Raw genomic sequence first — 50,598 nt, forward strand, 5'->3', positions numbered from 1 at the left:
GAATTATAAAATCAAGCCTCATATTGTATAGATTATTTCGTTACCAGTCCTTAGTGCTATGTTTAACAATGTGCCTGATGCTGGCATCGTGCGCCAAAGACGATGACGACAACGATCCCGAACCTACGGTGGCTGATAACAAAATATCCGCAACCGTAAATGGCCAGGAATGGGAAGCCAAAATTTCCAGCGTGGCAGTATCCGGGGGCAAGCAGATTTATGCGCTCAAAACCTCTGATTCCTCCAGCTTCCAGCTTTTCATCCCAGAGGAAGGCACTGGCAATTTTGACCTGGCCACATCTGAAGCTACGCTTCTATTTGATGACGGAACCAGTCCTTACAGCGTTGGCGTCTCCGGTATGATTACGCTGGAAACCAACACCTCTGATGAAATAAAAGGTACTTTCCAGGGCGAGATTGCTTCTCATTTTGCAGACGACACGCTGACGATTGATAACGGGGTTTTGCTTTATTCGCGGTAACGCGCTTTTGCAGGGATTGTACAGTTTACCATAAAATCAGAACCGGCACCCAAGCTCATCTTAAAAATTAAGGAGTTTGACGTAGCCGGTTTTTTTATTTCCCATGATGCATGGTTGGCGATCTACCGCAATTCAGCTACCTGGATTTCTTGTGTTTTTGTTGAATGAAGTAAAGTAGCCGTTGTGCGCCATATTTCCTATTATTTTATTCCTTATGGATGATTAATAGTCTTTCAACATTATGTTTGTAATCCAAACAATTTAAACTTAGATATGAAAACGATCTTTCCTTTTCGCCTGCAATGGCCGCTGGTATTGTTTCTCGCCTTTTGTGTTACACTACTCTCCTGCGCTAAAGAGGAGGACGATGATCCCGAACCTAAGCGGAATAGCAATTTATCTGTAACCATAGACGGAGAACATTGGGAAGCCCCGGGAGTTGTGGCAACCACGTCCGGATATAAGCAGATGTATGCTCAGAAATCATCCGATGGAACCAGTTTTCAGGTGATCTTTCCTGAAGATGGCACCGGCACTTTCGATTTGGTGGATGATGATGTTATGTTATCTTATGTTGACGGCAACGATTCTTACAGCTTCCCAATATCAGGCAGCATCATAGTGGACGTGAACACCTCCACATCATTGAAGGGCACCTTCCATGGCGAGATCACTGATCTTTTTGACGAGGATACTGTAATCATTCAGAATGGGGTGTTTATCTATGAGAGGTAGGGTTTAATATCCGGGAAGCAGTTCCCGTTGGCGCGCGTTTAGCGATAGCGTAACGCGTGCCTTGGCGCTCTTCCAAGCCCCAATCCTATTCTACTCTATTAATTTTACCTTCAGCAAAACTTTCATACCAGCGCGCAAACTGAAGGTATGCATAGCTTTGGGCATTTATGAAAGATTACATGAATGCCAATGAGATGGCCCGGACAGACATAATACTGTTCTGTCATTCCCGCGAAGGCGGGAATCTTCTGCATTGCGGAAACTTATGCAGAAAGAGCAACAGCAGGCACCCGCGCAGGAGATTCCGGACATTTCGTGAAAAACGAAATTCCGGAATGACAATAAGCGTGAAATAATTTAATTGAATTTTGCCTTTTATTACCAGTCCAATACCTCTGCAATTTTCTTAGTCTGAAGCTTGAAATCTTGGCCCGCCCGCATTACGCTTCGCTAAATGCGCGCTAACTTTTAGGATGGCCAGGGCTGATCAGCCGCTTCCTGAAAACGCACGATTCCGGTTGCATTTTATCTATTTTTACCGCTGCAAAAGCGCAGCATGAAGGAATCAGCTTTTATAAATCAGAACAAGGAGAAATGGCAGAGTTTTGAGGACATCCTGGACAAAAAGGAGAAAGATCCTGACAAGCTCAGCAACCTATACATCCAGGTGACGGATGATCTTTCTTATGCCCGTACTTTCTATCCCAACCGCTCTGTGCGCTACTACCTGAATGGACTGGCACAGCGGGTATATCACTCCATTTATAAAAACAAAAAAGCCACGCGCAGCCGCATCGTGGAGTTTTGGCAGGAGGATTTGCCGCATACCGTGTATGAATCGCGCAGAGAGCTGATCTTTTCCTTTCTGATGTTCCTGCTTTCTTTTCTCATCGGCTGGCTTTCCAGCACTAACGATCCTGATTTTGTGCGCTCTATCCTTGGCGATAATTACGTGAATATGACCCTGGAGAATATCGAAAAGGGCGACCCGATGGCCGTTTACAAAAGTCACGATATGTTCGAAATGATGCTCATGATCATTCAAAATAACCTGCAGGTTGCATTTCTCACTTTCGTAATGGGCGTTGTGTTCGCTATTGGAACTGTGGGCGTGCTGCTCACCAACGGCATTATGGTAGGCGCTTTCCAGTGTTTCTTCTTTCAGCATGCTGTGGGAATGGAGTCTGTTCTCACCATCTGGCTGCACGGCACGCTGGAAATTTCTGCAATCGTAATTGCCGGGGGTGCGGGCCTTGTACTGGGCAAAGGCCTGCTTTTCCCTGGAACGCTCTCCCGGATGCAGGCATTTCTCATCTCCGCCCGAAGAGGCATGAAGATCATGGCCGGCATTGTTCCCATCATTGTGCTGGCCGGAATAATAGAAAGTGTGCTCACTCGATTCACGGAATCACCTGCCCTTGTGCGGGGCATCTTTATCCTGATTTCCCTGGCTTTTGTGCTTGGCTATTTCGTATACTATCCCTGGAGGCGGTCGCGTAGCGGCTTTGCACAAAAAGACCATGAAGACCGCCTGCCGCCACAACAGCCCCATGTTACTGATTTCAGCGTTATCAGAAACTCCAGCGCAGCATTTACTGAAACGTTTATTTTATATGGCAAATATTTTAAACCTTTAATGTTTGCAGTTTTAATTATTTCCATTATTTATACAATTACTCATTCAATTATTTATACAGAAGGCTTCCGCCCGGTAATTTTAAATTTTTCAATTCAGAATATTATTACATTCATGGCCGTCCGGCTAAGTAATTTTTTCTTTGATTTTTCAAACTATCCATTGCTTTTTCCGCTCAATGTACTGGCATTTTCTTTACTGGCCATTACGGTACATTGGTGTATCTCCAGAGAACATAGCAAGTGGAGCGGACAGGATCAGTCTCCTGGGTTCATTCCTTTTTTTATTCGCCACTATTGGAAAATGGTGATCATCAGTGCTCTGTTTCAGGCTTTGTTTTTCCTGCCGGTTTTTGCGTGGATGGTCATGGCCGTGCTGGCAGGTCCGGTGCTGCTTGTGTGGTTTCGGCAGGGAGTTGAAGAGCGCTTCGACCCGTGGCGCACGGTGAACATTGCATTTGGCTATGGCATTGAAACCTATGCGCTGTTCCTTGTCATCTTGTTGTTGTGCCTTATCTTTATGTCCGTTATGATCAGCCCTATATTATTCCTCCTTATTGATATAATTAGCTGGAATCTGCCGCTTGAACCAGCGGTAATCATGAACGGTCTGCAATATTTCCTTTCTTTTCTTTATTCCCTTGTTTTCGGTCTTTTGTTGCCGCTGCTGTTTTTCAGTTTCGGAATTCAATACTACAGCATGGCTGAGGCCGATGGCGCACAAAACCTGCTGAAGCAAATTGCCCAACTGGGAAATGATAAAAAAGCCAATGGAAAATAAAATATGAAAAATCCGTTATTTATTTTTTTCGTATTAATTATTTTAATCATAAAACCTGTTGCGGTGGCTGCACAGGAATTTATTGAAGAAGAGGAAGAATTTGAGGAGCTTGAGAATTCCGAATTTGAAGAAGTAGAATATGAAGAGGCTGAACGCGCATTGGATTTTTATGAAACAGAAACGCCCGATCCCGGCCCCGTAAAGGCATTTGATAATGCGCAGTACAGGAAAGCTACGGAGGGCCTGGAATATGGAACTGAAGAACAACCGGATGCAGAAACCGGCACCAAGACTGTCCAGCGAACCACATCACTGCCTCAGGGAGTTGTCACTTCCTTTCAGATCCTTGTGGCCCTTTTGATTGCAGGGTTGCTTATTTTCATTCTTGTCCGCACCATTAGCCGCATTGGAGGCCCGGCAAATAAAAAGCTGCGGGCACAGGAAACAATGGGCGGCATACTGCAACCAGACAATCCGCATGAAGCACCCCTGGAAGCGATGCTGAAAAAGGCCCTCTCAGCAGGTGACACCAGGCAGGCTTTGCGTATTTATTATCTCATGCTTATTCGCCAGCTCTCCGAAAAAGGCTGGATAACCTGGAAGCGTGAAAAAACCAACTTCGACTATTTGCGGGAAACAAGCAGCCGCAACGGCAATCAGACTTTCCGGGAGCTTACGCTGATTTTTGAGCGCTACTGGTATGGAAATGCCAAGTTGCCCCTTGAAACGTATGAACGGCTCAGCGCAAAGTTCGAGGCATTTATCAGGCAGGTGAAGGAGGGGACAGCGGCATGATGAGCACCCGTAATATCATCCTGGCGGGCATTGGCCTGGTACTGCTTCTTTTGGGTGTATTTTACCTGGGATCTGCCTCGAATCAAAAACATTCCTGGCAAATACATTTGAACCCTGAAAGCAAAGATCCGTACGGAACTCACGTGCTGGTGGAATTGCTGAAAAACTATTTTCCGCAGCATGACTTCGTAATTTCTGAAGATATGCTGGACCACCGCCTGCGCCTGGAAAAAGTATCTGTTCCGTCCACGCTCATTCTCTCTGAAAGGCAAACCTATTTTGACAGCCTGGAAGTGGTGGCGGTGAAGGAGTTTGTTGCCGCAGGAAATACGGTCTTTATCTATGCGTTCCAGTTTCCCGTCCATTTGCTTGACGAACTTCTGGAAGAATCCTGCAACGTCTCCGGCTATCCATTCATCACCCGAAAAAATATTTTTGCAAACTTTTCTTCTACTGAATTAAAAAATAAAGAGTCTTATTTATTTGAATTTAAAAGCCGGTATGGAAGCAGGGAATTTGGGTGGGAATACTTTGATCCTGAAGAAACTTGTTTTGATAGCGGGTATAGTGTACTGGGCCGCTTTAATGAGAGTTACATCAATTTTTATAGTGTTCCTTACGGGAAAGGGCGGTTCCTCATCCATACCTCGCCACTCATGTTTACCAACTACCATTTGCTGCGCAGCAGTGGGAAGGAATACGTTGAAAAGACCCTGGCATATTTTCCTGAAGGTGATATAATCTGGGACAACCGCCCGCTGAATGTGGTTCGTCCATCTGGCGGCCAGCGAATTTCAGAAAGTCCGTTGGCGTATATATTAGGTGAGGATGGTTTGCGCTGGGGATGGTATGTGCTCCTTTCGATGTTATTGCTTTATGCAATGTTCCAGGCCAGGCGCAGGCAAAAGATCATTCCGCTCCTGGAGCCGAATACCAATACCAGCCTGGAGTTCGTGGAGTCTATCGGCAATCTTTATTACCAGCAGCAAAACCATCGCAACCTGGCGCTGCAAAAAATGAAACATTTCCTACTTTATATCCGGAGGCATTACCATATTTCAACGCAACGGCTGGATAAGGATTTAATAAAAAATATTAGTATAAAGTCAAAAGTGCCAGCAGAGGAAGTGGAGATGATCTTCAGAACCTATAATTCCATTAAAACCCACAAAAGCATTGAAGATTATTTTCTCATTGATTTTCATGAGGCTATTGAAAATTTTTACAGAAAATGCAGGTAGGGGATTTTAGACACTAAGGCTCGAAGGCACTAAGCTTCACAATGACTTTTTTATTACCCGGTGCGTAGAGGTTTTTAGACACAAAGGATCAAAGGCTCAAAGATTCACTTAGTTTATACCTGCAATTTCTGCTGCTGTGGATTGTCCAGCTGGAAGCCAGGCTTACCCTTACCGTCTTAAAAAAGGGTGTAAATAAATGGGGCAGCGGCAGAACCCCCGCCAATTACTATTAAGACCCCAACGAGAAGCAGAATGACGATGATTGGCATGAGCCACCATTTCTTCCTTTCCTTCAAAAAGTCCCACATGTCGGTTAAAAACTCCATAAATATTTCCCTCTATTTTAGACGTTCCTTTGTAATCTCCAGATAAAGTGACAGCAATTGCTTTGTGAGTTGGGAGGGTTGGAACTTCTTGGCAAAATTAAGGCTTTTTGATACGCTTTCCTTTGTGGCTGCCGAATCAGAAAATGTATTTTCTATCGCGTGGGCAAGTTCTTCCGGGTTATCCGGATCAACGTAGCGCGAATAGGGCCCGCCTACTTCAGGAAGTGAGGAACGGTTGCCGGTAATGACGGGCGTTTGACTCGCAATCGCTTCCAGCACTGGAATGCCGAAACCTTCATAAACGGAGGGATAAACAAAGGCTGCCGCCTGCTGGTACAGCGCAGGAAGATCCGAAGCCGGAACATCATGAAGAAAATATACCTGGCCCGTTAAGTTGTATTTCAGTACGAAATCCCGGACCTTTTGGAGATATTGCTTTTGTCCTCTGCCTACCACAACCAGCGGTATTTCCTGCCGGCCCTTTAGAATTTGCAGCGCCTTCACCACGGTAAGAAGCCGCTTTCTTTCTATAACGGAACCCACATATAAAATGAAATCCGCAGGAATCCGATATTTTTTCAGAATTGAATTTCGAAACAGTTCACTTGTTTTTTCGTAAAAAACCGGGGAACAACCCTGGTAAATCACTGTGATTTTAGCCGGATCTGTTTTATAAAATCTTACAATATCCGCCTTGGTACTTTCACTCGTTGCGATAATCCGATCAGCAGTTTTGCAACTCAGTCGCGATTTCATGTCGTAGATATTCCGGTCCAGGGTTCCATACTGCAATGGAAAATATTTGAATATAAGGTCATGGATCGTAACGATTCCGGGAATTCCGGCACGGGGAAAAGTGAAGGGAAGTTCATTGCTCAGTCCATGATAAAGTTGCAGGCCGCTTGCCGCTAAATCCTGCCAAATTCCGAAGGATCGCCAGAAAAACCTGCCGCCCCACTGTGGCTGATGAATCTTAATATTCCCGGGAAGAGGCGCTGCCCCGGCCGGGAGAGATGGCGTAAAAAGATGATATTGATGGTCAGGATAATGGGCTGCCAGATTTTGAACCAATGTACGGCTGTAGTTTCCGAGTCCGGTCCGGTTATGAAAAAACCGTTTGGCGTCAAATCCGATATTCAAGTAAGCTCCATTTAAACTGCCAGGTTATATTCCCGCAAGGCCTGGTTGAGGCTCGTTTTGCGGTCAGTAGATTCTTTGCGCTGGCCAATGATCAATGCGCAAGGCACCTGGTATGTCCCCGCGGGAAATTCCTTGGGCATTGTTCCGGGAATTACAACAGCGCGCGGAGGCACCATACTCCGGTGCTCCACAGGTTCCTTTCCTGATACATCAATTATCCTGGTGGATGCGGTGATTACCACATTGGCTCCGAGAACGGCTTCCTTTCCGATTCTCACGCCCTCTACCAGAATGCAGCGGGAACCTATAAAACAGTTGTCCTCAATGATTACGGGCGCAGCCTGCACCGGTTCCAGCACACCTCCAAGGCCCACACCTCCGCTCAGGTGTACATCCTTTCCTACCTGCGCGCATGAGCCAACCGTAGCCCAGGTGTCTACCATCGTTCCGCTATCCACGTAAGCTCCTATGTTAATATAAGAAGGCATCATCACCACGCCTTTTGCTACATACGAGCCGTAGCGTGCAATAGCATGGGGCACCACCCTCACTCCCAGTTCCTGGTATCCTGTCTTCAAAGGAATTTTATCATGAAACTCAAAAGGCCCAACCTCTATTTTTTCCATTTGCTGCAAAGGGAAAAACAGGATCACGGCTTTCTTCACCCATTCATTTACCTGCCATTCTCCGCCAGCCGGTTCAGCCACCCGAAGTTTTCCTTTATCAAGTTGATTTATTACTGCCCGGATGGCTTCCTTTGTTTTTTCTTCCTTTAGCAGGTCGCGGTTTTCCCATGCATTTTCTATCAGTTCCTTCATTTCTGCTTTTTAATATTTAAGCGTATTTAATTATTTAGCTTTTTAATTAATTAAAACTTAAACCGGAGCACACCAACGGCAAGGGAAATATGAGGATTTTCATCCTCCACCAGCGTCAGCACATCTCGTGTGGAGATGCCGGCCTCCCAATTGTCTGCCACATTGAAACGGAAACCAAAGGGTACACTGCTGCCGAAACTGCCTCCGGTAGAGAACCCGGAAGAAATAATGAACCAGCTAACGGGGGCAAAATCTCCGCCTATGCTCACCCAGGGTTTTAGCTGGCTGAAAGGCACCTCATTGAACGGAAGAATAAAATCAACACCCACCTCCAGCATGTCAGAAAACTTGTAGCTGCCGCCCACCCGGAGATGCGTGGGGAGGCTTTCCTGCACTTTTGAAATTGTATCACGGCTCCATAAACTATCCCGGCTTACGGCTTCAATGGCTTCATTAAAAATATTGGCATTGTTAAAACCATTAGAACGAATGCTCGTGAGAAAGGTATCCTGTAATTTAAACAAATCGCCTTTATAGGTCATTTGCCCGATTTCATTGACGGAGGCACCAATCGTCAGCTTTTCCTTCACTTTTATGGAAGCGCCTATATCAATGCCGAAACCGCTGCCAATGGCTTCCTCGTTGTGAAGCAACCGCAAAGCAACGTCTTCCTCCAATTCAAATGGATTGGCCAGGCCACCAAAAGCGGTGAGTTCTCCATCCCTGGCCCGCACATCTACATAGGCATACGAGAGGACATATTTGGCGCCCACCCCGGCAAAAAGCGAAAAGTCTTCGTCCCCGAAAATCTTGCGCCCATAAGCAGCATGAAATTCCCGCGCCCAGCCAAAACTGATGCGGCTGTCATCGGCAAGTTCTGACAAACGCTTCCGGTTTCCCTGGCTTGCATAGCCGACTGTATCAAAATTCTGGCTTACCACGGAATCAAAGTAAGGTGCGTTGTAGCCTCGGAAGAATATCTCGGCCATCGTCTGGTTCAGCTTAAAATTTCCAGACAACCGCTCCCTTACACCAATCGCCAGACCACCAAATCCTTTGGATTGAAAAGACAGGGAAATTATATTTATGTCGCCCCCTACTGCATTTAAACTGTTCCCATATTTATCAGCAAATCTTTTTTTGCTGGAATAGCTGAATACGGTATCCAGGCCCAAATTGCTTTCTTCCCGGGTGAGGTCGTAAAGCTCCTGCCGGGTAACTGCCGTGGAGAAAAGCGAAACTCCGAACTCTGCAATGCCAAGGCTGAATCGTTTCTTAGTCTTCCAGCCCAGGTTGGAAGGATTGATGCCGAGGGACTGATAATCAGTAACAAAAGTGGTGGCTACTCCACCCCGGCCTGCGGCTGAAAATACGCTGCCTTCGGTTTGTGCCAGGGCAGGCAAACAAGCAATGACTGCCGTACAGAGAGAAAGTATCAGTTTATTCATAGGGGCGAATTTGAAGAATTTGTGGCGATTCCTGCTTACTGAGGGGCTTATTAATTGAATTTATCTGCCATCAGCCGGATTTCGATGGGGACGGCAATTTTCTCATACAGAATATGATATACTGCAGTGAGAATAGGCATTTCTACCTTGTAATTTTCATTTAATTCAAACAATGGTTTTACCGCATAATATCCTTCTGCCACCATATCCATCTCGATCTGTGCATGTTTTACGCTGTAGCCTTTGCCGATCATGATGCCGAAAGTTCGGTTGCGGCTGAACTGGGAATAGGCCGTTACCAGCAAATCGCCCAGATAGGCAGAATCCAGGATATTTCTCTTGTGCGGATACACGGCATTCAGCATCGCTTCAATTTCCTTCATGGCATTTGCAATGAGCACCGCCTGGAAATTATCGCCATAACCCAGCCCGTGGCATATCCCGCTTGCAATGGCACAAACATTCTTCAGCACGGCCGCCAGCTCTGTACCTTCAATATCTTCGCTCACTGTACTGGTTATAAAACGGCAGTTAAACAAAGCCGCTGTTTCCTGCGCTACGGCTAAATTTTTTGACGCAAATGTGAGGTAGGAGAGTTTTTCACCGGCAACTTCTTCGGCATGGCAGGGACCGGTAATAGCCACCAGCCTGTTTTCATCCACTTTATATGATTCATTTAAATATGTGGAAATAAGCTGTTTCTTGCCCGGCACCATTCCTTTAATGGCTGATACGATGACTTTACCATCCAACTCCGCGGGTGCCAGCTTCTGAATGGTTTTGAGGAAATAAAATGATGGCACACAGAATACCACAACTTCCGCTTTTTTCACAACCTCTGAAACGTCAGTACTGATCGTTAACTGCTGTATCGGCAAATGCACTGCGCTGAGGTAATGCGGATTATGGCCGTGATCGCTGACGAACTCCGCCATTTCCTCCCGCCTGATCCACCACCTCACCTGGAGGCCTTTCAGGGTAAGTACTTTTACAATGGCGGTTGCCCACGAGCCGTTGCCTACTACTGCTACGGTTGTGCTGTTGCTATCGCGAATTCCCTTCTTTTTCAATTTCTACTTTTTGTCCGTCCTTCAATATGCGGGTTACGGTTGCATACGGCCCTGCAATAATTACATCCTTGTCAGCCAGTCCCTCTATAACCTCGATAAACTCATCATCCTGCACTCCTGTTTTGATCATCTGCCTTTTCGCTTCTCCATCCTCAAAGCGGTAAACGATTTCTTGCCTATTCTGCCGCATCGCTACCTTTTTATCCTGGCCCTTTTCTTCAGACTCGCCATCGTCTTTCGTCATTTCATCAGGAATATATGTGGTAACTGCCATGATGGGTACGGTGAGGATGTTCTCCTTTTTAGCTGTCTGAATGTCCACTACTGCTGACATTCCTGGCATAAATGGCGAATTTTCAGAATGTTGTGTATCCACGAGGTGTGCATAGCTCCGGGCGAGTACCAGTATTTTTACTTCAAAATTCGTTACCTGATCCAGAGACATTCCTTCCGTCTGTGCAGAGTTTGCAATTTCTGAAACTACCCCGGTAAACTGCTCATCAGGAAAGGCATCCACCTCAATTATTGCGGTATCTCCTTTTTGTACACGGATAATATCATTTTCATTTACATCTACTTTTACTTCCATTGCGCCAAGCTGTGAAACGCGCATCATTTCCGTACCCTGCATCTGCGTGGTTCCCACCACCCGCTCGCCTGATTCTACTGCCAATAAAGTAACTGTTCCGGATACCGGTGCATAGATAGTAGTTCTCTTCAGGTTGTCCTGCGCTTCTCTCATCCCGGCCTCAGCATTCTTCACCATGTATCCGGCAGCGCTCACGGCCTCTTTTGCAGCCTGAAGTTGAGCTTTGGAAATTTCATAATCCGCTTCGGCAGTCTCAAACTCGGACTGCGAAATGGCATTTTGCTCAATCAGTTTTTTGTTGCGGTTATAAGTAAGCTCACGATTGCGAAACTGCGCTTCCTGTTGGGCAAGCTGGGCCCGTGCGCTGGCAAGGTTTGCCAGTGCATTGTTTACGCTGGCCCTGGTCCTTTCCACATTTGACTGGTAAATATCAGGATTGATGCGCACCAGCAATTGGCCTTTCTCTACCTGCTGGCCTTCTATTACCGGGAGTTCGATAATCTCACCGGAAACATCAGCAGAGATCTTTACCTCGGTGGCCGGCTGAAGCTTGCCACTGGCCATTACGGTTTCTATGATGGTACGAACCTGCACAGTATCCAGTTCTACTTCTACGGCATCACCATCTCCGATCACGCCAGTTCTTTTAAGAACCAGCGCCAGCACGATGAGCAGCACCAGCGGGATCAAAATTTTCCAGAGCAGACTTGAATTTTTCGTTGCCATTAAAATTATTGTAATGTGATTGGCTTTCCGAGGTAAAAGTCGAATATCTTGGTTCGGAAGAGATATTCGTATTTCGCCTGGAGAAAATCTGCCTGACTGGTGACGAGATCATTTTGCATGATATTCCAGTCAAAAGAACTGAGGAGTCCTTCATCAAACCGAACCTGGGACTGGCGCATCAGTGCTTCCTGTGCCAGGTACTGGTTTCGTGCAGCCACATACTTCCTGAAAGAGAGCCGCATATCATTGTAGGCCTGGTAAATTTTATTCTTCGCATCCACCACAATCTGGTCATATTCAAGTTCCGCCTGGCGCCTGTTGATCTGGGCCATTTGCATGTTATATCGAACCTGGAGATTATTGAATATGGGCACGGAAAGGGAGAATCCCACAGATTGGCCAAAGTTATCCGCAAGCTGATTACCGAAACCTGATGTGACCAGAGCTACATCCGGTGCTTCTGTTACCACATATTCTGAGGAGCCCAGCACCTGGCCGATCGTATCGGTTCTTACTCCGAGTATATCAATGTCCCGCGCATTAGAAGAATAGCCGGAGTTTAGCGAGAGATTGAGGAAAAGGCGCGGGTACAGCCCTGCCTGAGCCGCCTTAAAGCTGTGGAATGCCGCGATTTCCTGAAACGAGGCTGCCTGCACCTCCGGTTGCCGGGCTACCGCATTTTCCCATACTTCAGCTATATCCGCTTCCTCAAAAGGATCAAGCGAATCCGGGATCTCTGTCCGCACCAGCTCTATCTCGCGGGAGAGATCCATATTAATGTAGCGTTTCAGGCTAAGCAGGCCCTGTTCGCGATTGGCCTGCGCCTCCACGAGGAGCGATTCATTGGTGCTTAGCGTAGCCTTTAGCTCCAGCTCACGCACCGGGTTTTCGCTGCCTGCCCTGATTCGGACCATTGCCTGATCCAGCAGATATTGTGTGCTTTCCAGTTGTTTCGTTAGCCTGTTCTCCTGCTCGTGGCTCATTAGCACCTGAAGATACATGGAAACCACATCCAGCATAATGGTCTGCTCCAGGTCTTGCAGGGTATATTCTCCACTGATATAAGCATTCTTACTTTGCCGCAGATTATGGAGGTTGCTCAATCCATTGAACAGGATGAGATCGGAATTCAGCGAGAAAAAATTGGTTTGGATGCGCTCCGTTACATAGAGATTTGTCAGCGGGTCAATGGTTCGTCCGAAGTTGTAGTTGTGACGGCCATTGGCATTGAGCGTAGGCCAATAGTTGGCATAGCCCCGTTTCACGTCCCACTCGTTTCGCTCCAGGTTCAACGCACCCTGCTGAAGGGTAATGTTGTTTTCCAGCGCAAAATCAATTGCCTCCTGAAGAGAAAGCCGTTCTTGCGCAACTGCCGGAGGACCAAAAACAAGGAGACAAATGAAAATGGCAGCCGTCCGCAGGAAATAAAGGTATTGCATGGTTGATTGAAAAATTGTGGGCGAAGTTAATACTTGTATTATTTAGCAAAAGTTCCAAAGGCGAGGGCGGGAAGTTCTGCAATGGTTCTTTTATCAAATCTTAAAAAATGTAAAAAATCATGGAAGCGATTTTTACCCAAGGCTATTACGCACCCTATATTTGACGGATGAAAATGCCTTTTGTCTTGCTGCTTCTTTTTCTGCTGTTGTCATCCTGTTCTCCTCACGGTGACCCTGTAACGAAAGAAATGTACGGCAGTGCATGGCCATTTACGGTAGAGGAAGGCCACCTGGAGTGTCTTTCATATGCCGTGCTTTTTCATGCTGACGGGAAAACTTACCTTCTCCAGGGCGACCCTGGCAGAATCAGGGAAGAAATGGCTGGTGAACCACTACACGACCTGGGCGAGATTTGGCGAAGACAAGATGCAATCGGTGATACCTGGTCAGCCAATATGCCACTGGATACATTGATCGCTTCTTGTAGTGAAACAGTGAGCAGTGAGCAGTGATTAGTGAGGGAGTGATGGAATTACTTTAATACATGAATTTGATGGATTTTGATTTTAAGGGTTTGCGCCAGGGTTTATTTTTGGTTCCGTTATTTCTGTTGGTGGCATCGGCTATTCAGGCACAGGATGCTACCTTAAAAGGAAAGGTTACTGATAAAGAAACAGCGGAAGCCCTGATTGGAGCCAACGTTTATTTTAAGGGTACCACAAAAGGTGAGATCACTGATATTGACGGCAAATATGAGATCCGGGATATTTCATCCGGAACGTATGATCTTGTATTCAGCTATATGGGTTACGAGCAGTTGGTGATGACCGGCCTCAGGTTTGAGCCTGGCGAACAAAAAACCATCAATGTGCAGATGAAGATGAGCGCCCTCACATTTGGGGAAGAGGTCGTAATTATTGGCAAAAAACCGTTGATTGACGTAGAGCAGGGACAAACTGAGCGCACCATAAGCACCGAAAATATTGAAGCTGCCCCTGCAAGAAATATTGAGCAGATCCTCAATACGCAGGCAGGCGTGCAGAATTCTCCTACAGGTTTGCACATCAGAGGGGGCAGAACTTATGAAACCGGGTTTTTTATTGATGGCGTTTCAGCCAAAGATCCTTTGTCAGGCAATGGTATCGGGCTGGATCTCGGTTCCAATTCCATCAGTCAACTGGAGATTACAACGGGCGGCTCCGGAGTTGAATATGGCAACAATACCGCTGGCGTGGTAAATACGCGAACCCGTGCCGGTGGCGATAAGCTCTCGGCCAATTTTCTTTACAAAAGGGATAATTTTAATTTTAACAGGGACTGGGAATCCGTATTTAATCAGCAGGTTTTTGAAGCGAATATTGGCGGCCCTGTCAAAGTCCTGAATTCCGTTTTGAAGAACCGGCTGCGTTTCCATACTTCTCTGCGTTTCGACCTTAATGACACCTACCTGCCCAATCCTGCCAGCCAACTTACTTCGTCCCTTTATCCTGACGTGAATGTGGCCCCTTATCAGGATAATTCCTGGTCTGCGCTGGTAAAGATGAACTACGACATTACTCCGAAAAAGCGCATTACGGCTACGTACATGAAATCGCTTACCATCAATCAAGACCTGAACATGCTGCGGATCACCGGCAATGATCTCCCCTATAATCCCGGATTCCAGTTCCCTTTTATGTTGCAACCCGATAATGCCAGCACCTTTACCCATGATGCGAATATGCAGATCGTGAATTGGGCCCATACTATTAATAGCAAATTCTCCTACCAGGCCACGCTTTCCCGCTTTTTTGTACACCTGCGCGGTGATGCCAACGGCAGGCCCTGGCGCCCTGAGGTGGTGAACACTGAATTCGATCCGCAATCCATCGTCACGTTTCCTGTAGAATATTTCAACCCGGATGATTCTGTGGCTTTTGTGATGGCTGCGCCCGGATTATTTAATAATAACGGGATCAGTACGCTGTGGCATGACCACCGTGTGGAAGAATACACGTTGCGTTTAAATGGTTTTCGCTACAGTGAGAATACGCTGAACAAACTTACCTTCGGAACGGAAGTCAAGCTCCAGGATTTGCGATGGGTAGACGTTACCAAGCCCTGGATTGGAGCACCTATTGAACTTGCAGACGGCAGCTTTTCGCAGACATTCCGCCTGGGCGAGATCAGCGATCTGTGGCAGGTTACGCCCGCAACAGGCGCATTTTATATTTCGGATAAAATCAAGTATCAGGGGTTAATTGCCGAAGCAGGCGCCCGCCTCGAATACTGGTTTCCCGGGCAATTTGTAGACGATGCAGTGGAAAACAGCAACTCACCCATCCGTGATGAGATACGGCAAGCTTACCGTGAGGAAACCACACGTTTTCTGGGAAAGCGTTTTAAAGCCCGGCTGCTGCCCAAAATTTCCGCATCATTTCCCATAAAGGAAAACCAGGTGATGTATTTTAATTATGGCCATTCTATGGTACTGCCCCATCCTTCGTTTGTTTATACCGGCCTCAATCCGCTATATACTGATCGCTCCACGCTCTCATTTGTGGGCAATCCAAACCTGGATCCGGAAACCGACATCAGCTATGAATTGGGATTGAAATCGCAGATCACCTCTGATGATGCCTTAACCGTAGCCGCATTCTGGAAAGATAAATACGATTTTATTACTTCTTCCTCCATTGATATTGTGGACGTAACCGGCCGGGAGGTTTCGCGCACCATGCGCATCAATTCTGATTATGCCCGGATTCGCGGTATAGAGACTTCCTACCTGAAACGGATAGGCCAATGGTTCAGCGGCCAGCTTTCAGTGAGCTACACGATTGCCACCGGACAAAGTGCTTCCGCTTCAGAAGCACTGGGGGATATTCTCAATACCGGCAATCGCGAAGAAACGCGTGAATTTCCGCTTCCCTGGGACCGGCCCTGGGACATTAAAATGAATTCGATCTTTACTGTGGATCAGGATACCGGGCTTTTCGGTTGGGGTTTACTGAACCACTTCCGGTTTTACCTCGAAGGAAATTTCCGTTCGGGCAGGCGCTATACGCCTTATGAATTTACCGGCAATGAGCCATTCAGCGGGCGGCCTGTGTATGAAGTGAAATGATCCGGAAGCTCGGTTTTCATTGCTGGGTGATCCATGGGTCAATCTTGATCTTAACCTGCAGAAATGGTGGGAACTTAAGGGAATGCGGATTTCCTGGCTGCTGGAGATTACGAATGTGCTGAACTATCGTAATACGCAGATCGTGAATCCTGTTACGGGCAGAGCCTATGAAGCCGGGGACAATGTTCCGCAGAACTGGCGCGATCCCCGGTTTGTGGATCCCCGTGATCCCCGTTCCTCAAATCTCCCCCCTGATGACCCCGCGCGGTATCTTGCTCCCAGACATTTCCTCACCGGGGTTTCAATCGGTTTTTAGTTTATTATTAAATACTGGTTTTAATTTTTTCGAAGCAATGCCAGATGCTATAAGAATTTAAAGCAAAGCAAAATTTTTATTCCTATTAATTTTTATGTTATAAATGAGTAAAAATCCAATATTCATATTAAACGGTAATAAAGTTACAACCTAATAAAATCAGGCACACTTCACGCACCGCTTGCTTTCGGGAACCAGGGCCAGCCGCTGGATTGGGATTGAGTTTCCGCATTTTACACATTTCCCAAAATGGGACTTATCAATATCCTCAAGAGCTTCCTTCAGGGCCGCAAGCCTGTTGCGGACTTCTCTGTGGGTTGCTTCATTCACACTGCGGTTATTAATGGCATCCATGCGCGAAACACGGCCAATAGCATTTTCAGGCGGGATGGGTTTTATCAGCTCTTCAAGTTCCACAATGTATTTTTCGGTTCTTGAAATTTTCTTCTGGATCTTTTCTCTCAATATTTCTTTTTCATCATTGGTCATAGGAGTATATTGAATTCTTTGTAAAGGTGCTATTTCCACTTGAAATAGCCAACGCTTCATCCCGGTGCAGTTTTTAGCGGTTTGTAGCATGCCGGGCCGGGCATTCTCTTCCGCAAGGTAGGAAAGCTGTTCCCTGATACCGACAAGAAAAGCGTACAAAAGGACGTTTCGTAAGGCTTAGCTTGTATAGTTCAAAACTATATCTTTGCCGCCATCCATGAAGCCCGGAGACGTATGAAAAAATTAAATTTCAAGAAAGACATTCTTCCCCACCTCCTTGTCGTATTGGGTTTTATCCTGCTATCGTATATTTACTTTCTTCCGGTGATTTCAGGCAAAGTGCTGAGCCAGCACGACATTAAGCAATGGAGGGGCGCCTATCATCAAATGGAGGAATTCAATAAAGAGACAGGCGAAAAGACGCTTTGGACCAACGCGATGTTCAGTGGAATGCCGGCATACCAGATATATCTTCCTTATGAGAAAGATCTGTGGGGCATAAAATACATCCAGATCGCTCTGATCAAGACTTTTCCCAGCCCGGTAAACTCGCTGTTTCTGTACATGCTGGGCTTTTATCTCTTGCTCCTTTCCCTCCGTGTGAATAAATGGGTGGCAGCGATTTGCGCCATTGCCTTTTGTTTTTCAAGCTATAATCTTATTATTATTGAAGCGGGGCACATTACCAAATCGTATGCGATTGCATTTGCGCCTTTTGTTTTAGCCGGAATACTGTTTACGTTGCGTTCCCCGCATAAAATCATTGGAGCCTCATTAACAGGAATTGCCCTTGCCATTCAAATAAAAACCAACCACATTCAGATCACGTATTATCTCTTTCTTGTTACTATGATCATAGGAATTGTGGAACTAATATATGCCTACAAACGAGAGGAGATCGTGGATTTCCTGAAGTCCGTGGGATTTCTGGTTGTAGCGGCAGGACTGGGAGCGCTCGCCAATTTTACCAACCTGGCAGTTACGGAAGAGTACGGAGCAGAAACCATTCGCGGAACGTCTGAGCTTACGCAGGAGGACAGCCGGGATGTTGCAGCATTGGATTGGGAATATGCCATGGAATACAGTTATGGCATTGCCGAGACTTTTAACCTGATCATTCCAAATTTTATGGGAGGCGCATCATCCAGCGCTCTGAGCAGGAAATCGGCAACGTATGAATTTCTAAGGCAGCAAAACGTACCCAATGCCAATAATATCATAGAGCAGCTTCCTACTTATTGGGGACCACAAAGGATTACCTCCGGGCCTGTATATATTGGAGCTGTGATGATATTCTTCTTTGTATTGGGCCTTTTCCTGATTAAAGGACCGGTAAAATGGTGGGTGGTGATTGCGACCATCCTGGCTATTCTCCTCGCCTGGGGCAAGCATTTCGAGACTTTTAACAGCCTGATGTTCAAATATCTTCCGCTCTACAATAAATTCAGGGCGGTTTCAATGGCATTGGTTATTGTTCAACTAACGGTTCCTTTAATGGGCGCTTTGGCTTTAAATGAATTATACTATAAAAGGCACTCAACCAAGGAATTTATTAAATACCTGAAATACAGTGTTTATATTGTAGGTGGAATAATTCTTTTCTTCGCTTTGTTGGGTGGAACATTATTGGATTTTACCACGGCCAGAGATGCACAATTACCGGAATGGCTCGCCAAAACCATCGTAGAAGACCGCGCCTCAATGCTTAGCAGGGATGCATGGCGGGCTTTGTTTTTTGTAGTTGCGGCTGCTGCGGCTGCCTGGGCTTACATCGCAGATAAGCTCAATATGAAAATGGCTTTTGCGGCCATCGGACTGCTGGCAACCGTGGATCTGTGGATGGTAGATAAGCGATATTTCAGTGATGATGATTTCATTACCGAAAGGAAGCAAACGCAGGAATTTACCAAAACTGCGGCTGATGAGCGCATTCTACAGGACGACAGCAAGCATTACCGTGTGCTGAATCTTACCACCAGCCCCTTCAACGATGCCGTTACTTCCTACTGGCACAACAGTGTGGGTGGATATCATGGCGCAAAATTGCTGCGGTACCAGGAGTTTATTGAGCGGGCCATCTCTCCGGATATTCAAAAAATTAATGAATCCGGATTTCAAAATACCAGTGCGTTGAATATGCTTAACACCAAGTATATCATCACCGGCCAAACTGCCGAAGGCGTGGTTCAGAATAATAATACGCTTGGCGCAGCCTGGTACGTTGACGACTTGATTTGGGCTGAGAATGCGGATGAAGAAATAGCTGCAATTCAAACAATTGACCCTGCCAATACAGCCGTTATTGACAAGCGATTTAATAATGTGGTGGACCAGGGTTTTGATCCGGAACCGGGCCCAACCTCAAACATCAACCTTGAAACGTACCATCACAATTACATTAAGTATACAAGCAACAACACGGCTCCCCAGTTTGCGGTATTCTCGGAGGTATATTACAACAGCGATATTGGGTGGCAGGCTTATTTAAATGGCGAAAAAGTACCGCATGCCCGTGTTAATTACATCTTGCGTGGCATGACCATTCCTGCCGGAGAGCACACCATCGAATTTAAATTCGAGCCCCAAACTGTGGAGATAGCGGGCAACGTTGCGATGGCTTCCTCCATAGCCCTGTTGCTTTTCCTCCTGGTGGGAATCGGGATTGAATTTAAAAAAGCGAAAACATAAGGTCTGCAACTTCAGTATTGTAGCTCATCGGTTTTTTTACAGCCCGGGATTTTCGTTTTTTTAACTGAATATTAAAACAATGATAGAAGATTTATTTTTATCTTAAATTAATATTCATCATTAACATATTAAGAATGCTTGAAGTCCGATTTTCTAAAAATGTAAGCCAGGGAGGAGAATTTTTCGGTTTCCAGCATTCCACTCAAAGTTGAAACAGAACCGTTCAAAATAGCCCTGGCCGCACCGAGTTTTGTTCCCAGGTAGCGTTCGCTCAGCATTGAGATATAAAAGGCATCCATTGGCATTGGCTGAATTGAAGAAAGCGAGAATCCATGTTTCTCCATCAGCTTCTGGATGGATGACGGATTAAAGTGATAAATATGGCGGGGAACATCCAGAGCCGCCCAATAATCGCCATAAATTTTAGCGTTTGAAGAAGAAGAATTAGGAACGGCAATTAAAACAAAACCATCATTTTTTAGTAATTTATAAATATTCTCAATGGCTTCATTTACATCATGAATATGTTCCAGCACATGCCAAAGCGTAATTGCATCATATAATTGCTTTGACACTTCCGGCTGCTCCACTTCTTCGAAAACGCTGAGGCCAAAAGTATCTTTCGCATGTTTTCGTGCATCTGCCACAGGCTCTACACCAACCGTTTTCCAGCCGCTCTCCTTGCATTTGTTGAGAAACTCTCCCGTTCCACAACCAATATCCAAAATAGTGGTATTTGAAGATTGCTTATCCGCCAGGTTTGATGCGATCACTTTTTGCTTTCTCCACAGTAAAAAGACTCTTACCATTTTATAAAGATTACCGATCAATCCTCCGTCATCAGGAGAATGAGGCATATAATTCTCGGACATGTAGTACGGCCCTATCGCGTCTTTGGCGGGCCGTGGGTTGGTGAGCAGCAGGCCGCATGACAAGCACTCTTCAACAGTATAGGTTTCACCGCTCACCACATGATCCCTGGCTTTATATTTTTGCCTGAAATCCTTCCCGTCACAAACAGGGCAGATATTCACTGTTTCCATCATCGTCATATTCTTTAATGTCTGGTCTTCTTAATTTATGTGCGCATAGCTAAGAGGAAACCGGGCTGGCGGTGTTAATTGAATTTTCAAAAAACTGGCGGCTTACCACTGATTTTCTTTAAAGCTTCTTCCTCCGTTCGGTGCGCCCGGCAAAGTAGGGCAAAAGTTTCTTTATCTCAAAATTTTGGCGGCTCTCGTGTTCTTGTGCCTATCAAAAGTTTACCAGGGAAAAAAGGCCATATCACAAACTCCTGCACCAACAGAATATTTCAAATCCCGAAGAATGGGAGATATTTGCACGGCCATAGCCGCCATGGAATACCGGGATTTCGCCTGCCGCAAAGCAGCCAATTTGTTGAATCCGGCATTTCAGCGTGGATAATGATCAAAGCATTAAACCAAATTTGATTCGATTTTTTGAGAATAACTGGAATTGAATTAAACAATGAATCCAGACCTTTCCGGTCATTTTAAAATTATTATTTAAGAAAATGAAAGTTTCTGATACACTTACCACAGTAAATGAGCTTGTTTTACCGAATGATACCAATCCGCTCGGAAACCTGATGGGCGGGCGCCTGCTGCACTGGATGGATATTGCTGCCGCCATTTCTGCCCAAAAACTGGCAAGGAATATTTGCGTTACGGCTGCGGTCAATAATGTTTCCTTCAGCCAGCCTATTAAGCTGGGCAATGTTGTAACGCTGGAAAGCAAGGTTGTCCGCACCTTTCATACCTCTATGGAAGTGCATATCCAGGTGTGGTCTCAGAATTTCAGTACCGGCACCAGCTATAAGTGCAATGAAGCGTACTACACTTTCGTGGCCATAAGTGATATTGGCCGGCCTTTGCCAGTACCGGAAGTGGAGCCTGAAACGGATGAAGAAAAACATCTCTATGCGCAAGCCCAGATACGAAGGCAACTAAAGCTGCTGATGGCAGGAAAAATATCGCTGGACAAAGCGCCTGAATTAAAGGCTACAATGCATCGCTGGATGGAAGAGGGCAATATGCAAATCCCTTAACCGGTTTTTGCAGCCCTTTCGGAAAGCCTTAACTTGGCAGCCGAAAACGAACCTGAACTTATGGATAAAATTTATGAGGATGCAGCCGCAGCCATCGAAGGTATAAAGGATGGGATGACGCTGATGCTTGGCGGTTTTGGCCTTTGCGGCATTCCTGAAAACTGCATAAACGCGCTCGTAAAAAAGGGCATTCGCGATCTTACATGTATCAGCAATAATGCAGGAGTTGACGATTTTGGCATTGGCCTGATGTTGCAACAGCATCAGGTGCGGAAAATGATCTCCAGCTATGTGGGCGAAAACAAGGAGTTTATGCGGCAATTACTGAGCGGGGAGTTGGAAGTTGACCTGATTCCGCAAGGTTCGCTGGCCGAGCGATGCCGTGCCGGAGGAGCCGGAATTCCTGCCTTCTTTACACCCACCGGTTTTGGAACCGAGGTAGCTGAAGGAAAAGAGGTGCGGGAATATGATGGGAAACAATACATTCTGGAGCAGGCGCTCACTGCCGATTTTGCAATTGTAAAGGCATGGAAAGGTGATGCTTACGGGAACCTTATCTATAAAGGAACCGCCCGTAATTTTAATCCATCCATGGCGATGGCAGGAAAAATTACCATCGCAGAAGTGGAAGAGCTGGTTGAACCCGGTGAGCTTGATCCCAATTTTATTCATACCCCAGGCATTTTTGTTCAGCGCATTTTCCAGGGCAAAAACTATGAGAAACGGATTGAACAAAGGACCATACGTGAATCTGGAAATTAGTCCATGTAGAAATTTAGCTTTCTTTAAAAGAGGATTCAGTTTTTCATTTTTCCAATAATCCAGAGGTGGCATTTTGAAATTGTTTAAGCATAAATGTTAAAATTTATAAATTGGTAATAATTGTCAATTTGGTAATAAAACTAAACTAATAGTATGGCACTGGATAAATATGGCATTGCAAAACGAATAGCTCAGGAGCTAAAGGATGGGTACTATGTGAATTTAGGGATCGGCATTCCGACACTTGTGGCCAACTATATTCCTGCAGGTGTAAAGGTAGTGCTGCAAAGCGAGAACGGCTTGCTGGGCATGGGGCCATTTCCTGCGGAAGATGAGGTGGATGCTGACATGATCAATGCCGGCAAACAAACGATCACAACGCTTCCGGGTTCAGCGCTCTTCGATTCAGCAGAAAGCTTTGCCATGATCCGGGGCGCACACATGGATCTCACCGTGCTGGGCGCGATGGAAGTCGCGGAAAACGGGGATATCGCCAACTGGAAAATTCCCGGAAAGCTCATCAAAGGCATGGGCGGGGCAATGGATCTTGTGGCGGGAACTGAGAATATTATTGTAGCGATGATGCACACCAGCAAGGACGGCCAGAGCAAACTGCTGCCGGAATGTTCGCTGCCCCTGACAGGAAAAGGCGTTGTGCGAAGAATAGTCACGGAACTGGCGGTGCTGGATGTGGCTGATGGAGCATTTCATCTTCGTGAAAGGGCACCTGGCGTAAGCGTTGAAGAAATTAAGAAAAAAACTTCGGGAAAGCTCATAGTTGAAGGAGAAATTCCTGAAATTAATATTGGATAACCCGAGCCGGAGTTAACATTAAATTTAATCAAAAAACTAATTTTAATCTTTTGTAAAAAATGTATTGAGGTTTATTAATAATTGAATAAACCAAATTACAAACAAAAAATAAATTAAGCAGAAACAAATCGTTCCATTTAATTATAAAATAATCATGTCAAGAATTAAAGTGAGTGTAATTGGTGCCGGGAATGTCGGGACCACTTGTGCGGATGTACTCGCCACAAGAGAAGTCGCAACAGAGGTTGTATTGTTAGACATTAAAGAAGGGACAGCCGAAGGAAAGGCGTTGGATATCTGGGAAACGGCTCCCATAAACTCGTACGATACGCGGATAACCGGCTCCACTAACGACTACACAAGAACAGCCGGCTCAGATGTCGTAGTGATCACCTCTGGCCGGCCCCGGACTCCGGGCATGAGCCGGGATGATCTCATTCAAACAAATGCGAAAATAGTGGAGGGCGTCACCAAAAGTGTGCTTGAGCATTCGCCTGATACCATAATAATAATAGTTTCCAATCCGCTGGATGTGATGAGTTACGCCTCCTATCTTACGGCCAAAATTGACAGTAAGCGGGTCTTCGGTATGGCTGGCGTGCTGGATACGGCTCGCTACCGTGCCTTCCTTGCAGAGGAAATTGGTACTTCGCCCAAGGATATTCAGGCTATGCTGCTTGGCGGCCACGGTGATACTATGGTGCCGTTACCCCGCTATACTTCAGTAAGCGGAATACCTGTAACAGAGCTGATCGCGAAAGCCCGGCTGGATGCAATTGTGGAGCGCACGAAGAAAGGTGGAGGTGAAATCGTTAACCTACTTGGCACTTCGGCATGGTATGCTCCTGGTGCGGCAGCCGCACAAATGGTGGAGGCGATTGTCCGCGACCAGAAGAAAATAGTACCGGCCTGTGCCTGGCTTGATGGCCAATACGGACTCAAAGAGATTTATCTGGGCGTACCGGTGAAACTCGGCCTCAAGGGCATAGAGCAGATCATCGAACTTGATCTCAATGATGAGGAGCAGCAGTTGTTGCAGGAATCAGCAGGGCACGTGCGGGATGTGATGCAGGTTTACGACAAAATGCGCAACAGCAATTAGTCGCAAAATTTTTCAGCTATTAAACAGAAGGAGTGGGATTCTGGAAATGATCCTGCTCCTTTCTTTATGAAGAGAATAAATATTCCATTAGAGCTTATAGATATTGAGAATGGCGGGTATCACTGTTTTCTGAAGGTGAATCTTCATGGAATGGAGCGGCACATGCTGCTGGACACCGGGGCCTCCCGAACCATTTTCGACCTGAGCTTATTACGGTCGCTCCTGGCCCATGAGAGTTTTCAGGCTAATGAGGTGAAAGCAACCGGCCTCGGCTCAGCGGAAATTGAGAATTTCGTGGTAAACATTGAGCATATCAAACTGGGCAGACTGGATTTGTATGACCTGGAGGTGGGAGCACTGGACCTGGAAATGGTGAACAAGAGCTATAAGGCGCTGGGAATGCAACCCGTATCTGGTGTGATCGGGAGTGATCTCCTGATGAGATACCGGGCAGTAATAGATTTTGGCAAGAATAAATTGATGCTCAGGATTTCAAATAGCGAATAAAAACCGCAATTATCTGTTCTAAAGATTTTATGCGTTAAATTTCAAGATGTAAATTTGAACGGTAATGACCAATATTAATATAATGAAAAAGATCAAACAAACATTTTTAACACCTCTTCTTTTCCTGTTTGCTTTAACGCTATTTGCATCCTGCAAGCGCGAAACAGGATATATTATTTCAGTAAATAACAGGGCTTCCTATGATGTCATCATGGAATATGTAACTTCTGAATCCAAGGATACCATCACCATGATTGTCCCTCGCTGTGAACCTAATATTCCCCTTAATTGCAATTTCCTTCCAATTTATTCTGATACAGCTGAAGGTGCGCTGGGTGGGATGAGCTTCGGTGTTTTCCGGCAAAAACTGCATTATATGCACCTATACACCTTCGATACTTCCTATGTAATGATTGAGGATCTGGACCTTACGGATATTAATAAATATACCCATGGTACTACCTGGGATGGGCGTACTGAAACGCATGAATATAAGCTGTCAATTGGGGATGGCCATTTTGAGGAAAAGTAGCACTGCAGCCAGTGTAATCAGCTACTATGTGCAGGCAGGTGCCATTTCGTTGTGGTAAAATTATTGCCAAACCTATCCGTAAAACCAGTCTCTCTTCTTTAAGGCTGCTCCGGGAATACATGAAAATCTTACTTTTAACTTTACTATCTGCCATTATTTGCTCAGGGTGCGGAAGCACACAAAAGGGTAATAATGGTGCTGCGACATCTCAAACCGAACCGGGGCAAACGGTGCCGGCAAGTGAGGATGTCGTAGTCGTTCAGCAGATGAACGGAACCAGAATACAGGTAGTGGGGAGCGGCAATATGTGGGTTTCTTATACTGAAACTATAGACGGCTATACGATTCTGCCCAACGAGGATAACCTTTATGAATATGCGGTGCAGGGAAAAAAAGGAGACCTGAAACCGGGCGGCAGGCTGGCACATGATCCGGATAAACGGGACGCTAAAGAAGAGAAATACATTAAAAGACTCACTCCTCATTTAAGATATAAATCACCTAAACTTGATGAATTACTCGAACGGAAAAATGAATTTGAAAATGACTAAATTTTTTACGCTCTTTCTCGCCATAGTTGCATTTACGATAAATGCAAAAGCTCAGCATGTTTCCAATTGTGCGGCTTCTCCATACCCTGTAGAGGTTAAGCAACCGGATGGTACAGTCCTCACGGTAATCGGGAAAGGCAACATGGCATTGCCCTATACAGAAACGGTGGATGGCTATACCGTGGTAAAGGCGCAAAACGGCTTTTATCATTATGCGGAAAGAAATGAAGACGGCATGTTGGAGCCTTCAGGCATTGCAGCGACTGACGCTCCGGCAAGAAATATCGAAGCCGAAAAATTCCTTACTTCCCAGACAAAAAACCTACGCCTGAGCAGTGAAAAAGCAGCAGAAGTATGGCAACAGGAAGAGGGACCTTCGATGGCTCCTCACGATCATGACCATGAGGATGAGCCGGATAATTCGTTTCCTTCAACTGGATCCAGGAAAATTCTCCTTCTTCTTATTGAATATCCTGATTTACCGGCTACGTATGATGCTTCAGGCTTTGATGACTTAATGAACAAGGAAAACTTTAACGGCACTGGCAGTTTCCGGGATTATTATCTTCAGATCAGTCAGAATGAGCTGGATCTCAGCGTGGATGTCATGGGCTGGTACATGGCTAAGAATGATCATTCGCACTATGCACGCAACAATCCTGACTACAATAATAATGTACGCGCGCTGGTTGCCGAGGCAGTAGATTCAGCCGAAGCTGAAGGGGTTGATTTTTCTGAATATGATAATGATGGGGATGGGGAAGTTGATGGCGTTTTTATCGTTCATTCCGGCCAGGGTGCCGAAGAAGGTTCGCAGCTTGATTATGTATGGTCTCACCGCTGGTCATTGAATGGCAGTAACAGGCGTACCTATGACGGAGTGAAGATCAGGGACTATGTGATCAATCCTGAAACCCGCGTATCAGGTGGAAAAAGGATGACCGGCATCGGTGTTTTCTGCCATGAATTTGGCCACCTGCTCCAGTTACCGGATCTCTATGATACAGATAATAGTTCTAAGGGCATTGGGCGCTGGTGCCTTATGGCAGGAGGAAGCTGGCTCAACAAGGAGAAAACCCCGGCAATGATGTCAGCATGGTGCCGGGAAAGATTGGGATGGATAGAACCGGAAGTGATCTCCGCAAATGGTGCATACATGCTTGATCCTGCAAGCTCAAGCCACACCAGCTATAAGATACTGACAAGCGATCCGGATGAATATTTCCTTCTGGAAAACAGGCAAAAAAGGGATTATGATGGTGCATTGCCAGGAAGCGGCCTCGCAATCTGGCACATTAATAATGTCAAAGCATCTTTGTATCCCGGATCAAATACTGTTAATACGGATGAAAATTTTAAGGGAATTGATCTTGAAGAAGCGGATGGAGGCGATGACCTGGACAATGACAGAAACAGCGGAGATGCTGGTGACCTCTTTCCCGGAACATCTGGCAATACCTCATTTACCACTACCACTTTCCCGAATTCAAATTTTTATAGTGGAGAAAGCAGTGGAGTTACGATCGTGAATATTGAAGAATTGACTGACAGTACCATAATATTCTTCGTAGGCCAAAAGCCCAATGCTAATTTTACAATTCCTGCTAATAACTATTGTACGGGTGAAGAGGTGACGTTTACAAACCTGTCCCAGTTCTCTGACGGATTTATCTGGGATTTTGGGGATGGTAATACCGATACAGCCAGGGACCTGAGTTATACATTCACGCAAGGAGGGAGTTATTACATAAAACTTAAAGCTTTTAATGCTGAAGGATTTGAAAACACTGACTCTGTGCTTGTCCATATTTATGATATTCCTGTTGCCGAATTTAGTGCAAGTGCTAATGGACTTGCCATAACGGTAGAATATACGGGGGATCACGGAACTGACTTTACCTGGGACTTTGGGGATGGTACCTCACCGCGCGTTACCAATCTTAAAAAATATACTTATACTTATGACAGCACCGGATTTTATACTATTCAACTAACAGTCAGAAATCAGGGCGGTTGCTCGGCCAACGGTGGTAAAGGTATCTCCGCATTTCACGTAGGCATAGATGAATTCACGGATGTTACTGATATTACTACTGCCTGGCCGAACCCGGTGAGTGAGACACTCAACGTCAGGTACAATATGGGTGTAGCTGGAAATGTAAAGCTGGAACTGATTAACATGACAGGCCAGGTAGTTTATAGCCGGAATACCTCCAGGGCTTCCGGGCAGCATACTGAGAGCTTACATCTCAATTCTCAGCAAGTACAGCCTGGAATTTACTTGCTGCGCATTGAGGCCAATGGCGAACGGAAGATGCTCAAAATAAACAAGAGAAACTGAACGCTGTAGAAATTTAACAAGCATTAAAAACCCCTCCCTCAGAGGGGTTTTTGCTTAAATCAGTTTATGGGAGCAAACACAAAGAAAATAACCATTATAGGGGATCCACATGGATGCTTCGATACCTTTCAGGCCCTTTTAGATCAAATTGAAAAAAAGCATAACCGGATCGTGGTGATTGGAGATATCGTGGATCGTGGGCCAGATAGTTATAGTCTGTTTGAGTTTATGGAAAACAGCGATACGGAGATGATATTAGGCAACCATGAGTTTATGTTTCTAAACAGAAACGAGAATGAAAGATTCAATGACCTCTGGATAAAAAATGGTGGCGAGATCACCCTGGATTCTTTTGAAAACCATTTAGATAGCAAATCCCTCATACGGAAAAGGCTTGCCGATATGGAAGAATGGGTGCAAAAGCTGCCGCTCTTTATCGAGGTCAGCAATGAGGAGCAGCGGTTGCTCATCTCCCATGCAGGTATAAGCAAGATGAACTATGATCTTCATGCCGGGGATCTTTCCATGTGTTTTCAGTTGCCCTACTGGCATGAAGAAAGTTGCCTGTGGACCCGTAAAGAGCTGGCTGAGATTTCTGACGTTACGCAGGTGGTAGGTCATACGCCAATAGAAGATGGGCCGGTAAAGAAAGGCAGCAACTGGTATATCGATACGGGCTGTGCCAAAGGTCCAAAGGGCCTCGCATATATGTCAGCTATCCAGTTTGAGATCAATGATCTGAAGAAAGAACCCAGAATATTCAGGCAGAAAAAACTGGAGCAACTAATGAATTAGTTAGCTTTCAAGTTTAAGGCGCAGGGCTTCGTTGTAAAGTGTAAAGTATTCCATGATTCTTCCGAATTCGGTTTCATCCACGGATATATTTGCTTCGGTAACCGTTCCAATTTTTCTGAAAGGAATATTAAGGTTTCCCATTAAATTCTCCAGTGAATTTTCCTGTGCCTCTGATGTACTTACCACAATGCGGCCCTGAGCCTCTCCAAACAGACAGGCATCTTTCCGCATATTCTCTGCAGAACTAATTTGAAATCCCAGTTTGCGGGGGAAACCGGATTCAGCCAGGCACGTAAAAAGCCCACCTTCAGAGACATCATGGGCTGAGATGATAAGGCCTTGCCGGATCAATTCACGCACCGCTTCATGCAGATTGAATTCTTCCTCAAGATTGAAGCTGGGAGCAGGCGATAGCCGCACATTATGAAATTGAATAAGATATTGTGAAGAAGCAATGTCTTCAGGTTCCCTGCCCAATAAGTATATAGCGTCTCCTGCGGACTGGAAGGAGAGGCCCATTCTCATATCCTGGCTTGGGAGCGTTCCGATCATTCCTATGGTAGGCGTAGGCAGCACTGCCCCTCCATCGGCCGACTGGTTGTAAAAACTCACATTGCCACCTGTAACAGGCGTTCCAAATTTTCTGCAAGCTGCGCCCATTCCTTTTATGGCACCTACAAATTGCCAGTATACTTCCGGGTTCATAGGATTGCCGAAGTTGAGGCAGTTGGTAATGGCCAGGGGAGTACCTCCTGAACATGTGATATTTCTGGCGGCTTCTGCCACGGCTATCGCGGTTCCCTGTTCCGGGTCTGCATGGATATAATAAGAATTGCAATCCACCGTCATGGCTAAAGAGCGTTCGGTACCTTTTATACGTACCAGGGCAGCATCAGAAGGCGCGTTGGTGTTCTGCGAATTGGTGCGCACCATGCTGTCATACTGTTCAAACACCCAACTTTTTGATGCAATATTTTGATGACCGATCAGAAACCGGGCGACTGCTTTCAAATCTTCAGGAACCGGTATTTCATCTTTAGAAAAGGACCGGATATCTTTCTGATATGTCGGCTCCCTGTACGCTCTTTCATAAACCGGGGTGTTCCCTCCAAGAGCAAGATGATCGGGATCTATTTCCGCAACCATTTCTCCGTGCATAAAGTAACGAAGGCGGGGCTCATCGGTTACTTCACCGATGATCGCACAATTCAGATCCCACTTCTCGAAAATATCTTCAATGCGGTTCTCACAACCTTTTTTCACGATTACCAGCATCCGTTCCTGGGATTCTGAAAGAAGGATTTCAAAAGGCTGCAAGTCCTCCTGGCGCGTGGGTACTTTGTCAAGGTATATGTTCATTCCTGCACGGCCTTTGGCAGACATTTCTGCTGTGGAGCACGTAATGCCGGCAGCTCCCATGTCCTGCATTCCTACCACACATCCGGTATTTATCGCCTCCAAGGTAGCTTCCAGCAACAGTTTTTCCTGAAAAGGGTCACCCACCTGTACAGAAGGAAGTTTTTCCGATGATGAAGCTGAAATATCTTCTGAAGCGAAAGTTGCCCCGTGTATCCCATCTTTGCCTGTGGAGGAGCCCACGATGTAAACAGGGTTTCCCGCACCTGTGGCAATTGCAGATACAGTATTGCCCAATTCCACAATTCCTACAGACATTGCATTGACGAGCGGATTTATATTATATGATTTGTCAAAATAAACCTCCCCGCCAACAGTGGCAACCCCAAAGGAATTGCCGTAGTCTCCAATGCCCTTGACAATGCCTTTCACCAATGCTTTGGTTTTTTCCAGTTGGATCTCGCCAAACCGAAGAGAATTTAGTGCAGCAATAGGCCGGGCGCCCATCGTAAATATGTCTCTGTGAATTCCTCCTACTCCCGTTGCGGCACCCTGGTAAGGCTCAATGGCTGACGGGTGATTGTGTGACTCAATTTTGAACGCACAAGCGAGACCATCTCTAATATCCACCAGTCCAGCATTTTCCTCACCCGCAGCGGCTAAAATATGTGCTCCCTCCTTCGGCAGGGTTTTCAGCCATAGAAGGGAGTTCTTATAACAACAGTGCTCAGACCACATGACCGAAAACATACTGAGCTCAGTAAAATTAGGGATACGGCCAAGGAGATGTACGATTTGATCAAATTCTTCAGGGAGTAATCCTAATTTCTGGGCTGTCTCCCGTATGCTTTCTTTGGTTTCCAAGAATAATTAATTTTTTATGAAAAAGATACGCCTTCACATTTACAGCTTTGACGACCGCAAAATTACCATATAACAGGACTATAGACTGTGAAGGGTAAAACAGTTTACAGGTTTCAAATACAGTACTTGAAGGGCATATCATTAAATTCGGACAAGAAATCAAAAGATGAAAAGAAAATGAGGACACTATGCCTTGCCGACAGCCATAGACTTTTTATAGATGGACTTAAGGAAATCTTGAGGCAGCGCAAAGATTGGCAGGTACTGGGAAGCGCTGTAACGAGGTTGGAGTTGAACACCCTACTTCGACACAAATCTCCGGATATGCTTATTGTGGATTATTTGGTGTCAGGCCAAAATCCGGTAGAATTTATTGCTTCAATCCGTTCACTCTATCCTGACATGAGAATACTTGTCCTTACTTCAGATCAGGGAACTAAGTTCTTCGGAAGAATGCTGGCCCTGGGTATTCATGGATATTTAATGAAAAATGTTACCAGTCAGGAGTTACTGAGGTCTATTACCAAAATATTGGAAGGAGAGTTAGAAATAACAACACAGCTTTTCAACTTTTCTGACGAAACAGGTGTTTATAATCCAAAACTCAGGCAGCAGAACCATAATCTTACAGCACGGGAATTACAGGTGTTGCAATACATTGCACAGGAGTTCAGCAATCAGGAGATAGGCAAGTTGCTTCATTTAAGTACAGGAACTATTGATACACACAGGAAAAATATAATATCTAAACTAGGAGTGAAAAATACTGTAGGACTAATAAAATATGCAATCTATAATAATTTGATAGACTAAATAGGCTTTAAGCCTTATACCGTAAACAGGTATTTTTTGCAACTACCGTTTTACAGTATTGCCTGATAAGTTTTTCTTCCTGAGATTTGAAAACAGTTTTAAACCAGTCGTTCACGCTCCTTTGTAAGCTTCTCTCAATAATCACTTAAAATCCCAAAATGCCTCTCGCAGCACTGTTTTCAAGTTCTATCAAAATAGTTTAAAGAAATATTTATTTCACTATTGTAGATATAAATCATCAAACCAAAGCTTTAAAATTTTTTCACAATTTAATTAATTTCATCTATGAAAAATGCAGTACGTTCTGTTCGGGTGATGAGGATAGGAAACATCTTCACACCCAATTGGTCGGCTGGTTCGCATAAAAAGCGATCGGCCTTTTTACCATTTCTCCTCATGCTTTTGGGCATGGGAATGTTTTCTGTTCAGGCTAATGCCGCGCACAAATTCTGGTCATCTGATATACAAAATGGTGATCGTTTCGGCTTTGCCGTAGCCCAGGATGGTTCTGATGCTATCGTGGGGGCACATGGCGAGGATGCTGATGGTAGCAACGCTGGTGCTGCTTACGTCTTCTCCTTTGACGGAACCAGCTATGTACAAGAAGACAAACTAACAGCAGGAGCCGATGGCGCTCCTAATGACAAGTTTGGTTGGGCGGTAGACATTAGTGGCGATTATGCTATTGTTGGTGCCCCTTATGAAAACGACAAAGGTTTCGGAACCGGGGTCGCTTACATTTTCGAGCGTGTTGGTGGCGTCTGGAGCAAAGTGGCAACACTTCGCCCTGGAGACTTAAAGAAAGGCCACTTCTTTGGCTATAGTGTAGCCATTTCAGGTGACTATGCAATTGTCGGAGCATTAGGGGATGATGACATGGGTGATCAGTCAGGTACAGCCTATGTTTATGAATTAAGCGGAGGCTCCTGGACTTTTTTAGAAAAAATCTATGCAGACGATGCCGGACCAAATGACTACTTCGGATTTTCAGTTGACATTGACGGTGATTACGCTGTAGTAGGCGCACACCGGAATGATGATGATGGCTTGAATTCGGGTTCTGCGTATGTCTATCACCTTATGAGTGGTTCTTTTACTCAACAGGCTGAGCTGACTGCTTCTGATGCAATGCCACTTGATTCCTTTGGATATCAGGTTGCTATTTCAGGAGAAAGAGTAATAGTAGGTGCTCCTGGTGTTGATGACGTTGCTTCTAATGCAGGCGCAGCTTATGTATTTCACAGAAGCGGATCTAGCTGGGGAGAAGAAGACAAATTGACTGCTTCAGATGGTGAAGCAGACGATTATTTCGGCTGGTCAGTAGCCATCTCCGGTCCTTCAGCAATGATAGGTGCCTGGGGAGATGATGATGCCGGACACCTGCAAGGTGCGGCTTATAGCTTTGCCCGTTCTGGTGCAAGCTGGCTGGAGCAGGATAAATTTGTTGAAGGCGGGGCAGGCATTTCTATGCAAAATCTCGGATTTGATGTCTCCATTGCAGGTGATTATGCAATGGCTGGTGCTAAGGGTGATGACGAAATGGGTCCCAACTCTGGCGCTGCATTCTTCTACAAAGTCAATGAAGGCGTTACTTGTCTCATCGCCAGTAACGGTGATTCTTTTGACCGTTTAGGACATTCCGTTGACATTAACGGAGATTGGGCTATTGCAGGGGCACATACAGATGAAACTTCTGCTACTATTCCCACAGCAGGTTCTGCTTACATTTATATGAGAAGCGGGTTAACCTGGAGCGAAGATGCGAACATTACTCCTTCTGATCCTGCAACCGGAGACCGTTTTGGCTGGTCAGTTGGCATTGATGGCGACTACGCTGTAGTTGGCGCGCCCAACAAGACCGTATCAGGTTTGACAATAGCCGGTGCTGTTTATGTTTTCCGGAATGATGGCGGCTCCTGGACACAAATTCAGAAGCTGACTGCACCAACTCCTAAAGGTGGTGACTTCTATGGTTACAATGTGAAAATTCATGGGGATTATATCATCGTTGGCGCGTTGGGAGATGATGACGAAGGAACGCAAGCCGGTGCAGCATATATTTATGTACTGGATGATCCTACCACCTTTGTATTGCAGCAGAAAATAGTTGCTGCTGATGCTGTTGAAAACGATTATTTCGGCCAATCAGTAGATATCTATGGCTCTGACGTTGTAGTTGGTGCTCCGAAAAAGGATTCTGATGAAGGTGCTGCTTATGTTTTTACCCGCTCTGGTACTACCTGGACGCAGGAAGAAAAGCTCGTTGCATCTGACGGTGCTGCTGGCGATTCTCTCGCATGGTCTGTAGCTATTGCTCCTGACTATGTAAATCTTGGTGCACCGGGTGAAGAAGCCGCCTATGTGTATCACAGAAGTGCTGGTTCATGGGGAACTGAGCAGGAAAAACTTACTGCCTCCGATGCTGCTCCAAACGATCAATTCGGATGGGCTGTAGGAATTACCACCAGCATTGCTGTGGTTGGCGCATTCCGTGATGATGATTCTCATACAAATACAGGTTCGGCCTATATTTATAGAAGAAGCCTCTCAACATGGTCAGAGGATGTGAAATTGGTTGATATGTCGCCAAACGAAAACGAGCAATTCGGACGTGCCGTTTCAATTAGCGAAAGCACTGCTATGATCGGAATTCCTTTCGACATCAATGCAAATGGTGCTGAAGCCGGTGGTGTTTGCTTTTACCGCCTGCCTACAGGTTCTCCAATGTTAGTTCCTAACAAGGAGCTTACTGCCCTGGAATCAATTGAAGGAAATGATGTTCAGCAGGCTCCAACAGAAACGATTCAAATTCAAGAATCAAATGCTGTTCAGCCTTTAGATGCTGTACTCTATCCGAATCCTTCCAATGGTATTGTAACTGTTGAATTCACCATGTCTTCTGTAACGCCTGCTAATCTCCAGGTGTTGAATATGGCCGGACAAGTGGTTTATTCTTCCAGCAACATTCAGGTTGAAGGTTTTGCGACAGAGCGCATTAATCTCTCACACCTGACCAATGGTGTTTACCTCGTTAACATTAACAATGGAGAAGAGCAAATCGTAAGAAAGCTCATCCTGAATAAATAACAGGATTTCCTATTAACGGGATATTTTAAAAAGAGCGGCTGCTTCAAATTGAGGCAGCCGCTCTTTTATTTTAAGTGCGGGCGAACACCAGTTTTCTTTTATGGTTCGGTTATGATCGGTGCTGCAGGATATGCATCTTCAGGAGTACTTCTGCCACAGATTTCCACACCCAGCAACTTTCCCATCAATATCCTGATCCGGACAAACCTGGCGACAGTACCGAAGGCCATAGAACCGGCTTCCTACCTTTGTCAAATTCTAACCAATTCTATATTTACTATTAATGGAAATATTTTTCATAGCAGCAGGTGGTGCGGTAGCGGGCGCAGGTGTTATGTACATCCTCCTTATGAAAAACATTTTATTATTGCGGCAAGAGAACAGCGTTTTAGCTGAACGAGTAAGCAATAGTAGTGAAAAGGCCAGGGAGTTATCAGATCGGTTGGATCAGATAGTGCATCAAAATAGTGACCTGAATTCGCAAAATATGCGGCTTTTGACTGAGCAAGACCATTTGAACGAGCAGCTTGCTTCGAAAACCCGGGAGATGATTCAAATTCAGGAGAAGCTGCAAAAGGATTTTGAGAACCTTAGCGGAAAAATCCTGGAACGCAACAGCGAAAAATTCAGTAACCAAAACCGGCAGTTGCTGACTGATCTGTTGAATCCATTGAAGGAGAAAATGGAAAAATACGAAGCGCGCATCCTGCGGAACCAGCAACAAAACCATGAACTTGGCGCGGCTATGCGTGAGCAATTGCTAAGCTTCAAAGATATTGGATTACAAATGAGCCAGGAAGCTACCAACCTGGCCAGGGCGCTGAAGGGAAATAATAAGCAACAAGGCAACTGGGGCGAGATCATACTTGAGCGGGTTTTGGAGGCTTCAGGTCTGCAAAGGGAGCGGGAGTATATTTTGCAAGCCAGCCGTATGGATCTGAAAGATGATTCCGGCAAACGGCAACAGCCAGATGTGATCATTATGCTTCCTGAGAATAAGCACCTGGTGATAGACGCTAAAGTGCCATTGGTGGCTTATGAAGCTTTTTGCAATGAGGAAGATGAAACGGAAAGGCTAATTTGTCTGCAACAACATCTGGAATCGGTGCGCAGCCACATTCGCAATCTCTCCGGGAAACGCTACCACCTTAGCGAAAAACTCATCACTCCTGAGTTTGTGCTGCTGTTCATTCCCGTTGAACCATCCTTTATGTTGGCCTTGCAGCATGACCCTAATTTGTTTAACCTGGGCTGGGAGAAACGTATTGTCCTGGTAAGCCCTACCACTTTACTGGCAACACTCAGAACGGTAGCGTCCATCTGGAAATATGAGAAGCAAAATACCAATGCGGTAGAGATCGCACGAATAGGCGGGCTGCTTTATGATCAGTTTGTAGGATTTACAGAAGAAATGGAAAAAGTAGGACGAAGTATAGACAGCAGCCAAAAAGCCTTCGATGGTGCCATGCATAAGCTGCGCGACAGCAGGCAAAGTCTCGTAAGCCGCGCAAACCGCTTGCATAAACTGGGTGTAAAAGCGGCCAAAGATCTAAAGCCCGGCAATGCCGACCCTGAGAATGAAATTTAATACGCAAAAGCACAATTGCAAAGCTTAGTGCTCACGGCTGCTTTTCCTCCGTCAATATTTCATCAGACTTGGCGCTGCCTTGCTCAGGTCTCATTTGTGGGAACAACAGCACTTCTTGTATACTCTGGGAATTGGTCATGATCATGGCGAGCCGGTCAATGCCAATACCCAGGCCGGCCGTAGGCGGCATTCCATATTCAAGCGCGCGCAGGAAATCTTCGTCCGGCACCATAGCCTCCTGGTCTCCCCGCTTTGCCAATTCCAATTGTTCCATAAAGCGTTGGCGCTGTTCAAGAGGATCGTTCAATTCAGTGAACGCGTTACAGATTTCCTTGCCAATGCAAATCGCCTCGAACCGCTCTACCAACCCCTCGTGCTCGCGGTGCTTTTTTGCGAGGGGAGACATCTCTACCGGATAATCCATGATGAAGGTGGGCTGGATCAGGTGAGGCTCGCACTTTTCCCCGAAAATTTCATCAATGATCTTTCCTTTACCCATTGTCGAATCCACACCAACACCAAGCTTTTTGGCCGTTAGCCCCAGCTCTTTTTCATCCATCTCCGAAATGTCAATACCGGTAAATTCCGCTATTGCACCATACATCGTATAACGTTTCCACGGACGTTTAAAATTAACTTCATGCTCTCCATATTGCAATACGGTTGTTCCATGAAGCGCCAAAGCCGCGTTCTCGATCATTTCCTCAACAAGGTTCATCATCCAGACATAGTCCTTATACGCTACATATAATTCTACCTGTGTGAACTCCGGATTATGAAACCGGCTCATTCCTTCGTTCCTGAAATCCTTGGCAAATTCAAAGACACCGTCAAAGCCGCCAACGATCAGTCGCTTCAGGTACAATTCATTGGCAATGCGCAGAAAGAGGGTTGTTTGCAGCGTGTTATGAAATGTCTTGAACGGCCGCGCAGCCGCCCCGCCATAGATCGGTTGGAGAATGGGCGTTTCCACTTCCATGTATCCGCGTTCGTCAAGAAAGGAACGAATGGCATTCACAAGCTGCGTTCGCTGCCGGAAAACCTGGCGCGATCGCGGATTTACGATCAGGTCCACATAGCGCTGGCGATAACGGGCTTCAGGATCAGCAAAAGCATCGTATTGTTGCCCTTCCTTTTCTTTCACCACGGGTAAAGGCCGAAGTGCTTTGGACAACACCTTCAGTTCCTTAATATGCAGGGTTGTCTCCCCCATTCGGGTAACAAATACAAAACCCCTCACACCTATTATGTCTCCAATATCCAACAGCTTCTTGAACAGGGCGTTGTACAATGTTTTATCCTCCCCGGGAGCTATGTCATCACGGCTGATGTAAAGCTGGATCTTGCCCGATTTATCCTGTAATTCCGCAAAACTGACTTTGCCCATGATGCGCTTGCTCATCAGGCGTCCTGCAAGTTGCACATCCTGATATTGCTCCGCCCCTTCCGTAAAGTTTTTCTTAATATCTGCGGCAAAGGCCGTTACTTCAAAGCCCTCAGCCGGATACGGTTCTATATGAAGCTGGCGGATCTGCTCCAGGCTCTCCCGCCTTTGCTGTTGCTGTTCGCTCAATTTTTCCTGCATTCCAGGTTAGTTTCCGTTGATTATTAAATAATTCCTGCAAAGATAGCAGGTAACAGGAATGGAACCTTAACCACTTTTGCCATAAATTTTTACTTTAAAATTATTTCTGATCCTTAAATAAATCCATGTACTTTTCCCTTTTTGGGTGTGCTCTATCCGGTTTAAAAAAAGGACCTGCTTAGTTATTTTATTTGTATTAAATAAAAATCCGGAATCTGCCAAATTTTAAACAAATAGATTAATTTTACTTTTGAAGCAAATATTAAAGGCTGCTACTTTAATTTCAAATTAAAACAAAAATGCCGTTTAATTTATTTCAATTTGAAAAATAGCCTGATGAATTCAAAAAATGTCCTGGTAGTAAAGTATGGCGGCAATGCCATGAGCAATGAAGATCTTAAGAAAGAGGTGCTGCAAAACCTCTGTATGCTTAATGACAAAGGCTATCATATTGTGATTGTACATGGCGGAGGGCCGTTTATTAAGCAAGCACTGGAGGAAGCTAAAATAGAATCAGAGTTTATTGACGGCCACAGGAAAACCACACCTGAAGCGCTGAAGCACGTGGAGATGGCACTCAAAGGGCAGGTAAATAGTTCGTTGGTGGGCATCATAAATCAACTTGGGTATAAGGCAGTGGGCCTTTCAGGAAAGGACGGAGGCCTGGTAACTGCCGCTAAAAGGCTCCACGAGAAAGTTGTGGAAGGGATTACAGAAATCTACGATCTTGGGCAAGTGGGCGATGTGGCGCACGTGGATACCCGTCTATTGCACCTCCTGCTCGAAAACGGATATTTGCCCGTCATTACCTGCCTGGCTGCCGATTCTGCGGGCAATACCTATAATATCAATGCTGATATGTTTGCAGGGCATTTGGCAGGTGCGCTTCATGCCGGGCAATATCTTGTGCTCACGGATGTGGACGGGCTGATGAACGACATGAATGACAGCAGCACGTTGATACCAAAGCTCCATCCCGCTGATATTGAAAGGCTGATTGCGAACAAAACGATCCGGGGAGGAATGCTTCCGAAGGTGGAATCATGCATGATAGCGCTGGAGAATGGTGCACACGCAGCAAGAATTATCAATGGCACAAAGCCCCGGCAAATCATTCAAGCTGTAGAAAATATTCAAACAGGAACATTGATTACGAAACAATAAGATGAAAAACACCAATCAAAAATTCCATGAGATTGACCAGGAATATTATCTCCGGACTTTTAAACGATACCCGATTACCCTGGCTTCAGGAAAGGGCGCTAAGGTATGGGATGTGGAAGGAAAGGAATACATTGATGCGGTAGCCGGCATTGCGGTAAACAGCGTGGGGCATTGCCATCCGGCAGTGGTTGAGGCTATTCAAAAACAGGCAGAAAAGCTGATCCATATTTCAAACTTTTACCTGAGCGAACCACAGGCACACCTTTCCCAAAAGCTTGCAGAAATATCGGGACTCGACCGCGTTTTCCTGACCAACAGCGGTGCAGAGGCCGTGGAGGGTGCATTGAAGATTGCACGGAAACACGCCCACAGCATAGGCCGGGGCGGAAACATAATTTCAATGCATGGATGCTTTCATGGGCGTACACTGGCCACGATCGCCACAGGGAAAAAAGAAATGCAAAACGGATTTGAGCCAATTCCTCAAGGATTTATCCAGGTGCCGTTTAATGATATAGACGCAGTAGCAGCCGCCCTGAACGAGGAAGTAGCGGCAGTAATTGTGGAACCTTTGCAGGGCGAAGGCGGAATAATAGAGGCCCAACCTGAATATCTACAACAATTGCGTCAACTCTGTGATGAAAACAACACCGTCCTGATCTTCGATGAAATCCAATCCGGAATAGGCCGTACAGGAAAATGGTTTGCCAAGGACCATTATGGCGTGCAGCCGGATATTATGACACTGGCTAAAGGGCTTGGCGGGGGCGTTCCCATCGGGGCTGTTCTTTCCACTGAAGCGGTGAGCGCTGCTATAAATTTTGGAGATCATGGGACTACCTTTGGCGGCAACCCGCTGGTATGTGCAGCATCCCTGGCCGTGCTAAAGGTGATAGAAGACGAAAACCTGCTGAAAGCCGCAGATGAAAAAGGCAAATGGCTGCGTCAGCAAATTAATTCTTTGAATGAACCTTCTATTAAAAAAATAAAAGGTCTGGGTCTGATGCTGGGAATTGAATTTGAATTTGAAACAAAACCTTTGGTAGCAGAAATGCTGAGCAGAGGTGTACTGGCCAATTCCACAGCAGGCAACGTTTTGCGGCTTGTTCCCCCGCTCAACATCGGATACCCGGAACTGGAATTATTGGTGAGTGTTTTAATATTATCATTAAATAAATTAAAAGAAAATGCATAAAAAAAGAGTTGCGATAATTGGCGCCACAGGATATACAGGATCGGAGCTGGTTGGGATTTTAAAAAACCATGATAAAGTAGAAATTGCCCTCATCACCTCTGAAAGCCGGGCAGGGGAAAAATTCTCGGATGTTCACCGGTCATTTCAGGGCATAGTGGACGACCGCCTCGGCAAGGCTGAGCAGATAGATCAGGCGGAAGCTGACCTGGTTTTCCTGGCGCTGCCTCATGGTATTTCAATGGAATATGTGAGGCGGTTTGCGCAGAAAAAATTCCGCATTGTTGATCTGTCTGGCGACTTTCGACTAAGTTCGCCAGCGATGTATACGGAATGGTATCAGAAGGATCACACATACAAGGAAGGTTTTGAGCAGGCTGCTTACGGACTTCCGGAGCTTTTTCGCGATGAAGTGAAGAATGCCCGGCTCGTGGCCAATCCCGGATGTTATCCTACTTCTGCAATCCTTGCACTTGCCCCGCTTTGCAAGAGTAATATGCTGAAAACCTCTACAATAATTGTGGATGCGAAATCGGGAATTACCGGAGCGGGAATTAAAGCTAAACCCGTAACGCATTATTCAAATGTAAGTGACAATTTCCAGGCGTATGGAATTAAAACCCATCGGCATACCATTGAAATACAAAATACACTTGAAGAATTAACTGGAGATATGCCGCCCATTCAATTTACGCCTCATCTGTTGCCGGTTGATCGCGGCATACTTTCCACCATTTATGCGCAACCTGCAGAAAAAACCAGTAGGGAAAAGCTGAATGCGCTGTATAAGGACTTTTACCAAAACGAACCTTTTGTGAGAATTACTGAAAATCCTCCTGCCATTAAAGAAGTAAGAGGCAGTAATTATTGTAATATTTACGTGGATTATGATGAGCGGACGAATAACATTATCCTGATCAGCGTAATTGATAATTTAGTAAAAGGTGCAGCGGGCCAGGCCGTTCAAAATATGAATATTATGCTCGGTTTCAGCGAGCACGAAGGACTGCATCAAATTCCAATGAATCCATAATTAAAATGATGATAAAAAACCTGACAAACGTAAGAGGTATAAAATGCTGGGGATCGCATACAGGCGTGAAATCGCTGCGCAGAGACCTGGCATTGATCTATTCGGAAGTGCCGGCAAGTGCGGCTGCCGTTTTCACCCAAAACAAGGTGCCGGCCGAACCCATTAAAATTTCGCGTGAAAATATTAAAACCGGAATTGCACAAGCCATTGTGGTAAATGCCGGAAATGCCAATGCCTGCACCGGCAAACAGGGTTACGAAGGCGCAAAAGCTATGGTAAAAACGGCAGCAGAAATGTTGAATATTAAAGAAACCTCGGTGCTTGTGGCCTCTACGGGTATTATTGGTGAGCCTTTCCCTACAGAAAATATTGTGGAGGGGATCAGGGATATTGTATTTAAATTAAGCAATAAGTCAAATGCCGGATCTTTTGCCGCCAACGCCATTTTAACAACTGACACTTTTGCAAAAGAAGGCTTCCTGGAATTTGAAGTTGATGGCCGGGAAATTAATATGGCCGGAATTGCAAAAGGTTCCGGAATGATCCATCCAAATATGGCAACTATGCTCGCCTTTATTGTGACAGATATTGCCATTTCACCGGCTTTGCTACAGAAAGCAGTAAAGGATACTGTGGACGAAACTTTCAACATGATCACGGTAGACGGGGATACTTCTACCAGTGACATGGTGGTGGTGCTGGCAAACGGGATGGCCGAAAATGAAGTGATAGAATCGGAGGGCGATGATAATTACACGATATTTTTGCGAAAGCTGCGGGAAATGATGCAGCACCTTGCCAAGCTTATTATCTCGGATGGCGAAGGGGCTTCAAAGCTCATTACGTATCATGTGGTAAATGCTCCGGAAAAAATAATAGCCCGGAAAATTTGCCGTGCCATTTCAAGTTCAGCGCTGGTAAAAACAGCCATGTTTGGGCGCGACCCGAATTGGGGTCGTATCGTTTGTGCCGCAGGCAATGCCGAAGTGCCTTTTGATTATGAGGAGGTAGATCTTTATATGGGCGATGAAAAAAAACTCATCCAGGTACTGGCACTGGGAACACCGCTGGACTACGACCGGAATTATATGAAAAAGCTCCTTCGCGAATCCCATATTTATGTAAAGCTGGATTTGCACAACGGAGACGCTTCAGCCACTGCCTGGGGCACAGATCTGACTACAGATTACGTTCTGTTTAATTCAGTTTATACCACCTGATTTAATCAAAAATGTATTTGAATATTAAATTCAAATTATTTAAAACGTTGCTGAATAACCTGTTTAAAAATTACTAAAAAATGAAGTGCCTTATTCAGATTAAAATTTTTTGTCTGGTTCTTTTTTCCGGTATTCTTAATGGCCAAACACTCAGTACTGACCTCGTGAATTTTGGAGAAGTGGAAACAGGAGCGCCTGATAGTTTTGAAGTAGTGCTCACCAACAATACTTCCGATGACCTTGACGTGCAGCGTCTGATCAGTTTACAACTGGAATTTCAGGTGATGGATACCGCGCTGACGATTACTCCCTCAGATAATTATAGCTTTTGGATCCGGTTCGCCCCGCGCCATAATATCTCATACAACTCCGAGATTATACTGGACCTGGCAGGGCCGCACGGCACCTTGCCGGTGGACGTTCGCGGAGTGGGTAAATATCCCGGCACTTACTACAGCAGCACGCAGAACCTTTCAGAGGAACCATTGAAGAGTGCATTGAAAACGCTGATTTCTGGCCATACATCCTTCAGCTACAATGTGGCGAGGGATAAGATGTATATGGAAATTGACAATCAGCGGGTAAACGGCCAGGGAGCCAGCAGTAATACGCTGGAATGCGTGTATACCGGGCGATTGGCTGTGGGCTATAACAACCGCATAGATGCCCAGAATAATTACAACTTTAATACGGAGCATACCTTTCCCCAGAGCCTTTTCAACAGCCAGGAACCGATGCGGACTGACCTGTTCCACTTATTCCCCACGGATGTTGGCGCGAATTCAGAGCGCGGCAACAAGCCCTTTGGCAACGTAAGCAATCCTTCCTGGAATGTGGGCGGATCGCAAAGCAACAGCACTGCGTTTGAACCGAGAGACGAGCAGAAAGGCGCTTCTGCACGGGCATTGTTTTATTTTGTCATTAGATACCAGGACTACAGCAATTTTGTGCAACCGCAGGAAACCGTGCTGCGCGAGTGGGCAGCCAGCTTTCCACCGGATGAAGCGGAAAAACAGCGCAACGAGGATATTTTTACTGAGCAGAAAAACCGGAATCCGTTCATAGATCATCCTGAATTTCTGAAGCGAATTCAGCGGATTTCCGGGACTTCCACCGCACCGGTTGTGATAGAAGCATTGCCAGCCGAAGACACCATTGATCTTGGGGGAGTGCTGGTGGACTCAACGGCTCCGTATCGGTTTCACCTTTATGCCGGTGGAAACAGCGACCTCACCATCAGCAACGCGCAGTTTGATCAGCCGGGCTTTACGATGTTGTCCTCTGCAGGCTCCATTTCGCCCGGAGAGGTTGGCGTTTTCGTTTTTCACTATACTCCAACTGTAAACGGGCAAATAAACGCGACACTGACCCTTACCACCAGCGATCCCGATAATTCTGCGCTGGATATACCAGTAACCGGACTTGCCGTGATGACGGGCGTTGCAGACAAGAAACACGGGCAGCCGGCCATTTCAATTTCTCAAAGACAATTGAGTATTTCAATGCCTGATGCTGCAGAAACGAAAATTGAGATATTTGATCTTTCAGGAAAAATAATTTTTAATTCTACATTTAATCAGTCGTCTATTAATAGTCCTTTCCCCTTTTCAAGCGGAATTTATTTTTACAGGGCCATCCGGGATCAAAGGATATTTACCGGTAAAATCATTGCGCATTAAGTTTCTAGAAGCTATAAAACCATTGCCGTTGCTCCTCGCAGACAGTATTTTATGGCAGCAGGTAAGTTTCCCAGTTAGCGCGCGTTTAGCGACAGCCTAACGCATGCTCCCGGTGAGCCTGCCATTACAAATTACCAGAAACAACAAATTTCCCCTCAGCATTTAAAACTGGTAATGGATGCCGGCCTTTACTCCTGCGCTTCCATTCCGGGAGGAATTGTAATTACCGCTCAGGTTGGGGATGCGCCACTCGCCATCATTAATATCCACGAATCCATAAGTAAACCGCAATCCGATGGTGGCATACAAATTCAGGAAAAGATCGAAATCTACGCCTGTACCCAGAACGAGCGCTACATCGGTATTTTCAAAACGCGGTTTTGCATTTGGAGTGCTTCGGTCTTCACTGCCGCTGAAATAGTCTATCCTGGCTTTATGAAGGCTGCTGAATTGCACTCCGCCCATCGCGAAAAAGCGCGTGCTGGCTTCAGGAGCTGTGTATTTTAGCATTACAGGAAACTCGAAATAACGAAGTTCCACATCTCGCGTTACACTAAGATTATCTTTTACTTCTTCATAGCTCTGCCCCTGCAATGAATAATTCGCTTCTATCTGGAATCCAAAAAAGTCAACGAAATTGTATCCTAATACAAAGCCTGCGGTATAGCCCACCGTGGGCGCGTATTCATACTCCGGATCTCCGTACGTATTTTGATTCATAATAAAGCGTAATTTACCCGCCCCTTCAGCTCCTATATGCAGGCCCTGTTGGGCATTAGCAAAAGTGTAGGAGTTCATCATCAACAGTAGCAGTGCAATTTTTTTCATCTTAATCGAAAGTTTTTGTGAATTTTTCAATGAATCTAAAACAGTATTTTCCGGTAGTGTGTTTAAAAAAAGTAAGTATTTTTACTGTACGCAGTTGCTTTCCCTTGATTGTCTTTCTGTCCGGTCATTTTGTGAGCGGAAGTCTTTGGGCACAAAATATTGAATGGTCTGAAGCCCGCAGGTTGAATAAGAACCAGATCCACACAGACATTATCGGGAGCGATGAAAACGGCATTCTGCTGAGGCGCTACAATCCGCGCAATGAGCACAAAAAAGTATTCCTGGATTTTTATAGTCCCGACCTTGATTTTGAGGAAACACGTAAAATCCGTTTCCGTAAAAACCAATATTTCCAGAAAGCCTTTTTCCTGAATAGACGGACCCTCTTGTTTTACACCGCATATAAGAAGGAAGATCAGCAGTTGCTGCTGAAAGTAATGACGCTGAATAATGAACTGAAGGAGATAAAGAAGGAACAAACGGTGCTGACGATAGATACTCCCGATGCACGCAGAATGCCGCTGGCCATTCGCCTTTCTGATAATGGCGATGAATTCATTATTGCTTATGATCCCTGGGAAGCGATGGAGCGGGAAGAACTCCTTTTTTTTGCAGCCGATACGGGATTTTCCAGTATCCGGGGGGTGCCCGTAAATCTCCCGCCAAATGCTTCCTCATGGCTGCAGGAATGGCTGATCGCGAAGGACGGGATCTTCGCGATCGTACACTCCTACCCCGCCAGCGATCCTGACTACAGAAGCAAATGCACTTTATATTATCAGTCGCTCATTGACGGAACCCGGCAAAGTTATCCGCTGAATGATGATACGGCTTATGCCACGCAGGTGCTGCTTGCCCACGATCGTGTAAATAACGCTGTCGTCTTTGCAGGTTTTTTCTCTTCACGAACTTCAATGTTTGATGAAGGCAATTTATACGGAAGGCTGCAACTGGACAATGACAGTTTCTTCAGCCGTTATGAGTACTTTCCGCAAGATCTGCTGGACAAGGCGCTGGGAAAATTTTCCGGAGACCCCGGCTTGCTTTCCTTCTATCTGGAAGACATTGCCCTGAAATCGAATGGGGATGCCATCATATCAGCAGAGGAAGTGGACGTGAGCCGCAGGAGCGTGGACATGGTCGTGAGCCCGGTGCCACGCGGATATATTCGCTACTATTATTATCTCAATAATATTATCGCGCTTTCCATCAGCAACACTGGAAGACTCAGGCGATATGATGTAATTAAAAAGGAACAGGTAACGCTGAATGACGGAGCCTACTACAGCTCCTACCAAACCGTGGTGCTTCCTGAGCATATCAGGTTTTTGTTCAATGATATGACGCGCAAAAACCCGAATCTGATGAGCTACCGCTATGATGGTTCCGGCACGATGGACGGAGAGTTGATATTGAGCGGCAACGAATATACTGGCAGACTGGTCATCCGCGAAGCCAGGCAGGTTTCAGCCAATGCTATGCTGATCCCGGGATTCCATTTAAGACAAGGATACACGCTCGTCAGATTAACCTGGTGATGCAGCGGGCTTCCGTTAATTTTTCTTCCGCCTGTAGTCGCGAATATTCAGCACCACCGAGAGGATCATTGCCAAGGCAAAAGAGCCTCCGGTAAGTATATCTGCGAACGATGAACTTACCTCAACTTTTAGCAAAGTCTCCATCAGGTATTCTGTGTAGGATGACGGCAGGCCTGTAATGCCGATTTTGCGCATTATGCTCCAGTGCCAGTCAGTGCTCACGCAATAACCAATGCCATAAAAAAGTCCGAGTACGAACCATGAAAATGCAGTGAGCAGCAGCAAGATAAGATTGGCCACGCGCGTTTTTTTCCAAATCCAGCCAAAGAGATTGAAGATGATAATGGCGGAATGAAAGACCAGGAAAAAATAATGGAGAAAGTGATATAACAATTGATCGGGCATCATTTCCAGGTTTTACTGCAAGAAAGGAACGCGCTAAATACGTGCAGATTCTGATGGCCGGAGAATATCAGTTAATCCATGTGTTGACCCGTAATCTTCCAGATCTCCTCTGCAATTGTCTGGGTGGATTGTTCCCCATCCACTACATGTATATTCTCATCCTCCCCCCAATCCTTAAATACTTTCAGATACGCCTTATGCGTGTCCGTGATCTTTTTCAGGTTCTCATAGATCTCCTTATCAGCCCGGCCTTTATTGATCCTGCTAATGCAAACGTTGGGATCAACATTCAGATAAAAAATCAAATCCGGTTTCAGATACGTTTTGCACAAACTGTTGCAGAGTACAATCCAATCTATAGGAACATATTCACTTTGAAAGGCATAACTTGAGAAATAATACCGGCTGCAAATAATGTTAAAACCCTCATCCAGGCGCTTCTTCATACCGTTCAAAGAATTGGTGATATGGTCGAGCCGGTCAGCCAGGAAAAGCGCAGCAGTGGTGGAGGGGTCAGCCACAATTCTGCCCGTCATGATATTCTTGAGGAGGATCCCGACAGGCCCATCAGTTGGCTCGTGCGTCTCCAGCACCTGGCGGTTTACCTTCCGGAAGTTCGACTTCAGCAGTTCGATCTGAGTGCTTTTCCCGCTTCCATCCACACCTTCAATTACGATAAAAAGAGGCTTCTTTGACATTTGGCAAACTTAACCATCAATCCCGGTTTTAGTTAAATAAATTATGCTGCACAGGATCTCCTCAGTCCTGAATGCTCTTTCTTGATCAGTCTAAATGACAGTTGTGGATAAATTGCTATAGTGTAGGCCAAAACAAATATTACCCTAGTTTTTATAAATGCCGATATCTAAGGTAATATCTCGATCAAAATACACCGTAAGATTATCTCCATGTACTATATCTAACTCATAAACATCCAGCCAATAGACCGTGGCAAAGCTTACGAAGTAAAGTCCTTCTTTGTCGTGAAACTTGTATTTCCTGCTCATGAATCTTAATTTTGCTAAAGGTAATTTAATCAAGTGAAACAATCAGGCAGGACACCAAAAAACGATCAGGACTCGCGCTAGCGTGGGGCACTGAAACAATAAAAGAATCCCGTCCTAATCAAAGGAATTATGACCATGCGGTACCTAAAGCTAGGAACGGAAATAATTCCAGTTCAAATTCAAACAATTCCTGTAGGACCTGTAACTTACAAAATAGTACTATGACAGCAGAGGAATTTGTTAATTCTTTATTACCGGAATCTTTGAGATCATCCGGGGGACAATCAACCGGACAATAATTTAAAATGAATAATGTAGATAAAAATTTGTGTAAGGTGTATTTTTACTTACCTGTTCATTGGCATAGTGGAGCAAGCGAGAGTGTTTGGGCGGAAAAATTAGGTGAAAAAAATACGTTTAAAATAAGAAATGTTCCTTTTTATATTAGAGGTATCGGATTAGATGATGTTGTTGCGACTGTTAAGGAAAATGAATTAAATATTTTCCACAAGGTTGTTAAACCTTCAGGTCATTCTACTTATAGAATTTTTCTTCTGCCTGAAATTACTAATTCAGAATTTATTAAATTTTGGAGTCCGTTAGAAATATTGGGATGCACTTATGAAAAAGCAGACGAGAGGCTTTACGCAATAGACGTTCCTCCTAATACGGATATTTTCGCGGTTTATAAGCAATTAGAAGAAGGAGAGGATAAAAAGATATGGGAATTTGAAGAAGGACATTGCGGACATCCTGTTTAGCCAATAATATTTTTATAGATACTTATATTTCACCTTCTGGCGCGAGCATCCATGCTTAACGAACTACAAGGAATACCTGCCCATGGTATTGCAACCTTCCTGACATCGCAGCCGGTATATTCACAGTCCTCAAAAAATGTTATTGCTTTTATAGAAGGACAGATGGGTGGTGGCAATTCACTTTTCACTTATATTGATGCAGCAACTTATAACCTCAGTATTATAGTTTCCTGGATAAATTCAGCAGAGGGTAATTGCGGTATGTTTACAGACCTCCTGAATTGGGATAAAAGCGCCCTGGTTAATGCGCTTTTATCATATAATGACTTGGAGTCTTTGCTTACCCAATTGTATAACAATAACAATAGCAGCTTTCTGGGCATTGTGGTAGACCAATTGGAAGCCGTATACCGCTCCACCATTGCCTCGCTTTATGACCTGGAGGACCTATTAGACCATATTGCCACCTATTTTGACCAAGCCACGGCCGATGCTGTTGAGGAAGCCATTACTATCAATACTGATGCTTTGACTGACTTCTTCAGATTAGGCGAACACCCGATGTATGGCAGCAGCAGGTTGGGTATAGCACGCAGTGATCTGGCCATCTACTGGAACCATGTATCTGGTACAGAGGGAAGCGGGGAACATCAGGTGAGTACAACTGATGCTTATCGTCTGATAGGGAAGAAACATTATGAACTTTCCAACCATTTAGGTAATGTGCTCACGGTGATAACAGATAAGAAAACAGAGGTTGAGGACGCCATTAATCCAGGCGCCCTTGCTTACTATAAAGCGGATATTTTATCGGCCCCAGGACTACTATCCGTTTGGGATGGTGATGACGGGACGATCTTTTGCTACGGAGGCTTATCGTTACGGCTTCCAGGGGCAGGAAAAAGATGATGAAGTTAAAGGTGAAGGGAACAGTGTCAATTTCAAGTATAGAATGCACGACCCAAGATTGGGAAGATTTTTCGCAGTAGATCCATTAATTGCTGAGTACCCCCATTATACACCCTATTCTTTTAGTGGGAATAAAGTTATACATGCCATAGAGCTAGAAGGCTTAGAAGAATGGGAAGTTAATCAATCTACAACTTCCTCTTCAGCTTCAAGTACCGCAACTGTCTTAGCCCCCTAATAAGCTGGAGTAAAATCACATTTTAATTTAGGTCTG

The 50,598-nt window shown here is 45.4% G+C and carries 43 protein-coding genes and 1 pseudogene; 29 read left to right on the plus strand and 15 right to left on the minus strand.

Annotated elements, in window-relative coordinates; all coding sequences use genetic code 11:
- From WD077_00635 to WD077_00655, 5 genes are all read left to right on the plus strand, one after another.
- A partial coding sequence (locus tag WD077_00635) for a DUF6252 family protein (GenBank protein ID MEX0965717.1) occupies window positions 1-482 on the plus strand: 482 nt, incomplete at its 5' end.
- Window positions 483-755: 273 nt separating this feature from the next.
- Window positions 756-1,217, plus strand: coding sequence for a DUF6252 family protein (locus WD077_00640; protein ID MEX0965718.1), 462 nt, complete (start codon window positions 756-758; stop codon window positions 1,215-1,217).
- 556 nt (window positions 1,218-1,773) lie between these two features.
- Window positions 1,774-3,633 carry a stage II sporulation protein M gene (locus WD077_00645; protein ID MEX0965719.1) on the plus strand — a complete coding sequence of 620 codons (1,860 nt, stop codon included), beginning with the start codon at window positions 1,774-1,776 and terminating at the stop codon, window positions 3,631-3,633.
- A 3-nt stretch (window positions 3,634-3,636) separates the two neighbouring features.
- Complete coding sequence (locus WD077_00650; GenBank protein ID MEX0965720.1) at window positions 3,637-4,428, plus strand: DUF4129 domain-containing protein; 792 nt, start codon at window positions 3,637-3,639, stop codon at window positions 4,426-4,428.
- Complete coding sequence (locus WD077_00655) at window positions 4,425-5,669, plus strand: DUF4350 domain-containing protein (protein MEX0965721.1); 1,245 nt, start codon at window positions 4,425-4,427, stop codon at window positions 5,667-5,669. Before WD077_00650 ends, WD077_00655 begins: the two co-directional genes overlap by 4 nt.
- A gap of 176 nt (window positions 5,670-5,845) precedes the next feature.
- Here WD077_00655 and WD077_00660 read toward each other — a convergent pair whose 3' ends face one another.
- Genes WD077_00660 through WD077_00690 form a run of 7 tightly spaced genes read right to left on the minus strand, consistent with a single transcriptional unit; the run spans window position 5,846 to window position 13,225 of the window.
- Window positions 5,846-5,995 (minus strand): DUF5989 family protein, encoded by a 150-nt coding sequence (locus WD077_00660; protein ID MEX0965722.1) that lies wholly within the window; start codon window positions 5,993-5,995, stop codon window positions 5,846-5,848.
- 12 nt (window positions 5,996-6,007) lie between these two features.
- Complete coding sequence (locus WD077_00665) at window positions 6,008-7,135, minus strand: glycosyltransferase family 1 protein (GenBank protein ID MEX0965723.1); 1,128 nt, start codon at window positions 7,133-7,135, stop codon at window positions 6,008-6,010.
- An 11-nt stretch (window positions 7,136-7,146) separates the two neighbouring features.
- Entirely contained in the window at window positions 7,147-7,953 is an 807-nt protein-coding gene (locus WD077_00670; protein MEX0965724.1) for a 2,3,4,5-tetrahydropyridine-2,6-dicarboxylate N-succinyltransferase, read from the minus strand.
- A 50-nt stretch (window positions 7,954-8,003) separates the two neighbouring features.
- Window positions 8,004-9,401, minus strand: coding sequence for a DUF5723 family protein (locus tag WD077_00675; protein MEX0965725.1), 1,398 nt, complete (start codon window positions 9,399-9,401; stop codon window positions 8,004-8,006).
- A 50-nt stretch (window positions 9,402-9,451) separates the two neighbouring features.
- Window positions 9,452-10,471 carry an NAD(P)H-dependent glycerol-3-phosphate dehydrogenase gene (locus tag WD077_00680; GenBank protein MEX0965726.1) on the minus strand — a complete coding sequence of 340 codons (1,020 nt, stop codon included), beginning with the start codon at window positions 10,469-10,471 and terminating at the stop codon, window positions 9,452-9,454.
- A complete protein-coding gene (locus tag WD077_00685; protein ID MEX0965727.1) occupies window positions 10,446-11,786 on the minus strand; it encodes an efflux RND transporter periplasmic adaptor subunit in 1,341 nt (446 codons plus the stop codon). Before WD077_00685 ends, WD077_00680 begins: the two co-directional genes overlap by 26 nt.
- A gap of 5 nt (window positions 11,787-11,791) precedes the next feature.
- Window positions 11,792-13,225, minus strand: coding sequence for a TolC family protein (locus WD077_00690; protein MEX0965728.1), 1,434 nt, complete (start codon window positions 13,223-13,225; stop codon window positions 11,792-11,794).
- Window positions 13,226-13,392: 167 nt separating this feature from the next.
- On the opposite strand from WD077_00690, the gene WD077_00695 reads away from it, so the two are divergent.
- The 3 genes from WD077_00695 to WD077_00705 all read left to right on the plus strand — a co-directional run bounded on the left by WD077_00695 (window position 13,393) and on the right by WD077_00705 (window position 16,647).
- Window positions 13,393-13,737 (plus strand): DUF2511 domain-containing protein, encoded by a 345-nt coding sequence (locus WD077_00695; protein MEX0965729.1) that lies wholly within the window; start codon window positions 13,393-13,395, stop codon window positions 13,735-13,737.
- A 41-nt stretch (window positions 13,738-13,778) separates the two neighbouring features.
- On the plus strand, window positions 13,779-16,331 hold the full coding sequence (locus WD077_00700) for a TonB-dependent receptor (protein ID MEX0965730.1): 2,553 nt from the start codon (window positions 13,779-13,781) through the stop codon (window positions 16,329-16,331).
- A gap of 82 nt (window positions 16,332-16,413) precedes the next feature.
- The gene (locus WD077_00705; protein MEX0965731.1) at window positions 16,414-16,647 is read left to right on the plus strand and encodes a hypothetical protein; all 234 of its coding nucleotides are present in this window, start codon (window positions 16,414-16,416) and stop codon (window positions 16,645-16,647) included.
- 159 nt (window positions 16,648-16,806) lie between these two features.
- Here the strand turns inward: WD077_00705 and WD077_00710 are convergent, their stop codons facing one another.
- On the minus strand, window positions 16,807-17,295 hold the full coding sequence (locus tag WD077_00710; GenBank protein MEX0965732.1) for a TraR/DksA C4-type zinc finger protein: 489 nt from the start codon (window positions 17,293-17,295) through the stop codon (window positions 16,807-16,809).
- Between the two features lie 75 nt (window positions 17,296-17,370).
- Here WD077_00710 and WD077_00715 point away from each other — a divergent pair, with 75 nt between their 5' ends.
- A complete protein-coding gene (locus tag WD077_00715; protein ID MEX0965733.1) occupies window positions 17,371-19,824 on the plus strand; it encodes a hypothetical protein in 2,454 nt (817 codons plus the stop codon).
- A gap of 128 nt (window positions 19,825-19,952) precedes the next feature.
- Here the strand turns inward: WD077_00715 and WD077_00720 are convergent, their stop codons facing one another.
- The gene (locus tag WD077_00720) at window positions 19,953-20,870 is read right to left on the minus strand and encodes a class I SAM-dependent methyltransferase (GenBank protein MEX0965734.1); all 918 of its coding nucleotides are present in this window, start codon (window positions 20,868-20,870) and stop codon (window positions 19,953-19,955) included.
- A gap of 488 nt (window positions 20,871-21,358) precedes the next feature.
- On the opposite strand from WD077_00720, the gene WD077_00725 reads away from it, so the two are divergent.
- The 9 genes from WD077_00725 to WD077_00765 all read left to right on the plus strand — a co-directional run bounded on the left by WD077_00725 (window position 21,359) and on the right by WD077_00765 (window position 29,295).
- Entirely contained in the window at window positions 21,359-21,892 is a 534-nt protein-coding gene (locus WD077_00725; GenBank protein MEX0965735.1) for an acyl-CoA thioesterase, read from the plus strand.
- A 60-nt stretch (window positions 21,893-21,952) separates the two neighbouring features.
- Window positions 21,953-22,654 (plus strand): CoA transferase subunit A, encoded by a 702-nt coding sequence (locus tag WD077_00730; GenBank protein MEX0965736.1) that lies wholly within the window; start codon window positions 21,953-21,955, stop codon window positions 22,652-22,654.
- A gap of 153 nt (window positions 22,655-22,807) precedes the next feature.
- On the plus strand, window positions 22,808-23,467 hold the full coding sequence (locus tag WD077_00735) for a 3-oxoacid CoA-transferase subunit B (GenBank protein MEX0965737.1): 660 nt from the start codon (window positions 22,808-22,810) through the stop codon (window positions 23,465-23,467).
- Window positions 23,468-23,630: 163 nt separating this feature from the next.
- Window positions 23,631-24,569, plus strand: a complete 939-nt coding sequence (gene mdh, locus WD077_00740) for a malate dehydrogenase (protein MEX0965738.1) — start codon at window positions 23,631-23,633, stop codon at window positions 24,567-24,569.
- A gap of 66 nt (window positions 24,570-24,635) precedes the next feature.
- Entirely contained in the window at window positions 24,636-25,076 is a 441-nt protein-coding gene (locus tag WD077_00745; protein ID MEX0965739.1) for an aspartyl protease family protein, read from the plus strand.
- 82 nt (window positions 25,077-25,158) lie between these two features.
- Window positions 25,159-25,608 carry a hypothetical protein gene (locus WD077_00750; GenBank protein ID MEX0965740.1) on the plus strand — a complete coding sequence of 150 codons (450 nt, stop codon included), beginning with the start codon at window positions 25,159-25,161 and terminating at the stop codon, window positions 25,606-25,608.
- A gap of 119 nt (window positions 25,609-25,727) precedes the next feature.
- Window positions 25,728-26,159: a hypothetical protein gene (locus tag WD077_00755; protein ID MEX0965741.1), complete on the plus strand. Its 432-nt coding sequence runs from the start codon at window positions 25,728-25,730 to the stop codon at window positions 26,157-26,159.
- The gene (locus WD077_00760; protein ID MEX0965742.1) at window positions 26,152-28,500 is read left to right on the plus strand and encodes a M6 family metalloprotease domain-containing protein; all 2,349 of its coding nucleotides are present in this window, start codon (window positions 26,152-26,154) and stop codon (window positions 28,498-28,500) included. The genes WD077_00755 and WD077_00760 overlap by 8 nt, the downstream gene beginning before the upstream one ends.
- A 66-nt stretch (window positions 28,501-28,566) precedes the next feature.
- Window positions 28,567-29,295: a metallophosphoesterase gene (locus tag WD077_00765; GenBank protein ID MEX0965743.1), complete on the plus strand. Its 729-nt coding sequence runs from the start codon at window positions 28,567-28,569 to the stop codon at window positions 29,293-29,295.
- On the opposite strand, the gene purL is transcribed toward WD077_00765, so the two are convergent.
- Window positions 29,296-31,515 carry a phosphoribosylformylglycinamidine synthase subunit PurL gene (gene purL / locus WD077_00770; GenBank protein ID MEX0965744.1) on the minus strand — a complete coding sequence of 740 codons (2,220 nt, stop codon included), beginning with the start codon at window positions 31,513-31,515 and terminating at the stop codon, window positions 29,296-29,298.
- Between the two features lie 87 nt (window positions 31,516-31,602).
- Here purL and WD077_00775 point away from each other — a divergent pair, with 87 nt between their 5' ends.
- The 3 genes from WD077_00775 (at window position 31,603) to WD077_00785 (ending at window position 37,003) form a co-directional block, all read left to right on the plus strand.
- Window positions 31,603-32,328, plus strand: a complete 726-nt coding sequence (locus WD077_00775; GenBank protein MEX0965745.1) for a response regulator transcription factor — start codon at window positions 31,603-31,605, stop codon at window positions 32,326-32,328.
- A 285-nt stretch (window positions 32,329-32,613) separates the two neighbouring features.
- On the plus strand, window positions 32,614-35,415 hold the full coding sequence (locus WD077_00780) for a T9SS type A sorting domain-containing protein (GenBank protein ID MEX0965746.1): 2,802 nt from the start codon (window positions 32,614-32,616) through the stop codon (window positions 35,413-35,415).
- A 283-nt stretch (window positions 35,416-35,698) separates the two neighbouring features.
- The gene (locus WD077_00785) at window positions 35,699-37,003 is read left to right on the plus strand and encodes a DNA recombination protein RmuC (protein ID MEX0965747.1); all 1,305 of its coding nucleotides are present in this window, start codon (window positions 35,699-35,701) and stop codon (window positions 37,001-37,003) included.
- Window positions 37,004-37,034: 31 nt separating this feature from the next.
- Here the strand turns inward: WD077_00785 and lysS are convergent, their stop codons facing one another.
- The gene (gene lysS / locus WD077_00790; protein MEX0965748.1) at window positions 37,035-38,588 is read right to left on the minus strand and encodes a lysine--tRNA ligase; all 1,554 of its coding nucleotides are present in this window, start codon (window positions 38,586-38,588) and stop codon (window positions 37,035-37,037) included.
- Window positions 38,589-38,924: 336 nt separating this feature from the next.
- Between lysS and argB the strand changes: the two genes are divergently transcribed.
- The 5 genes from argB to WD077_00815 all read left to right on the plus strand — a co-directional run bounded on the left by argB (window position 38,925) and on the right by WD077_00815 (window position 44,876).
- Window positions 38,925-39,752: an acetylglutamate kinase gene (argB, locus tag WD077_00795; GenBank protein MEX0965749.1), complete on the plus strand. Its 828-nt coding sequence runs from the start codon at window positions 38,925-38,927 to the stop codon at window positions 39,750-39,752.
- Window position 39,753: 1 nt separating this feature from the next.
- Window positions 39,754-40,947 (plus strand): acetylornithine transaminase, encoded by a 1,194-nt coding sequence (locus WD077_00800; protein MEX0965750.1) that lies wholly within the window; start codon window positions 39,754-39,756, stop codon window positions 40,945-40,947.
- On the plus strand, window positions 40,940-41,977 hold the full coding sequence (argC, locus tag WD077_00805) for an N-acetyl-gamma-glutamyl-phosphate reductase (protein ID MEX0965751.1): 1,038 nt from the start codon (window positions 40,940-40,942) through the stop codon (window positions 41,975-41,977). The genes WD077_00800 and argC overlap by 8 nt, the downstream gene beginning before the upstream one ends.
- 5 nt (window positions 41,978-41,982) lie before the next feature.
- The gene (gene argJ / locus WD077_00810; GenBank protein MEX0965752.1) at window positions 41,983-43,197 is read left to right on the plus strand and encodes a bifunctional glutamate N-acetyltransferase/amino-acid acetyltransferase ArgJ; all 1,215 of its coding nucleotides are present in this window, start codon (window positions 41,983-41,985) and stop codon (window positions 43,195-43,197) included.
- Between the two features lie 80 nt (window positions 43,198-43,277).
- Entirely contained in the window at window positions 43,278-44,876 is a 1,599-nt protein-coding gene (locus WD077_00815) for an endonuclease (protein MEX0965753.1), read from the plus strand.
- A gap of 162 nt (window positions 44,877-45,038) precedes the next feature.
- On the opposite strand, the gene WD077_00820 is transcribed toward WD077_00815, so the two are convergent.
- Window positions 45,039-45,704: a porin family protein gene (locus tag WD077_00820; GenBank protein ID MEX0965754.1), complete on the minus strand. Its 666-nt coding sequence runs from the start codon at window positions 45,702-45,704 to the stop codon at window positions 45,039-45,041.
- A gap of 131 nt (window positions 45,705-45,835) precedes the next feature.
- Here WD077_00820 and WD077_00825 point away from each other — a divergent pair, with 131 nt between their 5' ends.
- On the plus strand, window positions 45,836-47,242 hold the full coding sequence (locus WD077_00825; protein ID MEX0965755.1) for a hypothetical protein: 1,407 nt from the start codon (window positions 45,836-45,838) through the stop codon (window positions 47,240-47,242).
- A 15-nt stretch (window positions 47,243-47,257) separates the two neighbouring features.
- Here WD077_00825 and WD077_00830 read toward each other — a convergent pair whose 3' ends face one another.
- From WD077_00830 to WD077_00840, 3 genes and pseudogenes are all read right to left on the minus strand, one after another.
- Window positions 47,258-47,650, minus strand: coding sequence for a DUF2784 family protein (locus WD077_00830; GenBank protein ID MEX0965756.1), 393 nt, complete (start codon window positions 47,648-47,650; stop codon window positions 47,258-47,260).
- Window positions 47,651-47,718: 68 nt separating this feature from the next.
- Complete coding sequence (gene tmk, locus WD077_00835) at window positions 47,719-48,345, minus strand: dTMP kinase (GenBank protein ID MEX0965757.1); 627 nt, start codon at window positions 48,343-48,345, stop codon at window positions 47,719-47,721.
- Between the two features lie 216 nt (window positions 48,346-48,561).
- Window positions 48,562-48,654: pseudogene (locus WD077_00840) on the minus strand (transposase).
- A 305-nt stretch (window positions 48,655-48,959) separates the two neighbouring features.
- On the opposite strand from WD077_00840, the gene WD077_00845 reads away from it, so the two are divergent.
- Both WD077_00845 and WD077_00850 read left to right on the plus strand, forming a co-directional pair.
- Window positions 48,960-49,415 (plus strand): DUF4265 domain-containing protein, encoded by a 456-nt coding sequence (locus tag WD077_00845; GenBank protein ID MEX0965758.1) that lies wholly within the window; start codon window positions 48,960-48,962, stop codon window positions 49,413-49,415.
- 51 nt (window positions 49,416-49,466) lie between these two features.
- The gene (locus WD077_00850) at window positions 49,467-50,324 is read left to right on the plus strand and encodes a hypothetical protein (GenBank protein MEX0965759.1); all 858 of its coding nucleotides are present in this window, start codon (window positions 49,467-49,469) and stop codon (window positions 50,322-50,324) included.
- Window positions 50,325-50,598 lie beyond the last annotated feature (274 nt).

It is taken from the genome of Bacteroidia bacterium (assembly GCA_040880525.1).
Lineage (GTDB): Bacteria > Bacteroidota > Bacteroidia > CAILMK01 > JBBDIG01 > JBBDIG01.

Excerpts from the sequence above, each read along its gene's own strand:
- WD077_00730 (MEX0965736.1), top strand. The coding sequence starts at position 21,953 with ATGGATAAAATTTATGAGGATGCAGCCGCAGCCATCGAAGGTATAAAG.
- WD077_00850 (MEX0965759.1), top strand. The coding sequence starts at position 49,467 with ATGCTTAACGAACTACAAGGAATACCTGCCCATGGTATTGCAACCTTC.
- WD077_00735 (MEX0965737.1), top strand. The coding sequence starts at position 22,808 with ATGGCACTGGATAAATATGGCATTGCAAAACGAATAGCTCAGGAGCTA.
- WD077_00750 (MEX0965740.1), top strand. The coding sequence starts at position 25,159 with ATGAAAAAGATCAAACAAACATTTTTAACACCTCTTCTTTTCCTGTTT.
- WD077_00725 (MEX0965735.1), top strand. The coding sequence starts at position 21,359 with ATGAAAGTTTCTGATACACTTACCACAGTAAATGAGCTTGTTTTACCG.
- WD077_00780 (MEX0965746.1), top strand. The coding sequence starts at position 32,614 with ATGAAAAATGCAGTACGTTCTGTTCGGGTGATGAGGATAGGAAACATC.
- WD077_00690 (MEX0965728.1), bottom strand. The coding sequence starts at position 13,225 with ATGCAATACCTTTATTTCCTGCGGACGGCTGCCATTTTCATTTGTCTC.
- WD077_00700 (MEX0965730.1), top strand. The coding sequence starts at position 13,779 with ATGGATTTTGATTTTAAGGGTTTGCGCCAGGGTTTATTTTTGGTTCCG.
- WD077_00655 (MEX0965721.1), top strand. The coding sequence starts at position 4,425 with ATGATGAGCACCCGTAATATCATCCTGGCGGGCATTGGCCTGGTACTG.
- argB (MEX0965749.1), top strand. The coding sequence starts at position 38,925 with ATGAATTCAAAAAATGTCCTGGTAGTAAAGTATGGCGGCAATGCCATG.
- WD077_00705 (MEX0965731.1), top strand. The coding sequence starts at position 16,414 with ATGCGGATTTCCTGGCTGCTGGAGATTACGAATGTGCTGAACTATCGT.
- WD077_00670 (MEX0965724.1), bottom strand. The coding sequence starts at position 7,953 with ATGAAGGAACTGATAGAAAATGCATGGGAAAACCGCGACCTGCTAAAG.
- WD077_00765 (MEX0965743.1), top strand. The coding sequence starts at position 28,567 with ATGGGAGCAAACACAAAGAAAATAACCATTATAGGGGATCCACATGGA.
- WD077_00815 (MEX0965753.1), top strand. The coding sequence starts at position 43,278 with ATGAAGTGCCTTATTCAGATTAAAATTTTTTGTCTGGTTCTTTTTTCC.
- WD077_00675 (MEX0965725.1), bottom strand. The coding sequence starts at position 9,401 with ATGAATAAACTGATACTTTCTCTCTGTACGGCAGTCATTGCTTGTTTG.
- WD077_00845 (MEX0965758.1), top strand. The coding sequence starts at position 48,960 with ATGAATAATGTAGATAAAAATTTGTGTAAGGTGTATTTTTACTTACCT.
- WD077_00755 (MEX0965741.1), top strand. The coding sequence starts at position 25,728 with ATGAAAATCTTACTTTTAACTTTACTATCTGCCATTATTTGCTCAGGG.
- WD077_00785 (MEX0965747.1), top strand. The coding sequence starts at position 35,699 with ATGGAAATATTTTTCATAGCAGCAGGTGGTGCGGTAGCGGGCGCAGGT.
- WD077_00715 (MEX0965733.1), top strand. The coding sequence starts at position 17,371 with ATGAAAAAATTAAATTTCAAGAAAGACATTCTTCCCCACCTCCTTGTC.
- tmk (MEX0965757.1), bottom strand. The coding sequence starts at position 48,345 with ATGTCAAAGAAGCCTCTTTTTATCGTAATTGAAGGTGTGGATGGAAGC.
- argJ (MEX0965752.1), top strand. The coding sequence starts at position 41,983 with ATGATGATAAAAAACCTGACAAACGTAAGAGGTATAAAATGCTGGGGA.
- argC (MEX0965751.1), top strand. The coding sequence starts at position 40,940 with ATGCATAAAAAAAGAGTTGCGATAATTGGCGCCACAGGATATACAGGA.
- WD077_00800 (MEX0965750.1), top strand. The coding sequence starts at position 39,754 with ATGAAAAACACCAATCAAAAATTCCATGAGATTGACCAGGAATATTAT.
- lysS (MEX0965748.1), bottom strand. The coding sequence starts at position 38,588 with ATGCAGGAAAAATTGAGCGAACAGCAACAGCAAAGGCGGGAGAGCCTG.
- WD077_00720 (MEX0965734.1), bottom strand. The coding sequence starts at position 20,870 with ATGATGGAAACAGTGAATATCTGCCCTGTTTGTGACGGGAAGGATTTC.
- WD077_00760 (MEX0965742.1), top strand. The coding sequence starts at position 26,152 with ATGACTAAATTTTTTACGCTCTTTCTCGCCATAGTTGCATTTACGATA.
- WD077_00745 (MEX0965739.1), top strand. The coding sequence starts at position 24,636 with ATGAAGAGAATAAATATTCCATTAGAGCTTATAGATATTGAGAATGGC.
- WD077_00650 (MEX0965720.1), top strand. The coding sequence starts at position 3,637 with ATGAAAAATCCGTTATTTATTTTTTTCGTATTAATTATTTTAATCATA.
- WD077_00645 (MEX0965719.1), top strand. The coding sequence starts at position 1,774 with ATGAAGGAATCAGCTTTTATAAATCAGAACAAGGAGAAATGGCAGAGT.
- WD077_00660 (MEX0965722.1), bottom strand. The coding sequence starts at position 5,995 with ATGGAGTTTTTAACCGACATGTGGGACTTTTTGAAGGAAAGGAAGAAA.
- WD077_00820 (MEX0965754.1), bottom strand. The coding sequence starts at position 45,704 with ATGAAAAAAATTGCACTGCTACTGTTGATGATGAACTCCTACACTTTT.
- WD077_00640 (MEX0965718.1), top strand. The coding sequence starts at position 756 with ATGAAAACGATCTTTCCTTTTCGCCTGCAATGGCCGCTGGTATTGTTT.
- WD077_00685 (MEX0965727.1), bottom strand. The coding sequence starts at position 11,786 with ATGGCAACGAAAAATTCAAGTCTGCTCTGGAAAATTTTGATCCCGCTG.
- WD077_00695 (MEX0965729.1), top strand. The coding sequence starts at position 13,393 with ATGAAAATGCCTTTTGTCTTGCTGCTTCTTTTTCTGCTGTTGTCATCC.
- WD077_00830 (MEX0965756.1), bottom strand. The coding sequence starts at position 47,650 with ATGATGCCCGATCAATTGTTATATCACTTTCTCCATTATTTTTTCCTG.